Source organism: Desulfosporosinus acidiphilus SJ4 (assembly GCF_000255115.2).
Classification (GTDB): Bacteria; Bacillota; Desulfitobacteriia; order Desulfitobacteriales; family Desulfitobacteriaceae; genus Desulfosporosinus; species Desulfosporosinus acidiphilus.
Genome location: NC_018068.1, coordinates 4,205,450 through 4,263,120, shown reverse-complemented (window position 1 = coordinate 4,263,120; position 57,671 = coordinate 4,205,450). Strand labels below are relative to the sequence as shown.

Below are 57,671 nucleotides of genomic sequence, written 5' to 3'. Positions count from 1 at the left end.
AGTGGTGAACTTGGAAATGGAAAATCGGGATGGGTGCTGTCAGAAAATAAACCATATTTTATAACAACCCCCGTACAAGTATCTGATCTAACGAATATTATTGCAATCACCGGGGGAGATCACGCTGCTTACGCCCTTGATAGCTCAGGACACGTATGGGCTTGGGGGAATGGTGGTGATGGCGAACTTGGTAACGGGACATCAGGATCGACTCTAACTAACGGATCATATTTTTCAGCAACCCCTGTCCAAGTATCTAATTTAAGTAATATTATTGCAATAGCTGGTGGATTTGCTACTGGTTATGCCCTTGATAACTCGGGTCATGTCTGGACTTGGGGAGACGGGGGGTATGGTGAACTTGGTAACGGAAAATCAGGATTTTCGGCAGACGGAATAAAATTATCACCATACTTTACAACAACCCCCGTACAAGTATCTGATCTGACGAATATTATTGCAATTGATGGTGGATTTAACACTGGCTACGCTTTGGATAGTTCCGGCCATGTTTGGGCCTGGGGGTTGGGAACTGACGGTAATCTCGGTAACGGGGCCCAAAATAATTCAGCTGTCCCAGTCCAGGTATCTAACCTAGCTGATATTGTCGCAATTGCTGGCGGATCGGGCACGGGCTATGCTACTGATAGCTCAAATCATGTTTGGGCCTGGGGAAACGGAACTAACGGTGAACTTGGTAACGGAAAATCAGGAGCCACGTTAAATGAGACATCCTATGGTACTACTATCCCCGTCGAAATCTCGAATCTTCCCCCAAACTGAACTATGACCTCCAAGAATTAGCTACAATATAAGTCAAAAATTAATTGTCATGTATTTGCCACCTTTATTATGGAGGTGTAAAGAAATGATATTAAAACTTTACCCAAAAATATGTTACAATGTAATCAACAGGAATATTTTGGAGGTGAGAAGGATGAGGAAGTTTGGGATGATCTTAGCATTACTCTGTATCCTAATAACTCTATTACCAGGTGCAGTCATGGCCACGACGTATAACAATGATGTACCAAGTGGATTAACGTTATCAGCTTGGACCGTTGGCCCAAACCAAGGCGGTAAAAATACAGTGATTAGCTTTTTATATACGGGAGGATTTAGAGCATCTAATGAAATAGATGCACCATTTGATTCTTCGTGGCACTCTCTTGATGATGTTCGGCCAATTCTTTTAGCCGAGCAAGAAGGATATGGTAATTATCTTGGAGGTACAAACGGTACTTTTGGAAGTAATATTAAATTTTCGGATAATGTTTTAGCTGCTATGAAGGTACAGAATTTCAACCCATCTCAAGTTGGTGGAGCGAATATTCCGCCCTCATCAACTACTCTTAACTCAGATCAGACATCCTGGCTACAGAAGATGGGCTATTCGGTTCAATCGACGAATCAGACCGTACCTACACAAACACAAGCGCCTACACCTGCCCCAGTGACGCAATCACAAACTCAGAACAATCCTCCTTCTCAAAGCACTTCTAGTAAGCAATCTAGTAGCGCAACAGTAATGACAGCGCAGCAAAGCAAGGCTAACACGTCAATATCACCAGTACAGTCTGATCCTGCGGTTGGTCAAACGGTGAAAACTCCGTCTGGTCCAATGACACAGGAAATGGTAGCAGCCGATAAAATATTATCCACACAAAATCCACCGAGCAGTAATCCGGCAAATATACCGACCAAGTTACCGATAAAAGAAGAAACACAAACGCAAAAAAATATTTGGTTATGGGTTGCAGCAGCGGTTACTATCTTCGCCTTTGCAGCAGTTGCCGGAAGAATGATTTATGTGAGACATCGAGTTGCTTAAAACTTAAAACTTAAAACAATTGTCAAGTGTTTGCCACCTCTCTTATGAAAGGAATTTTTATAAGAGAGGTGGTTTTATTTTGCTCAATAGGAAATGGTTTAGACTAATTTCATTTCTAACATTGCTTTTTCTCTTCATAGCATCATCAAATGTAAGAGCTGCAGACAATTACACCCATGATGCGGACATCTCAAGGGACAATACGGTCAACGATTCATCTTTTAACGGGCTTATATACAATAGCAATCCGTATTACGTCGAGATTTCTAAATGGAATGGCTATCAACAGTATTCATACACAACACCCGTAGTTGTAGGCAATAAACTCTACCAGTATACCTACGATGATTCAGATTATGGTCATTTGTGGGAGGTTGACTTAACTAAACCAGTTACGACCGGACAATACGCTTGGACCCCAGGAAATGGGATAACTCTAAATGCCAAAATTGTTCAAAACTTTTACGCCCCACCAAGTGGGCCTAATGGAGAAGTCAATTCCGGGGCGGGTGTTTCAGGCCCAACCATTACTAATGGTTATTTGGCAATCGCTGTTGGTGAATACCTTTATTGGTGGCCGATAGATCATCCCGATCAAATGCAATCCAGTCCTATTAGGGGTAATTCTGGAAATGCGATTCAACAAATTGCAGCATCTCCATTAATAACTCCCGCACTAACAGCATCTGGCACTGATTTGACTAGCGGACAAACTGTGACTTGGCAAACACCTTTCGCTGTAGTTGGTAGTTGGTCGGGCGGCGTAATTTCACAGCCACTTTATTCTCCAGCTAATGTTTTAGCAATACCTAATTACTATAAAACCACCGATGACTCTTCCAATGCCACCAACGACATTGTTACATCCTCCCCAGCATGGAATCTCCATACTACGGCTGTCGGAACTCAAGGAGCTGCTGTTTTCGGTGTTGACGCAGCCGAAAGCGGCAAAAATCGTCTCATCCTCATGGACCCCATGACCGGCAATTACAAAACCTGTTATAGCTCCAGTGGTTCCCCTATTTTCTATGGCCCGATCGACAGCTCACCAGCCGTTGCTTCAGACGGCAGAATCTATGTCCCCGATCAGGGCGCAGCGATTTATCAGCTAAGCGCCAATGGAGACTTACTGGCCGATGACATCTCGGCCATGGATCAGAGTAATCCTTGCATCACTAACCTGGCATTGGACGGAGAAAACATCATCTGGGTTGGCAATGGACACTCGACCTTAAACGCCACGACCGTTGATTTGATTGGACAAGGCGATACTCAAATAAGCAGTTTTTCTGGATTAGATTCTCCGGCTGTGGTGAGAAACGGCAGCACAGACACTATTTTTATCGCTTCTACAGGGACGGCGGGCCTTCTTGTAACAAGTCCGATGAGCTGCGACAACTTGCCGGTTGCTTTTCAACAAGCCGATAACCAACAAACGTGGAAAAGGACCTGGCAAACCCTGGGTGCAGTTTCGGCTCCCTATACCTCCGTTGCTGCCGATGTAGGCACAGATCCCAGCGGAACGGACCTTCATTATCTAGCTGCATGGACAAATTACGGCCTTGATACCCAAGGATGTATAGAACTTTGGGCTCCGGCCTCCTATTCAGTTACAGCATCGGCAACGCCGAGTATCGTCGATGAAGGAAACCCGGTGACCATCGTAGCGACACCTTATCCAACGTCTGTTACAAAAAGCATGACCGCCCATATTACAGACGGAAAAAGCACACCGGTCGATATTACGTTAAGCCAAAACCCTAATGATACGTGGTCCGGCATGGTCGTTGCACCCAATAATACTACAGGCCAACAAACGACGTATACCGTTACCGTCACGGCAACCAACAACGGCGGTGAAACTGCCCAGGCCACGACTAGTTTCAGTGTTAACCCTGGTCCATGGAATCCGCAAGGAACTATTCCAGCAACTCTTCAGATTGATGCCTACGGGCTTCAAAATCTTACAGATAAACTTCCGGATGGAACCGCTAAATATGGAGATTACCTCGTAGCCACCCTAAAAGTCAATCCTCCTGCACCACCGTCAGGGTATCTTAATGCCACCATTACAGGCGTCGCGATTACCAAAGCATCCATTACGCATAAAGACGGGGTCCCAAACGTAGGAGGTTCGGGGAATGATCCTTTGCTAAAGATAACTCAATCAACTACAAATATGACCCCGCAGGGAAGCACTGCAACCTGTCAATTTAGAGAATCATGGGCTGGCTATCCGCCGCCTATTCCGGATGATGGTACTGTCATCATGGAGTCAGACGATCTCTATGCTCAGTTTAACGTGCATGTAACGTATGAGTATCAAGTGCCTATCCCTACAAAAGCGGGCGTTATTTTTATCTGGCAAACCGGGTCGTATGATGCCAGCGGTACCGCCAGTTACACTTTGAACATTACCGGAACGGAATATTATACCTATACAACGTCCGTGGTCCAATTTGGAGATTCGGAATAGAAAGGGGCATTTCATATGATTCATAACTATCTGCAAATGCCCCGAGAACAACGAGAAAAAGGGGCAGGCTCAATCTATATTTTTGGATTAATCTGTATTGGCCTGCTGTTGATATTGACGGCAGTGTTTGGGGCAATTGCCTATGTCCATAATACGGTATCAAGTCTTCATAATGCTGTGGAAACTGCAGGACGCCAGGCTCTTGATCAAGTCGTTATACCAGACCTTCAAGGAGGACAGGATATGGCACTTCAGGCGAATGTTCAACAGAATTTCCAAACACTTTTACCCAAGTATCTGTCGAAATGGCCTCAGAGCAGCTACAGCATTCAAAGTTTTCAGATGTTTAGTGAAAGCGATCGGGGCGACCCGGCACCGTCAGGGTTTGAAGGAATTGTCCCAGGGACAAGCCTTTTTATCATCATGAATTTAAAACTTTCTGTTTTGCAGGGCATTTTACCTGCAAACCATGTCACTTGGACGATTCCGGTAAAAGATACGATTACCTCTAATACCTTCTATAACCCAGCTCACGAATGGAATCCCACACGACAAAGTGGCTCTTAAATAAAACCCTGAAAGGAGGCTTAATATGGACCAAATTCCCGGAGCGATACGTGTTCAAATCCCCACGATTAGCCATGGAACCAGGAAAGCTTGGGTAAAGTTTAGGGACCCACAAAGCAGCAACGCCTGGTACGTCACTGAATTTGACGGTAAGGATCTTTGTTATGGTCTTATCATCTCAGACGTTGAATCGGTCTGGGGATACTTTTCCCTCATCGAAATCGCGTTATTTCGTAATCAATTCGGATTACCAATCGTACTCGATATCTATTGGAAACCTCAAGAGCTTGAGGAAAAGGAGGAGTGGTCATGAAATGCTTTAGCGTCATTGTGCGTTTGGGACATCTTGGAGCCAGAAAGGGGATTGAGGTCAAACGCTATTGCTACGCACGTAATTGTATTGCCGCATCAACCATCGCAGAGACTTGGGGAGGGGTTAAGAAAGTCCTTACCGTCAGGCCCTTGCCGTTAGATCACCACATGAATCGGATTAGATCAAAAAGGAGGAAGAAAGGATGCCGGAAAATCCTTACTTTGTAGGGTTGCAGCTGCTTTTAGAAAACCAACAGATCGAAGATATTATCAGCATTTCTCGTGACACTCCATTTCGAGTGTCAGGGATTGTCATGGAAGGTCACAAACCTTTTGTTAATGCCCTTGTTACAGTGACCATTGCCGATACGCCAGTAAATGTAACGGCAAGCAGTTCCGGACGATTTACAGCTGCTTTTAATAATACCCGAGTTAAATTACCCGTGGGTGGACCGTATTCCGTCGCGATTGAATGCGAAGGTGTCCAACAGAAAGGCCAACTACAGGTCACCATCGTTAACTGTGAAGCTCAGCAAGTTCTTTGGAGCGATGAGCGAACAAAAGAGGACGATAACCGGTATTCAGAAACGATTCGTCAGCGCAAATCATTCTTCGCACGGCTTTTGGGGCAGGGAGGTCCACCCTTAGAGACCGTTGTTGCCACGCAACAAATTATTACCGTGTGGGGAACTCAAGGAGGGGTGGGAACAACCAGCACCAGTATTCTCCTCGGTCGTCTCATCCATGAAGAGGGCTTTCGAGTACTCATTTTAGAAATTTCTCCGACCGGTGGCAGTTTACTGCGCTTCTTGGGGAAAAGCCCATCTCAGGCGGGCTTGGATACGGTTGTTCTTCGTAATTCTGAGGAGATCTATCGACTTGAAGAACGTCAAATCCCTATAGTCACAGGCTTAAATGTCCTTCCCACTTCCGGATCGAAAGTTGATGTTTCGGGAACCTGGGATGAAGAAACCGGGCGAAAACTATTTGAATGGGCTCGCAGACAGGCAGCCTTCGTTATTGTCGATGCCGGTGCTTACCGTGAACCAATGTTAGCTCGCCTTGCCCTACAACAAGCGAACTGGATCGTAGCGCTGTCTCGAGGAACGGCCTCCGGAGTTGATGCAGCGGTTCGCTTTGACACCTGGCGCATGGCGGTTGGTTGGAATAAGGTAATTTGGTGTTTGAGCCAATCGGAGTCAAGTCTTAAACATCAATTTACGTATGAAACCGGTTTAAGAGTCAGTGCCGAATTGATGAATCGGCGCAAAGAGTATTATGCCTTAGAACGGGGCGGGTCTCCTCAGGATGGAATCCGGAAAGATATTTATCCCTTAATCAAGCAGTTGTTGGCGGCACCCAAAGCCAAGGTGTTTTAAAAATGCCTTGTCAAGGGTTTGCCACCTAATCAACGAGGAGGTGTCAGCATTGATAGAGTTTCGCATAGCATTAGCAATCTCAAATGATGAACTCAGAAAAAAGCTCGACAATTATTTACGATTCGAATTCGATATTCCTACAGTCCCCTTAAAGACCTTAGACGGAGCAGAGGCGGTCGATGCCTCCCTTTATATCATTGCTCGGAATGATATTGCCGATAGCGAATGGGACAAGGTTGTCCTATTGGGTAAAACAGCGAAAGTCGCAGTACTTTATGGGAGCCGATCGGTCCCGGTGAGTGAACGGTTTGAGGGAGTAAGACCTCTGACCGGAGCCCTTCCGGGATGTATCAGAGATTGGATGAATCAAGAAAATATCCTAACGAGTGATGCACAAGGCGACATGCTGGAGTGGGATGATTCCGGCAATGACGCCAATCCTTCAGCCTCAGGGAAAGGAAAAAACCGTCGGATCGGCATATGGTCGCCAGGGGGAGGAGTCGGGAAAACGACCGGTGTCGTTCATCTTGCCAAACTGGCCGAGCAGGATCGCTGGAATGTCGGGATTGTGGAAACCGATGAGGACAAAGGAGGGGTGCTTCGGTACCTGGGAAAAATGCCCGCCAAGATTGGTTTGGATTCTATGGCTAAACAACTTTGGGAAGATCCTCATCTATTTGCTCAAGAAATGGAGAAAATCGTGCAGACGGTGGGAAGAATCCAGGTTGTCCCTATGACCGGAACCGTTGATGGTTTAACGTGTGATGATAAAAGCGTTGATACCCTTCATGAATGGACAGAGTCTCGCTTTGCCCTGACCCTCTATGACTTGCCGCCAAGGCTTCGCGATGTCATGACGTTTTCCGTGTTGAATGAAGTGGATGACGTCATTGTCGTAGTAGAACCTACGGATGTGTTAATGGATGCCATGGATAAACATTTGAGGCTATGTCGCGAGATTCAGAAAATGCAGGATTTGCCCCAGAAATACAAGCTTATCGTTAATAAAGTACCTGAAAACCACGGGCTAAACCCTCAGGAAATGGCAGATTCCTTAGGAATCCCACTTCTTGGAGTCGTACCGGCCGAAATAGAGCATTATGATCGCATCATCAATAAAGGAAGATTTGTTATTCCAAACGATTCTCCATGGCGCACGATTTATCAAAATCTAAATTTAGGGGGGATGGATAATCCGTCACCAGTTCTGATGGCAAAACGACCGATTCAGAAGAATAAACGGGGGTGGTTACAAAGGTTACTAGGGTAAAAACGTCTGGTATTCAGATGGCGGATGTTAAAGAATGTTATTAAGAATTTATCCTCCTAAAATTCTGAAAGGAGATAATCATGTGGGCATTTTTAGTTGTTTATTGGTGGCTCCCTCTTCTGATTTCAATAGTACTCGTCGGCCTCGCCATAACCTTTGGCGGCCATCAAATGATATGCGGTGATGGTTCAATACACGTTGCATTCATCTTCGGACTAGGGGCTGCCGTCACCTATATGTTCTTTTGTCAAAGATTTAATATCCTTACTTCAGTTATACCTAAGATGTGATGGAGAAAATAGAAATTTCCAGAAATATAGCCAACGAACTTAAAGAATTTAATTAACATCAAACGAAATGAAAAGGAGAGTTGTCTTATGCCACGATTTGATTTAAACACCATGTCTACTACGGAAACGGGTACGGTCAATATGAGTGATATGCATGCCTTGAGTGCACGCAAAGCCGAAACCAAGGAGAAACCAGACAAGAAAGAAAAATCACTGTTTGAAACGATCCAAGAAGAGGTTGAGGCAGAGTTACTAAAAAAGCACGGGTCACTCTTGTTGAATAAAGAAGTCAATGAAGCCGCAATTTTGCGCGAGATCCAGATAATCCTGGATAAAAAGTCGTTGACACGAGAAGAAAAGGACAAAGTATTAACCCAAATGAAAGAAAGACTGTTTGGATTCGGGATCATTGAAAAATACATGCGCGATAGCCAAATTACAGAAATCATTATCGACAGCCCCTGGGCGATCGATGTTGAAATCGGAGGAAAGCTATATCGCGTAGGGGAAGAGGCACCGGTTGAGAACGATCCAACGTTTAGAGATGATGATGACCTGCAAAACTGGACCGATCAGCTCATGCGCAGAGCGAAAATCGAACGGAAACTGGACCAGTCAAATCCTTTTGTTAACGTTGAATTATCTCAGGGCGAACGAGTCGAAGCGACTTGTCCACCGATTACCGAACATATTACAGTGAATATCCGAAAAAGTGTAATACAAACGAAAAAATACACTCCGGATGACTATATTGTTGCAGGAAGCGCAGATCGCGCACTCGCTCAGTTTTTGCTTGCCGCCGCCCGAGGGAAGGCCACGATGTTAATTCTTGGAGCAACAGGTACCGGAAAGACAACGGTGGCACGGATGTTAATGGAGTATGGCTTCGATCCAGAAGAGCGAACCTTGATGATTGAAGATACAAGGGAAACAAATGCCAACTTAAAGAGATTCTTAAGCCTACAAACCTTTACACAAGGGCAGAAGAAAATCGATATGGTCAAGCTTTTTGAGGAATGTATGCGAAAACGTCCGGACAGAGTGTGCGTTTCTGAAATCAGGGGCATTGAGGCCGCCGTCTTTTTAATGACGGGTGCAGCCGGTCACGATGGCCCGATTACCACTATGCATGCCAGTACTCCTGGAAAAGCCGTCTTCTTATTAATCATGCGAATGAGACAAGCCGGTTATAACATGAGTGAGGAATTTTTAGAGCGCTTTATTCATGAAGAGGTTCACATTATGGTGTTTATCAAACGCTTAAGAGATGGACGGCGAAGGATCTCGCGAGTGGTCGAAGTCAATTCTCTGGACAATCCAGACGTTCCTAAGTTCAAAGATATTTTCCGCTGGGATAAAAACACAGACACGTATCAATGGGTTGATGATATTGAACCGGAGCGACGTGAAACATGGAGTTTAGAAGGGGATGAAGTTCCCGTTTTCCCTGGAAAGACCGGCCTGATTCACGAGTTAACGGGTACCGGGGAGATGAGTAAAAAGTGCTTACTTGGATAAGTTCCCTAGCTTTAGCCCTGGCAGCCTATCTGCGGTTTAAACCATTAAATAATGAACAAAATGACGAAGAGATTGCTCAAAGGAAAGCGTTACGAAGGGCCAAACTGGAAGAGAGAGCTCGAAAAGGAAACCAGGTGACCTTGAAAAGCTTAAAAGTCTTGGGAAGCTCTCCCTATACATTGTTTATAAAGTCCTGGATCTCCGCATTTGCCGTTGGCATTGCCTGGCTCCTCATAACTCAAAGTTATGGTGCCGGAATCGTTATGAGTTTAGTAGGGTATCAACTTCCAGGACTTTGGGTTGAAAAACGGGCCTCTCGTCACCTGGATGCCCTCGGAAATCAAGTGAGCCTATTTGTAAGTACCGTTGCCGACATGCTACAAGGCGGCAAAACCCTCGCAGACGCTCAAGAGACTGCCAGTCTCTTGATGCGTGATGCCCCCATGCAGGCCATAACCCAGCAGTACCGAGAAGAAGTGGCCGGGATGGTACCGATTGTACAGGCCACGGAGAACATGGCCAAGAACGTGGACATGGGAAACTTCTATTTCTATGCCGATGTAATCGCCGCCATTAAAACGGCAGGGGGTACCGGGGGCAGAGGTTTGCAAATTCTTGACTATGAATTCCAGGAGGAGGAAGAAATACAGGCCGACTTAAAAGGTGAAATCAGTCTCTGGATGGGCTTACTGCTTTTCTTTCTGGGTATCACGCTGGCCGGTCCCTTTGTTTATCGGTTTGGATTGCCGGACATTTGGCGGGAGATTCCCAGCCACATGGGTTGGGTACCTGTTGCCTCATCCGTTGCAACCTTCATCATTTTTAGCGGTCTCAGACGATTATCTCGATTCCGCGTCACGATATAGACTCGCGTGAGGAAGGAGGAAAACCTATGTCAGCTTATGCCTTAATCTCGAGCATCAGTTTATCGCTCTACACATTCATTCGCTTAGGAATTTCCCAAAATGATGCCCGTCGTGCGGAAGTCTTTGGACGTGAAAGGAATTATACGTTAAAAAAATTCTTCTTCAATTCCATTGATCAAATCTCGTCAGAAGGATTACGAAAACGCTTGGCCACCATGAATATATCTTTGGCATCGTATTGGAGCCGTGGGGCTTTGTGGGCGATAGGCGGGGCAGTCTTATTTGCGGGCGGGTTTTGGAGTTTAGCAGCCTTTCCTATAGGGGCAATTTTTGGCTATTTTATTTATTTTGCCAAGTCTTACCTCAACTATAACACATGGAAAGACAGTGTCGTCGCGGATATCGGGAAGTTGATCACCATGCTTAAAATACGCTTAATTATGGGGGATACCGTACCTCAGGCGATTACGACTATTTTACCGGTTCTCCACGGAAATATGAAACTTGAATGGACACGACTCGTGAGTGAAATGTCTGCCAGAAAGCCCATCGTTGAATGCTTGGACCGGTTAATGGACCGAATCAATGATCGAAGTATGAGTGCTGTGATCCTGCGCCTAAAAACCTACCATCGTGAGGGACTTCCTACAGATCCCGACGGAGCCCCGTTAGACCCGTTTAGCGATATGGGTGAACACCTAACCAGGATTGCTGCGAAAAGTGCAAAATACCGCACCAAACGAATGTCCGGTTCCATCACATTTTTGGGAGCAGTGGGCTTAATCTCAACCGTTGTCTGGATCATCCCATTCCTTTGGGTGATCATCATTACACCGTTTACTCAAATGTAATCTCATCGAGTCTGAGGATGTCATGGGAATGCCACCTAAATAGTGAGTAAATGTGGTTATAAAATCCAAATTCGTAGAAGAGGGGGAGAGGGTAAAACCCAAAATTTCACAACTATCTACGTGAATTTCCAATAGGTTATGGTTTCGCACAACCTCAAAAACCCTAAAATGAGAGGTGTATAACATGGGAGGAGATGAGTTTCCAATAAGTCTACTACCAGTTAGTATTGTAATTTTTATTGCTGCCGTTTTTTTTCTTTATACCGTGGACCCGGAACAATTCAGGCATTACCTAAGTTATTTTATGGGTATATAGAACGCAAATTTGAAAGTGAGGTAAAAAAATGGATCAATGGTTAACGATTTTAATTATCCTTGCCATAGTTATCGTCGCTGGTGTCGGAATTTATCATGTATTTCCCAATCAAATTGATGACTTCTTCTCAAATTATATAACCAATGCGTTGGCCGCACTGCCGACACCTTAAGCAACGACGAAGGGAGGCTTTTAAAGCCTCCCTTCTAGTCATGAGAGGAGGGAGATAGGTGAAACTTCGTTTACCCAAAGAATTAAAAAACGATAGTGGATTTTCAGGTTATGTTGAATTTTTAATTGTTTTGGTATTAAGTCTAATGATTCTTATTGGCTGTACTTATGGCTTATTAGCCGTTCGAATGTCTTCTACCTTGACGCACGCTGGTGAAATTGTTGATCGCAGCCTGGTGGCCAATGGTTGTCTAACCACGAATGCTCAAAATCAGCTGACATCGTATCTACAGAAAAACCTATTAGATCCGAACAAAGTATATCTGAATACTACAACCAATCGTCAGGCTATGGGAAGTACCGGATTGAGCTTAACGGTAGGGTATGACTTTGATCTCTACGCTCCCTCAACAAAGGCGATCATTTGGCACAAATATTATGAAGTCAGCGTACCCAGTGAGCAGAGCCAGTATATTCCTGGTGCAACCGGTGATAATTCCGGATGCGTTGCATCCGTATCCACTGAGTTTAGCGGAACCCAGGGTGGAACCGCATCAGGAGGATCCGATTCGGGCTCAGCTCCGGTGAATATAGCCACGAGTATGACTCTGCAGGTGGATAAATCCTCGGTCATGGTCAATGATCCCGTGGGAGTATCAGGAACTGTCTTGTACGGTTCCAGCCCAGCGCCCAGTGGCACGCAGGTCTTAATATCTGGAGGAGGCATTGCTCACAATATTACGACCGATGCGAATGGTCAGTTCTCAACCTCTGTGACATTCACCCAACCCGGAACGATAACGGTTGGAGGGACTTGTGGGATTGCCATAGCGAACGCAACGCTAACAGTCATACCGAATGCCCCAAGTACGATAACCTTACAGCTGCCAAACACGATTCAGGTTGGTCAGAGTCTACAAATCATTGGCACCGCATTAGATCAATTTGGGAACCCCGTTGTTGATGGAACTCAGGTTCAACTATCGTCCTCAGACAGCGCCGATATACCAACGACCATCGTCACGACAACCGGCGGTAATTTTTACTCACAAGTTCCCAATGGCGTTACATCTTTACTGGGCGGCAGTTTCACCATTACTGCCTCTTCGGGCAGTGCCTCAACGACTCAATCATTAAATGTTATTGCCGGTAATCAAAAAGCAATCAATTTCCAAATTTCTAAGAGTACGGTTACAGCGGGAGGATCGGTGACCTTTTCTGGCAGAGTCACGGGACCTTATGGAAGTCCGGCTGCTACCACGAACGTGACCATCTTATCAGAAACGGACGCAACGGATTCGTTGCCCACCGTGACGACGGATGCCAATGGCGATTTTAGTGCAACGGCCACGATAACAGTGGCTGGAAACCAAGAATTTTATGCCCAGGCAGCTGGGCCGGTTACTTCCTTGACGGCAAGTCTCACAGTAAGCCCTGGGGCACCCTATAAAGTTTCGAGTCTTGCCGGAGCACCCTCTCCCGTCAATCAGGGATCCAATATGGCGTTATCCGCGACAGTCCTTGATAGCTATGGGAATCCAGTGGCAGTTGGAACCACTATTAAAGTGACGTCAACTTCATTGCCATCGCCCGTAACGGTGACGACTGCATCCACAGGGAACTTTCAGGCTGAAATTACATTTCAGGTACCCGGATTGCAGACGTTATCCATGACGGACGGATCAGGGAATTCGCTAGTAGGAGGAAGCCTTGGAGTTCAGGTGCTTAGCACAGCTGCTTACACACTTACCCCAAGTCAAAGCCAATATAGCATAAAGGCCGGACAAGCTGTTGGAAATGTAACGTTCACACTCAAAGACTCCAATGGGAATCCTGTTCAAGGTAAGACAATTCAGTTTTCTGAGAGTCCCCAAGGCAATTCGGTTCTGACTCCAACCTCGGCAGTAACGGATTCTCAAGGGAATGTTACCGTTGGAGTTTCCACCTTAACAACAGCTGGGCTTCAAACATTAAAAGCAACCTTATCCGGATATGATAATGTTGTCGGAACAGTCGGAATAACAGTTACTCCAGGGGCTCCGGCACAGGTCATTGCCATGGTCTCGCCGTCCACGACACAAGTGTGGACAGCTAGTAATCCGGTACCCTTACCCATTGTCTCAGGTACAGTTACCGATTCGTATGCGAACCCCATAAAAGGGGCTACAGTTACCGTTTCCGGGGGCTATGGTGCTAACGTGTCGGGGACAACAAACGGCAATGGATACTACAATTTAGCTATCACTCCAACGAATATAGGAGGACCTTTTTCCCTTACTTTCGCAGTGACAAGCAGTAATGGAAATTTTAACACGATTCAAGGTAGCATAACCGTAACGAACCCGATTGCCGTTCCCGTTCAAGACGTTCTTCAAGGAGTAACAATCGCGGGGCAGACAGGCACAATGCCAAATATGTCAACAGCTAATCCTAATGGCATGGGAGTTGGCAGAAGTCAGGCCCTCACATGGTGGACAGGTGGAGGTTCGACGATATTCTTTAAACCGCAGCAGGGCTATTATGACGGAAATGATACTTGGACATATTATAATGATCCGAATTTGGTCCCCAGTAATATTCGATCGGGTATTTCTGTTTTCGGTGTTACCGGTTCTTATACAGGATCTTCCCCACATGGCAAACAAGGCTTTACAACTCCCGGATCATACGGATTTACTGTTCCAGCAGGTGTTAATCAAGTCACAGTTATCGTAGTTGGAGGCGGCGGAGGCGGGGGCGGCTCCCAGGGCAGCACGGCAGGAGGCGGAGGCGGTGCCGGTGGGATATATATGGATACTATCCCAGTGTCGTCAGGTCAATACTATCCAATTACCGTTGGCAGTGGTGGTGTTGGCGGTTCTGGTGTTGGTATACCGGGCCTCTTTACGTACACACCCTCCAACGGAGGAAATGGTACGCAATCATCATTCGGAAGTTATGTCGCCGGTGGGGGTACAGGCGGTCTCGATACTAGCTCCGGTGGGACAGGCGGTTCTGGAGGCGGTACTTTTGGAGGTTCAGGTAGTGCAGGAAGTACAGGTCAGTCCGGTTCAGGAAACCTTAGTGGCGGTGTTGGTGGAACGGCTCTAAGCACTTATGGTCATGGTGGTACTGGAGGTGGTTATAGCACTTGGATGAATGATTGGACAAGTGGCAGTAACGGTACATCAGGTGAGGTAATAATAACATGGTAAAGAAAAGAGCAGGAATCCATGGTTAGATTTTCTTTGAGGAGGATTAGATAAATGATGAGGGCCGTCTCAATGTTCTGAGACAGCCCTCATCATTTATCCCTTTATACTATTGCCAAGAACCTAAGCTAGAGGCATTGGCTACTCCATAACATAGAGAGAAATTACGGACTTCGGAATTGGGGTATCCAACATATGGGTCCGCATAAAACCATAGTGTCACATAATCTCCGGCATTGAGGGTTATATCCTCTTGCATGGTTTCCCAAACACTTGGAGGGTAAGAACAGACATATTTAAAGGTTGTTCCTACAGTTGTGCCGTTTACTCGTACCTGACCGTATGCACTAGTTCCACCACTAGGTCCATATATGTCAAACTTTAATCTATATGTCCCCGGTGTATTTATCCTAAACCCCATATTTTGATATTGTACCCAATTGCTAGAGGTATTTTGCTGTACCGTGGTTGACTCTGACGCAATCGCATCTCCGGCATTAATTGTCAATGTCTGTGCTGTTCCAGTAACTCCTAAAATACTGACTCCATTTTTAATATTCCCAGGTGCCAGGTTCGGATCATTATAATATGTCCAAGTATCATTTCCATCATAATAGCCCTGCTGCGGCTTAAGGAATATCGTCGAGCCACCGCCCGTCCACCATGTGAGGGCCTGACTTCTGCCAACTCCCATGCCATTAGGATTAGCTGTTGACATATTTGGCATTGTGCCTGTCTGCCCCGCGATTGTTACTCCTTGAAGAACGTCTTGAACGGGAACGGCAATCGGGTTCGTTACGGTTATGCTACCTTGAATCGTGTTAAAATTTCCATTACTGCTTGTCACTGCGAAAGTAAGGGAAAAAGGTCCTCCTATATTCGTTGGAGTGATAGCTAAATTGTAGTATCCATTGCCGTTTGTTGTCCCCGACACGTTAGCACCATAGCCCCCGGAAACGGTAACTGTAGCCCCTTTTATGGGGTTCGCATACGAATCGGTAACTGTACCATTTTGCGGGTAATGTACTTGATTTGAGACGGTCCATATTGTGCTGTGTGAACGGTGAAACGTTAGCGATAAACTATCAAATAGGCGATTATAAAAGGTAAGAGCTGTCTCAGAAACTGAGCAGCCCTTTCTTTTTACCTAATAGAATTACTGAGAAATTTCTTTGATGATGTAGAATAGGGTTTTGCAAATCGTCTCTATACAACACTACCATTGAATTGTGACTTTACCGTTTCCTCCATTATAACCAGAGCCTCCGTATCCAAGCCCTTGGAAAGTGGATTGCCCTCCTACTCCCATATTGGAACCATTTAGGCCATTTGATCCGTACCCACCACCGGCTCCACCGACTCCACCACTCCCATTATCCGGAAACCATCCGCTGGCGAACATTCCCGGAGTTCCTGCAGTGCCCCCATGCCCAACAACACCAGCAACAGAGCTGTCGCCGCCGTTACTTCCTTGAGCACCAAAAACACCAGGACTATAAACTAATGTATTTCCACTTTTACTTATTCCTCCAGTACCAACAACAATGACGATAATCTGACCTGGTGTTACAGGCACGGGGCCTATATAAGTCCCCCCACTTCCACCGCCACCGCCATATGCAACTTGACTACCAGTAGTAGCCCCCCCGGAGCTTCCTCCTCCGGCGCCGGTAATAGCCGCAGTCAAAGAATTAACACCATCAGGAACAGTCCAATAATATGTTCCTGGTGTGGTCCAAGATTGTGAACCATGAGTTGATGTTCCTCCGCTGTAGGTTCCCGTAACCCCAAAAATACTCACGCCCGATTTTATATTACTCGGCGTTAAATTAGGGTCTGTATAATATGTCCATGTATCAATACCATCATAATAACCGGTTTGTGGTTTAAGGAATAGAGTAGATCCGCCACCGGTCCAGTATTGCAAAGACATACTCCTGCCGGCACCCATACCGTTCGGATTAGCGATTGCCATATTGGGCATGGTCCCCGTTTGGCCGGAAATCGTTACTCCCTGAAGTACATCTTGCACAGGAACGGCGATGGGAGTTGTTACTGTGATGCTATTTTGGATCGTATTAAAGTTCCCATAACTGCTCGTTACGGCAAAACTAAGAGGAAATGGGCCACCAACGTTCGATGGTTTAATCGAAACATTGTAATAGCCATTACTGTTTGTAGTCCCACTTGCGCTCGCTCCAAAGCCTCCAGAAACGGTCACTGTAGCCCCTGGAATAGGGTTCGCATATGAATCGGAATAAGAGCTTATCGGTAATAATTTTTAATATAAAAAATAACTAAATTCGTGATAATATCACAAATCAAAATGCAAATTAACCAATAATGATACAATTCCCCCGAATTTGAGTGGAGTGGAGGGATTGTTTCTAACATGATTAAAATTCATTTATCTCGATTATTAGGAGAAAGAAGATTAACACAAGCTGATCTAGCAAGAAAAACTGGAATTCGCCCGAGCACGATCGGAGATTATTATCACGAACTTGCAGAACGAATCAACCTGGATCATCTAGACTTAATTTGCGAAGTTCTTAACTGTACTGTATCTGATGTTTTAGAATACATCCCAAGTCATAAGAGAAAAAAATAAAGTTAGATCAGGATTTAAAGAGGTATCGAAGTGCAATATGAACAATGGGATGAATTTGAAACATGGATGGATGAGTATCAAGGCTATAACTTTAAAACATCAAAAATGTATTTGCGTATTATAAAACAATTTATTAAATGGATTTTTGAGAGAGAAATAAAATTTAATGGCCCTGAAACGATAACAGCCGGTTTGGTCCGAGATTACAGGAATTACTTAGCAGTTATATCCGGGAAAAAGCCATCAAGCATTAATAAATCCTTGCAAGTTATTCGTATTTATTGCAGATGGGCTAAAGAAGAAGGGCATATTAGTAGTAATCCGGCCGCTAAGGTTCAGTACATTGAAGAACCTCTATTAGCTCCAAAAAGTTTAAGTGAGCATTATGTTGACAATTTAAGGTCTATTTTAAAAAATAAAGATCTTAAAACGCAAGTTTTAATTGAAATTGGCCTTAGTGCTGGTCTTCGGGTTTCTGAAGTAACCAATCTCAAAATTTCAGATTTACATCTAAAAAAAAGAGGCGGGGAAATTTATGTTCGCGTAGGGAAGGGATTTAAATTTAGAACAGTACCAATAGCTCCCGATTTAGTACAAACTCTCAAAGAATATCTTTCTGGGCGAATTAATTCGAATGAGTATCTATTTATCTCTCAACGCCATCAACAGAAACTGTCAACACGTGCAGTTCAGAAAATCGTTGAAAAATTACGTGATGAAGCCGGTTTTTATTTCACATATCATACTCTTAGACACACCTATTGCTCAGATCTGCTTAACAGTGGTATGAAGCTTACAGACGTTGCTTTAGTAGCAGGCCATCTCAAAAAGAATGGGATGCCCAATATTACAACCACGGCACGCTATGTAATGTCTCACCCGGATGAACTCGCTAAGGCCGTTCGAAAAATGGCACGATGGAGAAACAAGCGACAAATTATGATTTGCGACAATGTTGTCTGTGAATAAAATGATCCGGCAAAGTAAAGCCATTACGGGGTTAAGTTTCAAAGCAACCAATATCGTGTAATAAATATATTGTCATGGATTTGCCACCTACCTATTGAGGAGAAGAACAAAATAGGAAGGTGGTTTTTTATTTGAAGCTTATGGATTTCTTATCTAAAGGGATGACGGTAACTCGGGAATCCCGAAAAAAGCTCCTAGCGCTAACACTATTTGTGGGTGTTGGAGCATTTCTTTTAAATAACCTGACAGGGTTTATCAGCAGCGGAAAGCAGACAACCATCGTGACAGTTGCCACAGACCTGCAGGCTGGAACGATCCTGCAAAAAAATGACCTAAAAGATATCCAAATTAAAGGAGCAGCTCCTCCCAATATTCTCACGTCCGATAATGATGCAAAAGGTTTGGCCTTAGCCCTCCCAGTTAAGGCCGGAACGCCTCTTGTAAAGAGTCTGGTGGCCAAGGACCCTCAACGGGACGGTTTATATGCGGGTGAAGTCGGTGTATGGATGGGGGTAAATCTCATAACCTCTGGTTTAGTGACTCCTGGTGATCTGGTTGACGCTATAGTTCAGTATGATCCTAATAAGAATGCGGCGACTCAGTCAATGCAGTCGTTGCCTGAATTCAAGGGGGTTCGCGTTGTTGATGTTGTCAACGGGTCGGCACAACATACGAAAGGACAAACAGGGAGCAACAGTTCTAGTGTCCCTGCAGCTGTAGAATTAGCCGTTCCTGGAAATCTGGCTTCGAGCTTAGTACAAGCTTCCGCCGGGAAAGTGGTCCTTGTAAGAGACCCCTTTGCAACACCATTAACGCATAATCCCATCAATGTAGGAAACAACTCATCGGTTCAAAACCCGGTAACTTCCTCAATCCCTTCGAATTTAGGCACTAGCGTGACTTCAGTACCTCCAAGCGTTAAGACACCTCCTGTAAACCAAAATAACGTATCCCCTGGGGCTAGAGCTACGACACCACCTACCCAGAGCGTCCCACCACAATCACAAGATGGGGCTGGAACAAATGCCTACAATCCACCAATCTTTGGTGCGGGAAATCCAAGCAATCCAAGTCAGTAAACCATAGGAAGGGGCAAAAAAATTGTTTTGGAATCTGATATTTATCGTTTTTTTGGTGGCGCTTGGTGTCATAGATTTTTTCACCATGCGCTTACCAGACGCCTTAGTCCTGCCGTTTCTGGGGATTGGCTTCCTAAATACCTTCATCCATCACAGCCCAACTTGGTCGAACAACCTCATTTCAGCCCTCGGGGTGGGAGGAGTATTTTACATTATTTCTAAGGTCCGTCCCCAAGGAATGGGGTACGGGGATGCTAAATATCTGGCTGCTCTAGGGGTTTGGCTCGGGTATCCGAAGATTGTATTAGCCATTTTTGTAGCAAGCCTCATGGGGAGTATCGTAGGCGTAGCGATGGTATTAGCGCGACGAGCAAACCTAAGGGAACAGATCCCCTTTGGACCATATCTTAGTTTTGGTGCATGTATCGCATTCTTTGGAGGCGATCAGATCTTTAATTGGTTATTAAATCTTGTCTTAACCTAGACCAAATTTTAATAAAGGATAGGAGAGATGTTCATGAACATCAATAGAAAAAAACTTAGTTTACTCATCATTTTAGGAGTTGTTTTAATCATAACTCTTTTAAGCCTATTATTTGGGCACAGTAAGCAATCTTCGGCAAGTCAGCTGGCTGGGATTCCGGTTCAGGGCGTTACGGGACAAGCAGATTATCATTTAATCCCCGTTCTTTCGACTCAGGGAGAAGAATCGAAACAAGTTTATCTGAATACTCAAGTAACACCAGCTCTCTTTTTCGCCCCTTGGTGTGAAAAGTGTCAGCAAGAAATTCCTCAGATACAAGATAAACTAACAAAAATGGGCGTCGGTATCCACAAACCACTAGTTTTGGTCAGTACGTTTTCTAAGACAAGTGATGCAAGCAAGGCGATCGCAGATGCTAAAGCCTTTGAACAAAAGTACAAAATCTCGTTACCATTAGCCATTCAAGTAGGACCGCCGACGACATACGTGCAACAAGTTCCAACGCTAGTCTATACCGACGATTCTGGGAAAACTCAGCTTGTTACAGATCCTCAAAAGATACTTGAGGCGCTTGACACAATCTTAACGTTGCCTAGCCAAAAATCCGAGGTCCCGGCACCTGCTAAGAAATAAATAGTAAGTATTGAAGTGGTATTAAAATCAATAGGAGGAGAAGACGATGGAGAGTCTGATGGGTCGGACATTATACAGCCGAGTTAGTAAAGATGCCACATGTAAAGTTCTTTCGGTATCACCAGGAAATAAAAGAGTGTACTTTTGCGAAATTACTGAGTGCGGAATCGTTGATTATCAGAGATTAAATGAAAAAGAGATATGGAAATATTACCATGAGGCAAATGATCAGGATCTCGCCCCCCTTTTAGAATCGCTCATCAAGCAATCTCTTAAAATGCCCCCAGACCGAATTTGTAGTTCTGAAATTCGAGACAATGAGGCTGCCGGAATTATGTTGACAGTCTCCGATCATCCTGGGGTGATAACAACGATTCATGCGGGATGGTCTCATAAGGATTGGACGGATTTTCTCTTCAATAAAATGAGCAAAAACGGAATGACCACATTATCGCGGTTTTTGGATGATATGGATGCGGCTGAAAGTCAAAGATTTTTATATATTGAAGATACTCGCGAGATTTGTAACCAGGAATAGGGATGGTTATATTAAATTATTAAATACCGTTATGTTGACAAAATAGGATCTCACTTAAACATTGCGAGATCCTATTTTGTCATGTCTTTGCCATCTCATCAATGAAAGGGGTGGCTTTTATGCATGTTTCACTCATATTACCTGCCTACAATGAAGAAGCAAACTTGCAGCAGGTTATCAATGAATGTATGACGGAGCTTAAACACAGTAGGTTAACGTACCACATCTTCGCCGTGGATGACGGCTCGACGGATCGTACAGCAGAACTCATTAGCACTCTTGCAATCCAAAACAACTGCTTAACTGGCATCTATTTAAAAGAAAACCTGGGATTTGGCGGAGCTGTGCGTGCCGGAATCCTATATGCCAAAGTATCAGAAATGGTCGTATGGAAAACAGACCATTGGCTTGTGATTATGGATGCCGATGGACAGTTAAAACTTAGTGACTGGCTTCGGTGTGAGCCGTGGTTAGAGCCTGACATTGATCTCTGGTGGGGCATTCGTGAACGTAGAGCTGAAGGGATCGGTCGCAAGGTCATAAGCAGAGTCTATAACACGTTATGTCGGGTTGCCCTAGGAACGCCGGAGGTAGAGGATGTCGACTGCGGTTTAAAGGCGATTCGATCTCAATTCATTCCGGATGACCTGCCGTCCGTTCGCGGAGCAACAATCAATCCGGTATTATTTGCTTCCGCTTTAAGGCAAGGAGCCAAGGTTCGTCAATTTGCCGTTCGCCATCTCTTGCGTCAATACGGTCATCCCACGGGGCTTTCTCCGAAAGTTATCACTCGTTCTCTCAAGGAACTAGTCGCCCTGGCCGTCCGAAAAAAGGCTTATGGATTTAAGTGTAAGGAGCTTACTAATGAGTCCCAAAGTTAAACTATCACAAACCTGGCCAATATTGCTCGCGCTGATCTTTAGTCTCAGTATCGAGAGGTATGCCCTAAATACCTTTGGTTGGCAGAACGATGTCTCCTGGCACGTCGTTAATGGCCTTTGGATGGTAGTTCACCATAAACTTCAACTAACCAATACGTTAACATGGACAGCACAGGGTATGTATTGGAGCGATCCGGAGTGGTTGTGGGACATCATCGCGGGTGCTCTCTATAAGTTAGACGGCTGGACGTTTGTTAGCTTATTCGGAACGATCATATTCGCGGCTCTATTGGCACTCATAACCTACAACTTCATTAAAGAACGGAAGACCGGCTCTTGGGAGGCGATTATCCTTATCATTTTCGCAACATCTCTAGCCCCTTTTGCAGAAATGCGTCCTCAACTGGCCTCGTATCTCTTCTTCTTATTGGCTCTCCAAGCCCTTCAAACGAAGTCCAATAAATACCTGTGGTTCATGACCTTGGCACTTCCGCTTTGGAGCAACATGCATGGTTCTGCGGTGTTATGGGCTTGTTTGCTGGTCTTACAACTCTTTCTAAACTTCAAAGACTGGCGTAAAAACCAGTACCCTTATCTTATTATTGTTTCCATTTGTCTGTTAGCTCTTCGTCCTGGGGGAATCGCGCCATGGTTTGATTTTATCTTCCAACAGACGTATGCTTCAAATTTTAATACGATCATGGAATGGATGTCTCCGAATTTTCATATGCTTCCGTTTTTGTTTTCCCTACTTATGTTAGGTATCGGGTGGGTTGTGATCTTGCCGAAGGCCACCAACCGAAGAGACAAATGCTGGCTTGTTATCAGTACCGTTGCAGGACTCGTCGCTTCTCGGTTCCTTCCTTATGCTTTACTCATTGCCATCGTTTTAATACCAAAGTATTTGCCATTAAGACGTCCAGTTCCATTACCGTTTCCTAAAAAAGTAATTAAGCTTGTTCCCGTCATCTGGACGCTATTCCTTGCAGTATATTTAACCCTCTATGCCCAAAAGCCGTTTACGTTTCCTCCCGAAAATGGGGCAGCCCTATATCTTTCGGAGCATCATGCCTCACATATCGTGAATCGTTATGATTGGGGAGGAACGTTAGAATGGTATGGTCTTAGCCCAATGGCTGACGGACGTAATATCTGGATAGGTTTCCCATGGTGGAAAGAGTATCTCGATATGTACAAAGGATTGATGCCGGTGAGCAATTTTTTAGAACGTGTTGCCCCGACCAGTGAATGGGTTTGTTGGAGCCCCAATACGCCAGTTGCCTGGCAAATGGATCAGCTCAAAGGATGGCATAGGGTGTATAGCGATGACAAAGCTGAAATATGGGAGCGTGTCAAGGGATTGCCACCTCATTCATAAGAGATGGTTTTTCTCTTAATTCATAAAAAAGGAGGATTTATTACGTGTGGGGAGGAGTTGATTTAAACGATGGCCTGACAGCCGTCATTCTATACGTGGGGCGATGGTTCCTGGGTATTATCGGCTTTACCTTAATTGGGTGGGCTTCCGTCCACTTTTTAAAAAACCTATTGCTTGCTTTCCTTGGGAAACCAGTAAAAACGGGTATGGGAACCATGAAATTTTCTACGTACGCGCTTATTTTCCTCATTGGGATTATTTGCACTGGAGCCATATTGGGTGGAAGCTTCATGAGCCTCTTGAACAAATTGTATCTATTCCTTCTTCATTTTAAATCACAAATCAATATCTAGAGGAGAAAGGAGATTTTAACTGTGAATGCTTTTCCGATGTTAGCGGTGGACATTTTTCCTACGTTTAATGCCATTGATGTTAGTTCTAATCCAGTAGCCCAAATTGGTATGGTGATACTTCAGTACATTATGGGTGCCATTGGTTTTTTTGTCATCGCCGCAGGTGCAATATCACTCCTGGTATCTCTTTTTCATGTATTTAGAGGAAAACATGATAAGATAAAAGTCGGTGGATTTTTTGGTAAGGAGGTATCCGGTGGTGGTGTCATGCTGCTTGCATTGGGTGAATTTGTCGTAGGCATGTTTCTAGTAGGCTTTTTCTTATCCGGAAGCTGGTCCGGTACCATCAACCTCCTTATAAACTTCGGACAGGCCATTAATAACAAAATTAATGCGGGTATCACGGTCCCTACAAAATAAACCGTATGAAGAATATGTTTCTTGTCATGTGTTTGCCACCTCTCTATTGAAGAGAGGTGGTGTTTTTTTATGGAAGCGAAAACGCATATAGTCTTTGCCGAAGCTTTAGCGATTCTGAGCCCTATCTACTTGCGTCATGTCACGTTCCCCTCATGGATAGGGCCAGTCTCTGTCCCTAACAATATAACCTTATCCCTTTTAGTGGGAGCCGGTATTGGAGCCTTGATTCCCGATGCCCTGGATTGTCCGAAAGCCTTACTTGCCAAACGAATACCCGGTATGCAATTAGCGATGCATACAGAAAGTGTTTTGGAGTATGCTCCCATCGTGGGTAAACCTCTTGAGAAACTGCATCTGCATCATAGAGGACCCGCCCATTCCTGGATTGCTATAGTAGGTGCTTGGTTCTTAGCACCTGCTATTGGTACGCTTTTTGTCCGAATATTTACCGCATTGGTTGTTTTGATTCGTTTTCCTGCGTTAGCATTCTGGGTTTCTGCTCTTATGGGAATAGGGTGGCAAGTAGGGTTTGTCATCGGCTGCTTTAGTCATGATCTTATTGACACCCTCAACACGGTACCCGTGTTCTTTTTCTGGCCTCTTCGGATTCCAGTGAAAGTGTTTCCTGGTAAACTCGGCGTACCAGTCGGTTCCCCCTTAGAAGATCTCGTGCGCTGGGTTATCCTCTTAGGCCTTTTCTGGCTTAATCCGGTCGCAGGAATCATCACCTTTTTCTTTAGTGAATGGTTTTTTAAAAAGATTGCCCAGATGCCAGAAAGCCCCATTTAACAAGGAGAGAGTACCCGTGAGGAGGCCCGGAAACAATGAGTTTACCAAAACCAGATGCAACAAAATGTGAAGAAACGATTGCAAGGGTACTTCAGACGATGTCTGCTTTCATCCTTATGGTCGATGCGGATGGACTCAAAGGAATCAATGATAAGTACGGCCACCCGACAGGGACCGCCTATCTCACAGAACTATGGGATCGTTTGCACAGTGCTTTTCCCCATACCCTTTGGCATCGTTACGGCGGTGATGAATTTTATGGAGTGATGACAGCCCATAAAGTGAACGAAGCAGACCTATTTGCCAGAGCTGAGAATATAACGGGCATGGCTCAGATCCATGGCCGAGATATCCTGGTAGCTTGTTCAATCGGTTTGTATACTGCCGGTAAAGAAGAATCGGCCATTGCGGCCATGGCCATGGCCGATCATGCAATGTATCAAATTAAAAAAAATCATCATGGCGGGATCAAGGTTTTTCGCTCGGATCGCTCTCTGGCGCTCATCGGCGAATGGTCGGAAGACTGGATTACCGTTCCGGTTTCCGAAGGGTGGCGTGTTCTGGTTTACTCTGAAACTACCAGCCTTGACGGTCAGCCACAAGTTGACCTTGTTATTGCCCGTAGGCCATTACCGGGCTCGTTAGCACCTGTCTGGGTCCCCGAAAACAATGATATTAGCAACCTGATTAAAAAACTCCATGCCTTCTCCTTAGGTGACGCTCATGACGCGCCGAACCCAGCTGCAAATGACCTTATTTGGGAAGATAACGGCGATAGAATTGAAGAGCCACCCGCCCCCCCGGCCTATAGAGACAATGAAACTGACAGTGAAGAGCTTTCTTCCCCAACAGAACTATTTACGACCTGGGGGGAACCCCCTAAAGATAACAACGATGAATCGGCGATAATCTGCCATCAAGAAGTAGATATGTCCCAGGAGTTTATTCCCTGGCGTTCCGTTAAACCAACCCTATGGGATCAACAAACCTTAGAAGAAGTCCCCATTATCATGGATGATCCCCTCACCCAATCCTGGAATGAAAAAGAAAAACCTGTCTCGCTAGAAAAGAAGCAAACGAATTTCCAAAAGGCGAAATCCCGTACCGCCCCTAAATCCTCAAGTACCTTAAAGCCTTCGACTGATGGTATCAAGCAAGCCCTCTCGTCGGTGTTGTCCTCCCTTGAACGACCACGACTGGAGATACCGCACCTAAACCTTAAAGAATTTCGTGAGCTGGTACCGGAAATGCTCCCGAAAAACCTTCCCAAGTGGTCGAAAGAAGAAACGCCCCAGGGCCGATCACCGGCTTTGCCCAATCCTTTATCAGTTGATGTCATTGAATCGTTAAAAGGTAAAATTCTATGGTTTTGGAGCGAAAAATCAGGAACCGGTGTCACCCACTTGGCCAATCATACGGCCCAAATCTTATCCCTGGGTCTTCCAGTATTGCTCCTGGATGGTGATCTCATAAAACCTTCCCTCGTTCAACAATACCCCTGCGACGGGCCGGGCTGGGAGAAATCATGGCTACGGAAGATGCCGGGTAAGCATCCTGAGCACGTGATTACGGAAGGGAATTTGCGGGTCTGGGTTCTCAAACAGCCGGTCGGCCCGTTTACGGATCCTTTAAACATGTGGGAGGTCGCTTTGTTTCATCTTAGGTCACCCGACCAAATTATCGTGATTGACGGTGGCCAGCAGATGCCACCGCCGGACGTTGATCTATCGATGGTTATGCTTTCAAAAGAGATGGTAAGGGTCCCTAACCCAACGCACAAAACGGTTTGGGTCAGTCGTCAATGGATGGAGGGAACCCTCCTTTATGACGGGAGCCAATTTGGGATTCTGGGAATCCTTGAGCATTGCAAAGAATTACTGAATGGGGAGGAACGATTATGAGTTACCCTAAAATGTCTCTGAGCCCAAAACGTCTAGCGCAGATATTTAGCGGAGAAATTCCCATGTTTATGGCGTTACAGCCGGTTAAGTCGTTAACAGAGGATCTCGCCATTGGCTATGAGGCCCTGGCCCGCTGGGAAGCCGGAGCAACCTTTAATCCCATGGATGTTTGGCGCATGGCCCTGCATTTCGGGCAATTGGATGCCCTGGAGGATATGGTCCGTGATCGCATTTTGCAGATACAACCCCAGGTCAAAGGAACTTTATTTATCAATTTACATCCTATGGCCCTGAATCCTAAACGCTGGCTGCCATTTCTTCACGAGAATGTCGTTTTGGAAGTGACAGAGCCGGAAGAAATTGATTTCCATGGGGTCACTGCCCTAAAAAAGGCAGGATTTCGTATTGCTCTCGATGACCTGGGGACTGGTCATGCTACATTTAAAGCCTTAGTTGAGATTCAGCCGGAATTTATTAAAATTGACCGCTCTCTCATTGTTAACTGTCATAAAGACAAGCATAAGTGGAGTTTATTAAGAGCCTTAGTTGAACATAGCCAGCGGATGGGAGCCCAGGTTGTCGCTGAAGGAATCGAAACCAAAGAGGACCTGGAGGCCGTCAAACGAACCAAATGCCAATATGGACAGGGCTATTTGCTCGGCTACCCAGAAAGGCAGCTGCCCTCCTTAGAAAAGAGGGATTCGACTTGAATGCAATCCAAGGCATGGATCAATTAATTAAAGTCATCAGCGGAGTCCTTAACCAAGCTGATATGGGCAGCCAGGTCAATGATTGGCTTTTTGGTTCACTTATGATTCTAATCTTTGCCATGACCTATGGTACCAATTGGACCTGGGCGGTCAGTTCTGCGTTTAAGGTCTTAGGATCAAGCTCTGCCGCAAGTAGTGTCTTATCGCTGCTCGGTCAAAATCCTAATCAGACGTCGGTACCCACGGCACTGACTCCGATTTCCGGAGATTTATCAGGAAGCCATAGTGCGGTTTACGCGGGGACGCCGCCTGGTTGGCTTCTTGTCCTGGGGACAATGGTTTGGGCTATTTTTGTCTTGCTCGGCCTCTTTGAACTCTTCGGGGAAACTCACTCGACACGCCTGAGGGACTTGAAAAGTGAAGGTATGTTTTGGTGGGCCATGGCCCCCGTGAGTATTATGATCTTCATTGGGTCTCCTCTGCTGCTTCAAATCATTGCCAAAACAATTTATGACCCCATTGTCTCCAAGATTTTAAATGGGGTTGCAGCGGCTATTGGTGCGGATCCTAAAAATACTCTCACCGATCCTTTATGGCTTCTGCTCGCTTTGTTTGGGGTTGCAACGCCCCATGGGGCTAATGCTACAGCAATGGCCATCAATGATTTTGCCGGAATATTAACTCACCTAAAGAATCTTAAACTGACCGCTGCGAATAATGTCTTTCAAATCATTCCCTTTCTTCTGCAGCATGCGCTAAGCCCGTCCATCTTTCTGGAACTTGTGTTATTGTTAGGACTGTTTTTGATTATCATTCAAAGTGCCTTGGCCACCCTTTGGCTCAATTTTCTGCCGTTCACGACCTTGAGCGTTGTCGCAAGACCTTTTAGCCCTAAAGGAGTCTATCACTGGCTTATGAATGTTTTAAAGAGCATTGGAGCGTTAGCAATCGTCGTTCTTTACGACTGTGCCATCGCCTTTGTGGGAGGGAACGGTAGCCTCCCCCTTTGGTTGAGTCTCTCTTCAGTCCCCCGTGCCATTTTTAACGGTCTGATTACCTACGCCGTTGTCGCTCTTCTTTGGATTTTCTGGACAAAGCCATTAATAATACAAGCGACAGAGCAGTCTATGCGTCTTGTCAATGCAATTCATAGTAGCGGAGATACCTTGGAAAGTGGGGGAAATCAAATAGGATCGTCAGTCTCCTTATCCGGAAGAGTCATTAATGCTGCAAGTCGTATTCCGTTCCTTCCTCAAGGTTTATCCGATCGAATGGCCATAAGGGGCGATGATTTAGAAGCAACAGGACAGAAAATTTCCAATTGGAGTAGCGCCAAGACAAAGCGTTTGCGAAGTATTGACCTCCCCTGGTCTAATACGGTCGGCGCAAAAACAAATTCCGCAGCCCATGAAAACAGCAGCTTAAAATTAGGAAACCTCAAAGAAAGCGTCGCACCTAATGAATTAGGTATAGAAACCTTTCCTCTCAAACCATCAGCCGATCGCAGTGACCCCCCTATTTCTAATTCGCTCGTCTCCAGCGGCATCCATTATACGCCTCCCGGAGATGAAGAGGCGACGGCATTTAATCTTAAAACCAAGAGTCAAAGCGATGCTAATAAGCTCTCTAAGTTGTTTCACTCTGCTGGCGTTCCTCATTCCCTACAAAACATTGGAGGAGAGCACCGGCTTAACTTTGATAAGCTCTCACCGGAAGAATCGATGAGGGCAAGGAAACTTGTTTCAGATAATCAGACGTTATTTAAGGAAAAAGTGACCCATCTCGAAGCTGAACAAAAAGAAACGATGAGCTTTGAAGCGACTAGTTCGGAAACGGCGCATTCAATTCAATCTTATCTGCAGATGCGTGGCGTTGAGTCGAATTTAATCGGCAGTCGGGTAACGTTTCCTACATCGCAACTGGACATCGTTCAACAAATGCTCGAGAGAGCAAATCGTGGTGATCTTCCCATAATTGAAAAAAGGGGATCCAAGTATTTTATTCGCAAAAATGGAATTCCGGTTGAAATTGCCATCGACCAATTTACCCAAGGTAAATATTTAATTGTTTCCTAAATTGAAGACAATACGTTGATGGATTAAAAAGGAGGAAATAGTCCAATGTTTGAAGCTATCGATAAACAACTCTTTAAAGAAATGCTCCAAGAACCGCCCAATAATGTTGCTATTATTGGACATGGAAGATATAGAGTCTTTGAAAAATCCAATCATCTTATGATCTTTCTCGTTATCTCACTTTGAGTGATGAACGACAAGGAATATGTGATGCTATCCATACTGGTACGAAAGGCATTATTTCACTTTTTCCAGGAACTAATCCGGACAAGCTTTTTTTTCTCATGGCTATATGGCTTAAAGAAAGAGGATACCATTCTAATGAAAATATTTTATTGGAAAAAGCAAAAAATGTATTTGATTGGATCATTGTTACAGATAACTATTCCAAGGATCGTACAGCTCGTATTTCCAAACTATTGAAGGCACCTTTTGCGCTGCAATATTAATTTTGCTATACCAATCGATATCCATAAAATTTTATATGTCAAGTGTTTGCCACCTCTATTCTAAGGAGGTGGCTTTATTTTCTCGAAGGTATTGTTGTCCAATTCCCTGATGAAATGCGCAAAGTCTTATGTAAGGAGGTTTGGAGAAACATTGCTCATAAAGGCACTAAACCTAAAAGTGGGGGATCAGCTGGCTGAGGAAGATGGATTTCTTTGGGATGTAACAGAGATTATCCAAGAGACAGAAACTACGATTACCGTCAGGCTCAACTCGGATTTTTCTAGTTTTAAAGAACATTGGAGGTCTAGGTCAGGTATTTTAAAGACATTTGATAAACATAGAAGCCTCCAAGGTGTATCGGCGTAGGTGGGGCGCTGCAGTTAATAGAAACTACGTTAAGAAGGGATCATGGATGACAACAAAAGAATTAAATTCAAAACTTCAAATCGTGCACGTTAAGGGTAAACGGTTTAAATGCCCAGAGGGTTACCGAAAGATTGAGAGTGGTTTCGCCTTCTTTGTCCCAGGATTGGGATATCTCGCTTTCAATGATTCAAAATATATTCCTTATATGCCACTAGGGGGAAGAAAGGCATTAGAAAGTATTCTTAAAGCCGGAGGGATGCTTAATTACGATGACATTATATTCATCCGGGAAATGGATGCTTACGGAACTAGTCTTTAATTTTACTAAGAAGGTATCAAATATTAAAAGTCTATTGATTAGAAAAATGAGGGGGAGCGCCCATGTTAGAAAAACTCAGAAAATTACTGAAGGAACGATTTGCGGATACAAAATACCTTTTAAAGTTCACCTTGATCGGCGGCACAACGATTAGTGTCGTCAAAGATGAGGAGAATTTTAACGAGTTTATGACATGGTACAATTCACCGTCAACAAATGAGTTTTTGATTAAAAACCGATCTGGGTTTATATCAATCAATAAAGAGCACTTGATAGAGTTTCACTATTCGGAGATAACACCGAAGGCGAGAATTGCGGCTCCCATTGGCTATGTTTTGTTTCATCCAGTTCCAAAGTTCTTAACCTTATTCTCGTACTTGACGTTACTGCTCACTGGATTTGTAGGCTCTATAGTTCTCTTATATCTGAAAAATGATTTAAACATAAGCAATTTGTATTTAATGTTTGGCCATTGTTTTGAGTTTATCGGTGGTTTCTATTTATTTTTCTATACCATTATTTCGGCTATGTGGGCTATTAAGGCTTTGCTTTCGGATAACCATACACTGATAGATCTTGACCGTTATTTATCCTGCAGTTACGAAAAAAACGTAACCAAATTTCTTTTCGTTAATGCAGTTTTGATTTTTGTCTTTTTCTCTAGATTAAACTATGGGGAATTTAGGGCATTCGTTACAATGTTTTTTAATTATTAATGGTTATTAGTGAATCTCAATGGTTCCGATATGGACAGAAATGAGCTTTTGATGCTTCAATCATAACGTCCTACATTAGCAATTTGTTCTTAAGGAGGAATTTTATGCAGTGGCAGGAGCCGCCGTCCATTGATCTCGATGCGACCATTGACGCCCACGTCATTGGTCGTGTCACCGTCATCCAGTTTGTCATCGTTGTGATCATAACTATCCCCAGTATATTTTTATCCTTCATCGTCTTACAGCTGCCGTTTTTTATAGCCTCATTTGTCACCTTACTCTTACCGGCGGGAACGTTTTTCTTTTTCTATAACGACGGTCCACGCGAGTTGAAAATTCTTAGCGGCTATTATAAACGCAAACGAACCCCTGAAGCTGGTTATTCGATGCCCGGTGCTTATGATTTTGAGTCCTTTGGTACGATGAACCCTCTGGTGGCCGTTCCAGATTACGTCTTGGTACACGCTACCATAACACTCCAACCCGTTTCTCTTTTGGGAGAGAGTGAGGAATCTCGTTTGAAAATTGCTTTGGAACGTCTTACCAGGGCGGCAGCTAAAGCCAATGTTCTGTTGGATTGGTTTATGTCTCATGAACTGTACCGCCCGATTGTTCCTCCAGAATCCAATTCGTTATTACAAGATCGGAATCGCTATTGGATGGAAACCGGAACCCATCGTTTTCAAACGCCCTTGGTGATACGCTTGGCAGCAAAAACACAAGATTTAGATGAAGCATGGCGAATCGCAGAACAGGTACGACGTGGCTATGAATCCGCTGGTGGCGAGGGCTGGGAATGGGCGAGCTGCCAATTGATCGGTCAAATGACGATTGATCAATTAGACCCCGGCGCTGCGTGGCGTCGTTATGTTAATCAATTTAATACTTCAAATTCAAACCCGGCGGACAAACGTAAGGAGGGTATGGGATGAGATTACCTGTTGGAATGCTTGAGACGAATCACGAATGCGTTTGGAATGGCAAAGAGACCGTATTTCATCGCACCTTTCGAGTGGTGACCTGGCCGCATAGCGAGATTCAGCAAGCATGGTATGATTTGGCGACCGACGAGCAGGGGATCATCTTTCGGGTCCGCCACTCTCTTAGCCCAAGCCCGTTTACGGTTTCTCCGGATTTGCGACGAAAAATTAATCGCTTAAAAGGAAATACCACAGGGGTTGACCAGACACGAGCCAGGGATGACGAACTTTCCGGTCTTGAAAAAATTCAGAAATTGATAATGCATAAGGTCCGACGAAAGGAAAAGCTCGTCGATGTGACAACATTTCTCACAATCTCGGCACCGGACCTGGAAACGCTGGATCATGATTGTGAGGCAGCTATAGGCATTTGCTCGGCCTACGAAATTGTGTTGGAGCCGATCCATGGATGCCAGGCTCCAGGTTCGCTCTTGACCACTCCCATGGGCATGGTCGATTTTACCGGTGCAAACTTCTGGTCTCCTTGGACCATGCTAAGCAGCCGAGGTGCATTTTTAATGCCTTGGGGAGTTGGTACTGCTGGAGACGGATTTGGTAATTATGTAGGGTGTGCCACTGATTCTAATGTTCCAATTAATGTGGATTTTTCTCGAGGATTTTCCGGTCTTGCCAGTAATATGATTTTCTTTGGTATGACCGGTGAAGGAAAAACTCAGGAAATTCATACCCTCCTTCAGAGTTTTCACGCTGAGGATAAATACATTATTGTGTTTGATGTTGACGGAGAGTACCGGCAACATTGTGAAGAGTTGGGGGGGCTTTATATCGACTTGTCGGGGGTTTCGGGACAGTTTCCTGACCCCTGCATCATCCCGCCGCCTAGTGGGAGTGACGATGTGATGGAGGATCAGTTCCGTTATGATCGCATGCGTAGTGCTGTCACCCGAACGTTCTCCATCATGGGGCACCTGAATGACTTAGAGGAAGGGGCCGTTGAACGGGCTATTGATTCTGCATTTGAGGAATTTTCAATTTCTCCGGAAGATCCCTCGACCTGGGACCGAAGCCATCACGTAACTCTTAAGCTCATTTATAGTTACCTGGAGAAATATTCGAACGAGGATCCTGATGCGCGTGATGCCAAACGTAAGTGCTGGCGAGGAATTAAAGGCGGACTCGCCCGGTTTTTTAGTGACCCTTTACAATATACTGAACAACCTAACCGAGCTGTCTTCTTTCATCTGGGGGATCCTGGGCGAACGGCAGACCGGCGGGCTAGTGAACTGAAATTTAGCATGGTCATTAACACGGCATGGGAATGGATTAGACAAAACCGACGAGCTAACCGAGGGAGCGTTATTGTGGCCGATGAGTTTCAGCGGCTTGTCTCCGATCCGATCTTAGGCGTTTTTATTGCAGATCTGCAAACAACCATCCGGAAGTGGAATGGAATTCAGATTATCGCAACCAATACCCCCGGACAACTTTGGGATGTTGAAATTGACGGCAATAAAAAGCTAGGTGATAAGATCTGGGGAAACGCTCCTCTGAAAGGGATTTTTGCACTCGAAGAAGACCAATTAAGAGCCTTGAGGAACCACGTCAGTATCCCAGATGGAGTGGCGGACGCTATCTCAAACCAAATGGGCAGTCATGCGTTTTGTTTGCGTTATGGAGGCAATAAATGGGCTCAGGCACGCTCGGATGTACCGCCTCAAGAAGCTGCCCTCTATAAAACCAGAACTAAGTAAAGGAGGGTCAACCGTGTACGTAACCTTTTTCAAGCAGCGAAAACTAAGACTATCGACGAAAGTCATAGCCCTCTTATTAGCTCTACTCATGCTTCCTTGGCTATTTATCGGAAATATATCGGAAACGTTACTTTACAGTATCGAAGAGCCAGCGATAGAGCCTGTCTCAGTTCCATCATTTGCTCCGGTCCCTGCAGGGTACCCAGTTTTGGTCCAATATGTCCCTTTGGATTTATCGGCTGTGGAGGGCTGGATCCAGTCACATTATCCTGGCAGTTTAGTTGACATCCCCATGCTCCAAGCCATTGACCAGGCTGCAAAAGAAGCCAATGTGAATCTAGGAATTCTATTAGGGATTCTTGCCGCTGAACAAAGTATGCTGAGCCCTTCGATTGTTGGTTATGCTCATGCCATGCATTATTATGACAATCCCTTCGACTATGGAGTTTATCCGGGAAGCACGTTTCCCTTTGCAATTGGGGCTTATGCAAGTGCCAAAGGAGCCTCTTCTCTAGCGGTGCGAAGTCTCGAATCCTTTGCTCCTGGGGCCTGGCGCGCTGAACAATTTGTTCAATGGATGGGTTTTTTTGAAAACTGGTATGTTAACGGGATTACGGCCTTTTCGACGATTGGAAATTGGGGTGGGAGTGTCAGCAGTGTTTGGAATTCAATGATGCAATATGTAGTACAAAAGGCACCTACCTGGTTTGATAACGTGAAAACCTGGATTCATAACGCTGTTGAAGGAGTCGTCAATTGGTTTAGTGAGCACAAAGTAGCGGTTCTTATAGGCGCTTTAGCTTTAGTCGCAATTTTCTTAGGTCCAGAAATTGCAGCGGGTGCCATGGTCGCCTTTAATACCAGTTTTTCTCAAGTCTTAGCCACTTCACCGTAGAACTTCCTATCAAAAACAAAACTAATGGGAGGATGAAAAACGTGACGATTCAACAAAGTTTAAATTGCCTTAGGTATATCCCCGCGAGTTTAGAAACTCAAATAACATCCGGAACTTTAACCGATGAGATGACAGAATTCTTAAATAGCTATGTAAAAAAAGGCAGGACTAACATTATCGTTTCCGGGCCGACCGCTTTAGGGATGACGACGGGCTTTAGGCTTAAAATCGGAGATAGTTCCCTATGCTCGGTAAAAGCACGTCCCTCAGGTTAGCTCCCAGCTTCTTATTCTTAATCGCTTTTATGTCCGAGAGAAAGGAGAATCGCCTTGAAGGAACCCTCAAATCGAATGGATCTTTTAGCCGGTCTACTCGGCCTCATTATCGCCCTGGTTATGCTCAATTGGGCAGCGAGCATTATTCACCTGCCCTGGACCTTGAATATTTCCGGAGCTAAGGATGCTTTGCTGGGAGCATCCAGTGCCTCAACGCAGCAGCTTAACTCTGTCAAAGCCATCCCACAAACCAACTCTGCCCATGAAGCCTCGACCTATGGCAACCTTCTCGGTATTGGAACTAGCCTTTTGCCCAAACTGTTGCTGCTTCTACTTTTTGCTTGGATCCTGCTAGGGATAATTGTCTGGTACCGAAAAACCAGCACCCATACGACCCAAAGCGTCCGTGATTTCTTGGTGTTCCGTTGGCCTCAAATGTCCTTAGGATACGTTTTTAGCCGCCCGGAGCTCATCCAAGATGCTTGGAATCGACATGTGTTATCGCGATCCGAAGTATCGGTATCAGGTGCCTCGTCGCAATTTGGAAACCCTCAAACGCTTCACCGTATTGAACAAATACTCTTTGCCGCCATGAAAGGATCGGACTTTAAAGTTGAAGATGCCATCGGCCATGGTCAGGATACACGAACGATGATTCGTACCAATGTCGTAGCCACATGGGAAGACCATGGGTGGCGTATTCAACTCCAGTGGCCTCATGGGTTCCAACTCGATATTTATACAAAATGGCGAGAATGGGGTCCCAATATGGCTCCCATTGCCTTGAGGCACTATGGGTTTCCTGCCTTAAAAGGTCATGTCGATGAGTACGGCTTTCTTCATATTACCCTGGACCAGCCTGAAACTGAGTTTTCTAAACAGCCTAAAGCAGATGCTTTTTTTAAAACTGAAGAAAAGGAAATAACCGAAAGTATAAGCGCAACCCAGGAATGCTCCGCAAATAACGAAGGGCCTCTTCGGGAGGGTGGCCCTCCCCTCTCTCTTTTGACTTTGGGTAAGGGAGCAGTCGGTCGACCTAATGAAGGAAAGATTGTTTCTAAGGCCTTAGAAGATGCTCTGACGGCCTTTCAGCTTTCTGGAACCGTTCATTTGCGTGGAATTGGTCCAAGCCTTATTCAATTGGCCATCATCCCACAACGAGGACTCTCTCCCAAAAAGATTATTTCGCGGGCCGATGACTTAAGAATGGCTGGGAAAGGATCTCTCCCTGGGTTAACTCTTGAAGGGACAGATACGGAAATTCGTGCTTTGGTCACCCGCAAGACTCGGGAAATTGTAGCGTTACGCGATCTGCTCACCGTCGGTCCTCCTGAGAATTCCAATGAAAAAACTATCCCTTTGGTGTTTCCTTTAGGGGTGGATCTCGCGGGTAGCCCTATTTGGATTCCCTTAGCCAAAACACCTCATTTACTCATCGCCGGAACGACCGGAAGTGGGAAAAGTGTCTTCTCCCAAAGTATGCTGACATCTCTAACATTTCGCTATTCATCAGAACAGCTGAAGTTTATTTTGATTGATGCCAAAGGAACTGAAATGGCCTTTTATAAACATATTCCACATCTCCTTAGCCCGATTATATCCGAAGCTAACAAGGCTGCAGCGGCGATTCGTTGGGCAGTATCCGAAATGGATTCGAGGAATAAGCAGTTCGTTGACGCTGAGTGCCGGGATTTCGAGGGGTATTTACGCAAAGGCCATCATCTTGCTCGTATTGTAATTTTTGTTGATGAACTCTACGATTTATTGGCCGGAGCAGGAAACTTCCGCGAAGAACTTGAAGACAACCTCACCAGTATTGCCCAAAAAGCTCGTAGTGCTGGGATTCATTTAGTCTCCGCTACCCAAAAACCGACTGTTGAAGCGATACCAAGCTTGCTTAAAGGAAATATTCCGGGAAGAATCGCCTTTCAGGTTTCGAGTAGGACTGAATCTGTTGTTATCCTTGATGAAATAGGCGCAGAAAAGTTAATTGGTTATGGAGACGGGTTATTTAAAATGCCCGGATGCCCGAAAGAGCGTATTCAGGCTCCCTTTATCGATGACAATAGCGAGCTGACTGCAGTTTCCAAATGGTGGCGAAATAACCCAAGGAAAGAATTTAGTCAACACCAAGGCGAAGACAATTCACTAAAATCCACTGTAGCTGGGTTGGGAGAAAAGCATCAAGCGCAAGAGCATCTTGTCCATGATCCTCTCCCAGATGAGGACCAAGGTCATTCTGTTGCGGAGATCGAGGAAGAAGATTTGGATGAATTGCCCCCCATTTATTCAAGATGCCTCGAGGGGGTGGAGGAGAAATTCTCCCCTCTTTCTGGAGAAGATGTTTGGAGAATGAATCATGTTGCCCAAATGGTTGTCCAGGCTTGTCCAGTGGGAGTAATTATTGAAGAAAAACAATTGGCCCTGGCGTTTACTGTCTCCGACGACGTGGCCAATAAGGCAATTCAACAAATGTCCGCCATGGGATTTATTAAAATGCTAGGTGGTGAAAAAGTGTTAGTCCAACGCTGGAGGGCAAGGAATGATTCACGTTCCTCACCTTTTTAAAAATCTGTCAAAGGTTTGCCACCTTAATCATGAAACATTTTTTACCTAATGGTTTAATTATTGCCGAAAAAACACACTGTTTTCTGTTCCCTTTTTGTTCCTTTTAAAGTATCTTATCTAATTCCTTTGCATGTAATTACTGCAGTTCTTTTGATGGGCAACCTTCTTTTTTAATAATAATTCAAACCTTTAATAGTCAATTTTGCGTTTGGCAATGGGCATCAAACTCAAATGCTATTTTTTAAAAAGGAGTAAAATGTTTATGACCATACTATGGACTTTTCTTCTAGCCCATTGGTGGCTCCCCTTCTTAGTGTGCATAATACTTAATATACTTTTGTTTATTATTGACGACACAATTATAGTGGATCTATTTCCAGTCGCTTTAATTTTTGCGATAGGTTTTACTTCAACTGTTTTTCTTTTGGATCAAAAGTATGGGGTGGGTCCTAACTAACTTCCTACGTTCATGCATCTATTAATTTTTAATATTTTTGTGCAATTGATCGGTTAGTCGCGTATCAGCGTGAAGGAGGGATCCTATTGGATTATAAAATAGAACAACGTTATCAAACTTTCTTAGCTCGTTTACAATACTCCCCTATCTCATCCACAGGTATACCTATTTTCTATTTCAGAGATTGCATGAATATCGGTTCTGCCTTTGCTCTAAGCAAAAGAGGTCATAGATGCATCATTGGAAACAAGATTATACCCTCCGCAGTTAAGCTATACGGTTTTTCAGAAAAAGAAATAGACTATCTCTTTTCTATTCCCAAAATTTCAAAAAAGAGAAAATATAAATGTCAAATATATAATAGAAATTACAGGAAAAGGAAAGGAGTCCTCGCTCACAATGAGAGAAGAAAAATTAACATTGACCAATATAAAAAAATACTCAAATTACGCAAACTGGGATTCTCCCGAATAAATGTTGCTTGTGAACTCAATATTTCTCTAAATAGAGTTCGCTATTTACTCCATTTATTCAGGCAAAGTTAATTGTCTTTATCCTTTGTTGATTTGGCATAGGTACTGGTATATTTTTCGAGAAACAATTGCGCCGCAATCGACCGATACCACTGGTATTTTCCCGATACCACGCTGTTTTAATTAATATTTTTGTATTTCTGCTATTTTCTAGCTTATATCAATGGTATTTGTGAAATACCATTATTTTGATTCAAGACTCTACTAGCGTTTAATGATGTCGTGATTTAATGTCTCGTCCTGTCACGCTATTTAAAGAGAATATTTACCATACTTTAAGGTTTTATGTTATTAAGACTTTTGTGATCATTTTAATGCGCGTGACATGGCGTGACATTTTCTTTAGCGTTTTATCGAAAAAGCTCTATAGTCACGCTAGGTCACGTACTAAAACTAAGCGTAATATTTCTAAATTATTATAAACGTTATTTTTTGCTAATATAATCGTGTCAATACGTGACTCAATTGCTAGATTTAGGATTTTAGTCACACTATGTCACGTTCTTTTAAAGTTTATTTCTATGATCTACTTACCGATAAATAGTTATTCCGCAATTTATTCGCAATTTCTAATGTGACGATGCGTGACACTCTTGTTTATATGTCTATTATTTTTTGATTGGCAGTAAATCGATAGCTACGCTATATTAAAAAGGTCTAAAAAGAGGTAATTATAAATGTCAAATATAACAAATGTTATTCTTGGATCCCTCAAATTGAGGTACTTAGACACACGCGAACGATGGGTCTGGGTAGCACTCAATCTCCTCAACGACAACGCTAATGGCTTGATTTGTAGATCTAACGGTGAATGTTACAATTTATTAGAGTTATCCGAGTTGATTATGCTCGACTCCGACAAACTAAAAGATAGTTTATATATCTTAGCCGAAAAAAATTTTATTTCCTTAGAAGATGATATAAATAAAATAAAGTTATTACTTACTCCAGAAGAGGAAAGAAAGAACAAGCTTCGGATCGCTGCCCGTTTGCGCAAGAGAAGACAAAGAAGTAAAGAGATGAAAGGCATGGTGAAAGTCGATGTCTAAAAAGAAACCTACGCTACAGGAAGTAATTTTTAATTTACCTCATCAATTAAAGGTTAAACGACTTACATCTGAGCAAAAATGGTTATGGGTAGTAATTTTAATTTTATCTTTTGAGTCACCGATTCCAGGGAAGCTATACATAGATAATAACTTAGCTGTTTCTGAAGAGGATTTAGCGTGGAAATCATCAATTCCTATTGAAAATTTAAAATCTCATCTAATTTCATTACAAAAACTCAATATGCTAAGGAAAGATAACAATGCTTGGGTTATTATGGAATCGGCAAAGCAAGATGAATGCCACAATAATTCAGATATAAAGACTGAAGCTAATTTAAATAGTTCTCAATCAGTAAATTCGGATGAATTAGAGATTGCCAAGGAAATGGGTTACACGACGGAGGAATGGATTGCGCTTAAAAACCCAAAAACCTAATTAGGGATCGAAATTATCACGCTATGTCACGTTTGAAATTTAAAACCGTCTATAAGGATTGGAAAGAAGATAAAATTACCGCAGTAGAAGCTATGCAAATATGTATGAAAAGCAATACTTTTTTTATAGAAGGGTAAAGGAATACAAATTGAGTATCTAACAGCAACCTTTGTTATGCTAGATTAAAACAAAGGTTGCTGTTTCAGTTATTCCACCTTTGGGGTGGTGTGCAAAATACGATCCTAGTTAGAAGTACACATTGCCATTTTAAGGAAAAACATGTCAAATAATGTTGACAATTATTGGAAAATATAATCGTATAAATAAAGGAATTTAGTTTGTAATAATGAATTTATATAATGAATAGTTTAAGTGTTCAAGGGGATTATCCAAGAGACATTATGTCATGTGGAGGGGGGATAAATTTAAATAAAGACAACCTCGGATTATCAATACCAAAAGTAACAAATGATCTAAAGGGATTAGTCCCTACACAAAATAGTAGGTTACTTTATACTGCCCCACTGGGGATATTTGTGTAGGGAGATTACGAAAGCATTCCTGTAAACTGAGAAAAACAAACTTTGCAAAAGAAGAGACCTCGCAATAGAATTTGAAAGGATGAGTCGGCCGACAAAATCCAATCAAAACATATCGGAGGTCTGTACCATGAATTGTAGCCAAAACGAGAAGCTAAATCAAGTGACATAAGAAACGCTTGTGATTGGAGTGGACATTGGCCATGAGACGCAGCATGCCAGGGCATTCGACTGGCGGGGCGTAGAACTTGGTAAAGTATTCCGCTTTGAAAACAGCAAGGAGGGATTTGAGGCGTTTGGCAGATGGGTGGAAAAGCTGAAACACAGCGTGGGGAAAACTGCTGTCATGGTAGGCTCGGAGCCGACCGGTCACTACTGGTTCAATCTGGTGCCATACCTGAAAGAAAGCGGAATGAAGCTGGTTCTGGTGAATCCCCATCATGTGAAGAAAAGCAAGGAGATGGATGACAACCATCCGAGCAAGACCGATCGCAAAGACCCAAAAACCATTGCCAAACTGGTATGTGAGGGGCGGTACAACATTCCACATATTCCAGAGGGCGTATACGCTGAGCTGCGTATCATGATGGAACTTCGGTTGCGGGTTTGCAAAGAGTTAAATCAGATCAAGAACCGTGTCCAAAGGTGGCTGTCGATCTACTTTCCCGAATTTGTGAAGGTGTACTGCAAAATCGATACGGTAAGCGGTCTGCTTGTTCTGGAGAACGTGCCGATGCCGGAGGATATCCTGGCTCTGGGAGCCGCCGGACTCAACGGGCTGTGGCGGCAATCTAAGATCAAAGCCGTTGGGATGAAGAAGGCTACGAGCTTGTTTGAAGCGGCTAAAAGCAGCGTGGGATGCAAAAACGGCGGCGATGCAGCTCGACTGGAGCTTCGGCTTCTGCTGGCGGATTACCGCACCAAGATGGAACAGTACACGCAGATCATGGAGGAAGTGGAAAAATTGTGTAGGCAAGTTCCAAACGTGGAAAAGCTGCTGGAGATAGGCGGCATAGGTTTTGTCACGGTTGCCGGTTTTGTAGTCGAAGTTGGGGATATTCGACGCTTTCAGTCCCCAAAGCAGATACAGAAGCTGGCGGGTCTGGCCCTGCGGGAGAACAGTTCCGGTCAGTGTAAGGGGCAAACAACAATCAGCCGACGCGGAAGGGCGCGATTGCGTGCAGTTCTGTTTCAGGCAGTAATGCCTTTGGTATCCAAAAATCAGGAGTTCAAGAAAATCCACCAATACTACACTAGCAGGGCGAAGAATCCTTTGAAGAAAAAACAGTCGCTCATTGCCCTGAGCTGCAAGTTGATCCGAGTGTTTTACGCACTGTTAACCAAGGGCTGTGCATATGATCCTGTGAAGCTTGTAACAGATATTAACCGGCCAGTGGATAGGTTAGCAGCTTAACTTCAGGTACAAGGGATGTTTTCTGAAAGCGTCGCAGAAAACGGATATCCCGATGAAACAGCAATCACACAGATAAGAGAGCTGGTAGTCAGTCTTTATCACCTCCATCAGAGCAACGACTCGGGACGAAAGCATTACTGACACCTATTTTATGGATAGGCAGAACGAAGGAATTGAGGGCCGGGGCCTCCCGTGACCCTGTTAGATGTGAGAGGTTTGCTGCCATGAGATGTATGGGTTACCAATGGCCGACAGAGAAAAATCATATGATGCTTTGTTTGCTGTACCCATTTTCTCTGAATCCGGCACTTGATGCCGATTCTGTCCGTATGAGGCTCTTCTGGTTTGTACGAGATACTGCGATATCGGGAGATATCCGATGAAAAACGAGAAATTATTAGAGAGGAGGAATTTTCGTTCTACTATTATATCCACTGAAGTTTCCTTAAAAACGTATAAAACACTAAAGAGAGGGTGTAAGGATGATAACGAAGAAGTCATTTTTGATGTTAATGATCTTTTCTTTATTTTTATGTTTCTCCTTCGTAACCGATGTCCATTTTGCATATGCAGATTCACTACCATCATCAGCGAGTAGCTCTTATTATGTTACCCCTAGCTGGACCAACAGTAGTACTGCATATTCTCAAGGGCAAAGTGTTACACCAGGTTACGGCGGTGATGTTATTTTAGATTTTGGACGACAATATTATAACGGATCAACTTGGGGAACATATCTACCAGGAACATCATATTTTGTTTCAGATAGCCAAATACAGACAATAGTCCATAACTTTTTGACTGGTTATGATAGTGCCCACACTCAAGTTATTTTTGCATACATAGCAACAAATAACGATAATGTGGGCTGGTCCCAGGGATCCACCACATGGACTGATGCAGGGACTGATTGGGGCGCGTTGGTAGATAGCACCCCCCCCACAATAAATACTGCGGTAGGTGGAGGCAACGATATTGAGTCTTGGTATGGAACAGGATTTATAGCTTATGGTTCTGATACAGTTAACTGGTGTAATGCTTATAATAGCAGAACTCATATGCGTATGTTGAACTATGGTAGTGATGCTAGTTCAGAGTATCCTAGTGGCTGGACGAAACAACAAGTTTATTCTGTTTCATGGGGATTATCAGATGATCTCGTAATGCCAGAGATTTATTATAATTCTCAGGCTTCTCAATGGCAAGGTATTTACGATTACAATACAAATCTTTACATCTGGGGTACTACATCTGAATATGGTTATGGCGGTAGTTTATCGTGGTCAGATGCTTGGAATGCTTTAAATAATGCAATAACTAATGATCCTACTCATCCTAATTCAAATGACGTTCAAGCATCAGCAACTAACATTTGATTTGATAGGAGGTTAATTATGAAGATTCAATCTCTATTTAGAAAACGTTTGTTTATTTCTTTAATGGCAATCACTGCAGTGATTGCTTTAGGGTTAACTGCATTTATAGCTCAAAATGCCAATGCTCGTAGTACATTCTCAGACTTTACAGCAAACAAAATTGCAAGATTGAATCAGGAGACTGCGAAGCATGTGGATCAGGCTAGACAGTATCAGGCAACACACCCTAACAACAACCCTGAAATTCTGCCAATGGGTTCAGATCCTAAACAAAAGGCCGAGCGTATACCTCCCGATATTGGATGGGGGATAGGATGGCTGTATAATGGTCCATATAATGTTTCTGAATTGTGGATAGTAGGTGACAAACCCAATAACGAACAACGCTCGTGGAATCCAAGCTACGCATATTCTGGAAGTTTTAAAGATAACCCAAAACAAGGATTTATTGGAACTTTTGTAATGAACGGAGCTTCGGATCATAGTTGGTCTGGCAATTGGAAAACGCCTCAACTATGGGGTTCTGTAAGGATTACAAACGTCACTGGTAGTGTGATAAGTTTTAATAGCGATTCTGGTGTAACAGGAACTTTTGATCTGGAAACTCACGAGTGGAAGACTAATTAAAAGAAATAATTTAGAAATTAGAGGGGTTGTTTCCAAAGTATTTGGGAACAACTTCTTTAGTTAGAAAATGAAGATCAAGTGAACAAAATTAAATATAAAATTACATTCTTTGAATCTTAATCGGCATAGGAAAGAATAGTCATGTCATAGGAAATTTATAATGATAATTTTTATTCTATTTCCTTTTAACATAAACAAGAGATTATAAAGTTTGAATACTCTCTCGCTTTTTATTTCAACTAATAGCTTCTAATTGGGGTAGTGGGAGCATTCTAACACCAGGGGCAAGGTAATTAGGGTAATACACGTGCAACGAATACGCTAGGGGTCGCCTCACGAAACGGAATATAAAGCACATTGATCAAAATGCATGTTGTCTTAACGCGCTTCTTTCTTAATGCAGTCGTACCATGTCAAATTGAAGTATACCCTAACTTGACGTCAAGTTCCCTTCGTAATTGTGTCAGAATAAGGTCGTTTCTATTATTAATTGATATTTTACCAACAATATTATAGACTTTAACTTGACACTTTTAAGCGAAGAAGGGAATCAAATGAACGGTCACTCATTCGGCTATATTCGCGTGAGTACCTTCGATCAAAACACTAGCCGTCAATTAGATGGGTTAATCATGGATCGAGTGTTCATTGATAAAGCCTCTGGTAAAGATACCCACCGCCCTGAACTGGAAAACTTAAAACAATTTGTTCGTGATGGTGATACTGTCGTTGTCCATAGTATGGATAGACTTGCCCGTAATTTGGATGACTTACGTCAAATTGTTTGTAGTCTTACACAAAAAGGCGTTAAAATTCAGTTCATGAAGGAAAATCTTACTTTTTCCGGCTATGACTCGCCGTTGGCTAACTTGCAGTTATCGGTCATGGGAGCTTTTACCGACTTTGAACGCTCCATGATCCGCGAACGACAATTGGAAGGTATCGCGCTAGCTAAACAACGAAGTGGCTATACTGGCAGGAAAAAAGGGTTAACGGATGATCAGATTGTTCATATTAAGCAAAGGGTTGCTTCCGGCGAAAAAAAGTCTCAGATCGTTCGTTATTTTGGGATTAGCAGGTAACCTTGTAAAAATACTTGAAAAGTTAATCTTTTAGGGTTTAATTCCTTGTAGTCTCTGCAACAAACGCATAGAGTCTATTAACATAAATGAGTTCATTTGGGAGTTGACTCAGTTGCGGGTTCCTCCAGAATAAGTTCTAGATGCCTAACATATTAATATACCTTTTCTGCGGGTTTCACTAACGGATTTTAATATGGCATAATACAATAAGATAAATATTTCCCTTGACAGGTCTTTTTTAGAAATAATTTATTGAATACCAGTAATTATCAGGAAATTAAGTTATCGTTATAGAACTAATGGAGAGAAGCATATGAATAATTTTACAAAACAAAAAACGTCTCGGTTAGGGGTTATGGGCGGAACCTTCGATCCAATCCATTATGGACATTTAGTTGCTGCAGAAATGGCACGCAGTGAGTTTAAGCTTAGTAAGGTCTTATTTATCCCAACGGGGATACCGCCTCATAAAGATCGGCTTGATATTTCTGCAGGGGAATTCCGCTTGGAAATGGTTGAACGCGCTATTGAAGACAACCCTGTCTTTGCTTGTTCAGCCATGGAAATCGAACGGCAAGGGCCCTCTTACACAGTGGAGACCCTGCGCCTTTTGAGCAAGATTTGGCCGGAGCATGAGCTGTATTTTATCACCGGAACAGATGCCCTGCGTGAGATCTTTTCTTGGCGTGAAGCTGAAGAGATTTTGACTATGATTCAGTTTATTGGGGCAGCCCGGCCAGGCTTCGATGCTAAAGATTTTTTGCAGTATGTTCGGCAGGAACATCCGGAAATTGTAGATAAGATTCATTATTTAGAAGTTCCTGCTTTGGCAATTTCCTCAACAGATATACGGAGGCGGGTTAAAAATAAACAACCTATCCGATATCTGCTGCCGGAAGCGGTGCGTTTGTATATAGAACAAAAAAATCTCTATCGGTAGAATTAAAAGGTGGTCATTCGCATACTCTGCTTGGATTTGACCATACTAAAAATGAATCAATTTCAAAGAGGTGAGTATAGTAATGACAACACTTTATGTCGGAAATCTCCCGTGGAATACAACAGCGGATGAACTCGGGGAATTCTTTTCTAACTATGGACATGTTGAAAGCAGCAGAATTATCACTGATCGAGAAACCGGCCGATCCAGAGGGTTTGGCTTTATCGAGGTTGGCGAAGAGGATGCAGAACGAATGGCTCAGGAGTTAAATGGCAAAGATTTTGGCGGAAGACCTTTAACGGTGAATGAAGCTAAACCGAAACAAATGTAATATCCCGCGGACTGGAAGGGAGACCCTCTGACATGATTGTGGGGGTCTCCCTTTCCTTTGTTATGATCCTTTGAGAATTGGTGGGGCCTGTTCGGGTAAAGACATCCTTTGTTTTAAACTGCAGTTGATGGACAATAATATTGGTAGAAAGAAGATTTTGTAAAATATTTTGCAGTTAAAGCCCTAAATTGATAGAATGTAAGATAATGCAAAAAGAGAAAGATAATTAGGGTGTTTAAGGGGGAGTTGGAACGTGGAACTACTGGTTGAAGAGGTTACGATTCTGGCTAAGCATATGCTTACGGAGTCAAGATTCAAACATACGCTGGGAGTTGCGGAATATGCAGAAATGTTGGCCAAACGCCATGGGGTTGATCCCGTTAAAGCTCGATGCGCGGGGCTGGCCCATGATTTAGCTAAGGAACTTCCAGTCAAGGAGCAGATCACCTTGGCCCGGTACTGGAATCTGCTGACTTACCCTGAGGATGAACAATATCCTTACGTTTTGCATGGCCGGCTTTCAGCCTATTGGCTGGAACGTTATTTCAAAGTTGACGATAAAGATTTATTGGCAGCCATTGCCAGTCATACTTTGGGCAGACCTGGAATGTCCCGCTTAGAAATGTTGATTTACAGTGCTGACTTGACTGAACCCGGACGTAAGTTTCCAGATGTGGACAAGTTGAGACAATCCTTGTATGATGATTTAGACAGGGGCACGTTCGATTGTGTTGAAGGCACTTTACTATATTTAAAGCGGAGTAACCATCCAATACATACCTTAACGCAATTAACTTATGAAGATTTAAAAAGGAGGCTCACTATTGGAACTTGATCAAAAAAAACTTACCGAAGTTATTCACCTTGCCGAAGATAAAAAAGGCGGTGACATTACTCTTCTCGATTTAAAGGGAATCTCTATGGTTACGGATTATTGTCTTATTGTGACGGGCAACACGTCTATCCAGGTGAAAGCTATCACGAATCATTTGGAAGAGGAGTTGCCTGAGATTGGAATTCCTGTTCTGCACGTTGAGGGTCTGCCTGATGCCAAGTGGGTTTTGATGGATTGCAGCGGAGATTTGGTCATTCATGTTATGACGCCGGATCAACGAGAGTTTTACCAACTTGAGCGGCTTTGGAAGGATGCCCAAGTGGTTTCTTGTGCCACTTTTGTCTAACAACGAACTCATTAATTTGCGGTAACATTATTTACGAAACTGTTGTTCATAAATTCGTATGATTTTTTGGGAAGAAGCTCATTATATTTAAAAGCTGGGAAAGGAAGCAGTACTCAAAAACCTTCTTTAGAGAAGCGGCGGTAGGTGCAAGTCGTTGAAGGGGATTGCAGGAACTCGTCCTGGAGCTGTGTTCAGGTAACAATGAACACCGGTGCGAACCGTTAAAGTCTTACGAGTGAATTTGGAAAATTGGGTGGTATCACGGGAGCAGGCCTCTCGTCCCTTGGGACGAGAGGATTTTTGCCACTATCAGAAAGTATAACCTTCGGTTGTATACTGCAAGAAGAGCTAATTCGTGCGAAGACAGTGTCTTCGTCTTCTAGCATAAGTGCAACTAGGCAGTCGCTTTCGCCGGAGGCTCAGCGCCAGCCAAGTTTTCTTTATAAACAGGCTTGAAAGCGAAGGAAAATCGCCCATTTGCTGATTGAGTTTTTGCTTTACGATAAGGGGGAAGGTTAAGTGCAAAAGAAATATTTGTTTACGGACGTTGAACCAAAGTGGCAGAAAAAATGGTTAGAGGAAAAAGCGTATAAGACTGAAGAAAGTTCTCAAAAGCCAAAGTACTATGCCTTAGCGATGTTTCCTTATCCCTCAGGGGATTTGCACATGGGGCATGTGCGGAACTATTCCATCGTCGATGTGATAGCACGTTTTAAGCGGATGCAGGGATTTAATGTTCTCCATCCCATCGGTTGGGATTCTTTTGGCTTGCCGGCTGAAAATGCAGCGATTAAACACCAGACACCGCCGGCCGATTGGACTTGGAAAAATATTGCCAACATGCAGCGCCAGCTTAAAGGGATGGGTCTTTCCTATGATTGGGATAGAGAAGTCGCTACCTGCCATCCGGGTTATTATAAATGGACTCAGTGGATGTTTCTGGAATTTTATAAGCATGGATTGGTGTATAAGAAAAAGGCTGCTGTTAATTGGTGTCCGTCTTGTTCCACTGTTTTAGCCAATGAACAAGTGGTTGAAGGGGCCTGTGAACGGTGTGATACTCTTGTGACTAAGAAGAACCTTGAACAGTGGTTTTTCAAGATTACGGATTATGCCGAGATCTTGCTTCGAGACTTGGATGACCTGCCCGGTTGGCCTGAGAAGGTAAAAACAATGCAGCGCAATTGGATTGGACGTTCCGAAGGGGTGGAAGTTCAATTTGCTTTAGAAGACCGGCCCGAAAAATTCTCCGTTTATACCACTCGGGTTGATACTCTTTTCGGAGTAAGCTATGTTGTCTTAGCGCCGGAACATCCTTTGGTGCTTGAATTGGTAAAGGGAACAAAGTATGAAGCAGACGTTATGTCCTTCATTGAGAAGATGAATGGACTGAATGAAATCGCCCGTACTTCCACAGAAGCTGAAAAAGAAGGATTATTTATTGGGGCTTATTGCCTTAATCCTCTCAGCGGGAAGAAACTGCCGATTTGGGTGGCCAATTACGTTCTTTTGGAATATGGCACCGGAGCAGTGATGGGGGTGCCTGCTCATGACGAACGTGACTTTGAATTTGCCACAAAGTATCAATTACCAATTCAAACGGTGATTGTACCTTCTGGCAGCGAGCCCGGGGAGAAGGATAAACCTCTTGAAGCTGCCTATACTGACGATGGTATCATGGTTAATTCCGGTTCCTTTGATGGTCTGAACAGCGATAAAGGCTGGGATAAGATTGCGGACGAGGTAGAGCGCCTCGGTGTTGGACAGCGCAAGGTTAATTTCCGGTTGCGTGACTGGCTTATCTCCCGTCAACGCTATTGGGGAGCGCCCATTCCTATGGTTTATTGTGAAACCTGCGGTACGGTTCCTGTTCCCGAAGAGCAGCTGCCGGTGATGCTCCCTGAAGATGTTGTGTTTAAAACGGGAGAAAATCCTTTGGCGACCTCACGGTCCTTTCTGGAAACAACCTGTCCGAAGTGCGGCGGAGCTGCCCGCCGTGAAACAGATACCATGGATACCTTTGCCTGTTCTTCGTGGTATTTCCTGAGATATACCGATCCCCGCAATACGGAAGCCCCTTTTACAAAAGCTACTGTGGATCAGTGGATGAATGTTGATCAATATGTAGGCGGAGTAGAACATGCCATCCTCCACCTTTTGTACGCTCGCTTCTTTACGAAAGGCTTGCGGGATTTTGGCTATCTGACTGCGAAGGAGCCCTTCCAAAACTTATTGACTCAAGGAATGGTCTGTATGGATGGTTCCAAGATGTCAAAATCGAAGGGCAATATCGTGAGTCCGGAGGCGATTATCGGAAAATATGGCGCTGATACGGCCAGGTTGTTTATCCTCTTTGCCGCACCGCCGGAAAGAGATTTGGAATGGAGTGATCAAGGGGTTGAAGGATGCTATCGCTTCCTCAATCGTATATGGCGCTTAGTTGCTCAATATGAGCCAATTATTAAGGGAATAGGGAACGCTCCCTCCGGTGCAGAGCTGGAAAAAGAATGGGCGAATCTGGATTCGGCAGGCAAAGAAATGCGCCGCCAATCTCACTTGGCTATCCAGAGAGTAACCATGGATGTGGGCACCCGCTATAACTTTAACACGGCCATCAGCACGATTATGGAGTGGGTTAATGCTCTGTACCTATATAAAGAGCAGCCAACGGCTAATGCTTTCGTGGGCAAAGAGGCTATAGAAGGGATTCTCCTTCTCCTGGCACCCTTTGCACCTCATATTACAGAAGAGCTTTGGCAAGGTATCGGCCATGCTGATAGTATCCATGAACATTCTTGGCCTACCGTGGATGAAACGGCCCTTGTTCAGGATGAAGTGACGGTTGTTCTGCAGGTGAATGGGAAGGTTCGGGATCGGATTCAAGTTCCTGCCGAGATATCTGCCGCTGAGTTGGAGAAGATTGTTGTTTCTCAGCCGAAAGTGCTGGAATGGACCCAGGGGAAAACGATTGTTAAGGTGATCACGGTTCCTGGGAAATTGGTGAATATAGTCGTCAAATAGGGGGGACTCGTGGGGGGACTCGTGTCAGGCCTTGCTCGGTGCCTACGACGCAGAGCAAACTAGCCGTTCAAGCGACTGGCTTTGGGGAGCGGGGTTCATCCTTCGGCGACAGTATTCTTTGAAGAACCCGCCTACGGCGATAATCTCCACTGGAGATTATCGTGCCATAAGCGCCATCCATGGCGCTATGGCGGCGGCGCACGTCCTATGCGCCGCCCCGCATCTGGGGTCGGTCGCTTTCACGGAGTTTGCTGGGCTGCTTACGTAAAGACCTCGCGCTGCCTGACACTTCGTCCCCTGCTCACGGGTCTGGGGGACGGAGTAAGCGAGAGTTAAAAGCGATTTAGGCATGCTTTAAGGTCGATTTATTGTAATGTTTTAAGTTAAGGTATTGTCTTAAGCAGTTTTCGGGCGACGGCACATAAATGTGCACCGTCTGCTCGTGAGGTTGCTTGGGTGAGTGTTCAAGGGGACGGTCCTTCTGACACACTTTTTCTCAGGGTGTCAGATAGAGGGACAGTTCTCTTGTCGCACTGATTTGCCGGGGGTTGTAGTTTTGACGGAGTATGTCGGAAGCAATTTGGGGTGACGGCACATAAATGTGCGGCGTCTGCTTCGTGAGGCTGCGCGGGTGAGTGTGTCAGGGGGACGGTCCTTCTGACACACTTTTTCTCAGGGTGTCAGATAGAGGGACGGTTCTCTTGTCGCACTGATTTGCCGGGTGTTGTAGTTTTGACGGAGTATGTCGGAAGCAATTTGGGGTGACGGTACATAAATGTGCGGCGTCTGCTTTGTGAGGTTGCTTGGGTGAGTGTGTTAGGGGGACGGTCCTTTTGACACGTTTTTTCTTATAAGTGCCGATGAAGGGATGGGTCTCTTTAGTTCAGTGGTTTTTCTAGTCTGGTCTAATAAGGAGGGGCTCATAATGTCGAGTAAAATCGAAGTGAACAAAGAGTCGAGAGAAGTGATGATAGCCGAGATTAAAGCATTTTTCTCGAAAGAGAGAGATGAGGATTTAGGGGATCTGGCAGCTTATTTAGTTCTCGATTTTTTTATGGAGAAATTAGCACCGGTTGTCTATAATCAGGGTATTTATGACTCTTATAAATATATGAGTGAAAGAACAGAAGACTTACTAGGAATCCAAAGGTGAGACTTAGGTTGTACTCGGAACTTATTCTGATTCTGGAATGAAGGTCATGCTTTAATAGCATGGCTTTTTTTATTGGGTATTTGCAGCATGGTCATGGTTAGTTCATTTTGGAATATAGATAATAAATGAGACTGGTTCAACATAGGTAATCAACCCGGAAGATATTTGGAAACTTATGGAATAGACTATAAGGAGAGCGGCAAAAAAGGATGTGTTAGTTTGCAAAAAGTCTATGTGCTTGACTCCAGTGTTTTGTTGCATGACTCAAGGGCAATTTTTCAATTCCAGGATAATGAGGTTATTATTCCTTTTGTTGTTTTAGAGGAAGTAGAGGGTAAAAAACGTCGCGAGGACAATGTAGGGCGAGCGGCTCGGGAGGCGATTCGGAATCTTGATCGTTTGCGGAACGCCGGGCGGCTTTCTCAAGGAGTTTCTTTACCTGGCGGGGGGAAAATCAGGATTGAACTTAATCATTACTCGAGGGAGATTCTCCCGATTAATTCGGACCTTAGTTTGGCAGACAATCGGATTCTGGCAGTTTCGTTAAGCCTTGCCCGTGAGGAAGAGCGAAGTGTGATATTGGTCACGAAAGATATTGCCATGCGTGTTAAAGCAGATGCTTTGGGGATTTTGACGGAGGATTACTATAACGACAAGGTTGTTATGCCCCAGATTACGGATGAGGTTTTGAGAATATCACTTGAAGACGAGCAGATTGATGAGCTTTATCGAAATAACTCTATTTTGTGGCATGAAACGTTGCCCTCCAACAGCTGCATCAAAACGGTTTTAAGTGATCAGTGTGTCTTGCCTCTGGTTTCGTCACCGGATGGGAAAAGGATAATTTATTGTATGGGGCAGGGCAGGGCTTCTTGGGATATTCGTCCGAAAAATATTGAGCAAGCTTGGGCTTTAGAGATGCTTCACAGTACGGAGATAAAGTTGGTAAATCTGATGGGACCGGCCGGTACAGGAAAAACACTTCTTGCTTTAGCCAGCGGTCTGGAACAGACGGTTCATGGGGACAAATATCTTAGGATGCTTTGCGCACGTCCGATTATTCCTTTTGGCAAGGACATTGGCTTTCTCCCCGGGGAAAAGGAACAAAAGGTACGTCCGTATATGCAGCCAATTTATGATAATCTGGAATTTTTGCTGAGGTCAAAGAAAGATAAAGAGCGGGAGAGAAGCGGTGAGTCTATTGTGGAGAGCGCTATTGATCTGTTGATTAAGAAAAAACAACTGGAAATCGAAGTGCTCACATACATTCGGGGACGCAGTATTCCTAATCAGTTTTTAATTATTGACGAGGCTCAGAATCTGACAGCTCATGAGGTTAAGACGATTGTAACTCGTGCCGGTGAGGGAACTAAGATTGTCCTTTGCGGGGATACGGATCAAATTGATCATCCCTATTTGGATAGAGAAAGTAATGGGTTAGCCTATATTGCTGCGAGACTTAAGGGGCAGCCGTTTTATGGGCAGGTGCGGTTGGTTCATGGGGAGAGGAGCGATCTGGCAACGAGGGCGGCGAGTTTATTGTAATGGAGCACTTGCGTGAGCCATTGTCCGGTTGGATAAGACACAGAGTAACTGGACGTAAGAGCGATTGGTTTGAGGAGGCCGGTTCGAGGTCAACGAAAAAGGGCCAATTGCTATTTAAGCAAATGGTCCTTAAAAAACTTTGTCTCTAACTATTTCAATCAAGTAAGTCACTTAATTCAATATTTAAATCCTCAAACAAATTGGATTTGGCAGCTTCATGAATAATTTAACCTTTCTAAAATTATTTTTCCGACAGGATTAGAAATACTTTGCAGCAGGAAAAAGAAGGAATTAAACGAAATCAAAAATATGATAGTTTTAAGTTGTAAATTGGTATTAAAATTATCTATTAAATTTATTTCCTTTGCAAACGACAAAGGAATGAAGCATAAATATAGGGAATTTTGACCTTACAAAAATGCAGAGAAAACGCCTAAAGATGAACAAGGATGGGGGCTTCGCGCATGGAGCATAAACTTCGCAAGGTCTGGTGGTTTGTCCTTTTTTTGTTGGTGGTTTTCGCCATATGGAGGCTCTTTTTGCCCCATGGTTCGAATGCCTATTTGCAAAAAACTGCCGCAAGCCGCGAGATTGTGGTGTACGTTGCCGGTGCTGTTGAAGCCCCGGGACTTGTTCATTTAGCCCCGGATGCCCGTTTGGATGATGCTTTGAAACAGGTTAAGCTTTTGCCGGAGGCAAACCTGGAAAGTATGAATCCGGCGGAAAAACTCAAAGATGGGCAGAAGATCACGGTACCCTATAAGAATCTTTCTATATTGGGATCGGGTGGTGCTGGGAATTCCCAAGTTGGAGTTGGCGGAAGCAGCGGGAGCGGGGGGAGTAGTGTTGCTGCAACAAATGGAGCGGGTGCGGTTTCCCCTAATAGTTCGCTGAATGCTGGGGGGGCCGGTGCGGGAAGAGTAAGTTCGACATCTGACGGGGGAAAAATCAATATCAATACTGCCGGGGCTGCCGAGCTGGACAAGCTGCCAGGTGTAGGGCCTGCCCTGGCTGGGAGAATTGTTCAGTACCGCACGGATCATGGTCCCTTTTCCCAGCCTGAAGATCTGCAAAATGTTTCGGGGATAGGGGCAAAGACCTATGAAAAAATGGCTTCTCAAGTAACGGTAGGCCCATGAGGGATCCTTGGGTATTACGCTCAGCTGCCTTGTTAAGCGGAGGGCTTTGCGGAGCGTTGACAGCAGCACCGTTTCGCTTTTGGCTCTTGGGCTTTTTTTGTTTATTAGGGGTGCGGCTCTTGTATTGGCAGCCGCGTGATTTTTTTGGCAAAGTTTATCGCCCGGAGATTTTGCTTTTGGGCGTTAGCCTTTTGCTGGGCTTTATCTACGGATCTTTGGCTGAGAGAACGCTTTTAGAGCCGCTCGCTTTAAATAAAGTGGAAATTACGGGCACTCTCAAGGATTGGAATATCGGACCAGATAAGACTGTCGGGACAATTTTTATTGAAGAAGTCGGCTTGGAAGACGGCGAAGTAACATTAGGAAAAATCAACGAAGATTGGATGTCAACGAAGAAATCACCTTCCGACAAAGCTGATCAAGAAAAAGATTTGCCGGGTCAAACCTATCGCTTAGTAGTCTATTCCGATAAATTAGGGGAGGTCCCCAGTCAATGGAAAGGGGTCCAGCCGGGAGATCAGCTTCATTTTCAGGCACGTCTGGAGAGGCCTAAGCCGTTGGGTACGCCAGGGGCTTTCGACTTGCGTTTGTACAATGCGGTTAGGGGACTGAGCGGAACTTTAACGGCTGCAGGAGATGTGGAACTGGTTCGGGCGGGGGAGCCTGGCTTATCGTGGAAAATACGACGGAAAGTTCATACGCGTTTAGAAGCATGGGATCCTCAGGAAACAGGAGTTCTGGAAGGGATTTTTTTTGGTGATTCCAGTCATATTCCGGCGGAAATCCAAGAGCGCTATAAGGTAACCGGTGTTCTTCATGTTTTTGCTGCCTCAGGATCCAATGTTGCCTTTGTCCTGGGGTTAGTTTGGATGATTTTGCGTCCGCTGCCGAAGCAGCTGCGGATTACGGGAGCGATTCTGGTCCTGATTCTCTATGCCGTTTTATGCGGGGGAAATGCTCCGATTGTCCGAGCCACTGTCTTAGGGGTTGCCGTTCTAATCGGTCGCTTCGGCCGGGGAAGGGTAGCTGCTTTGCGGTGGCTGTTTTTTGCCGGAGTAGGACTGTTTATTTTAAATCCTTTGATCCTTCGGGATATCGGTTTTCAGCTTTCATTCTGTGCAGCCTGGGGGATGCTTGTCCTAGTCCCTAGGTTATTGAAGACGACAGGGATTCAACGAGTTCCTGCTCCGTTTCGATCAGCTTTAGCAAGCACTGTTGCAGCCCAAGCGGCTACGCTGCCTCTTCTTATAACAGCTTTTCATCGCCTGTCCCTAATCGGTTTGCTCGCTAATGTGCTGATTCTTTTTATTTTAGGAAGCGTGCTTGAAATAGGTTTGCTTGGAGTAATCCTGGCCTTTTCTTGGTGGTTGTGTGCTCCATTTTTTCAGGTCAGTCTTTGGCTGCTGGCTGGAGCGAATAAGATATTAGAAGTGTTGGCCGGTGTGCCATGGGCTGATGTTTGGATTATTAACCCGGGACCATTCTTTGGTCTGGTTTGGTTCGGAGGAATTGGTGTAATCCTTTGGGGAAAGGAGCGCCTGTTTTTCAGTCTCAAGGTCGGCTTGCGCTCTTTACGGCGAAAATTGGAAACACTTTTGCCAAAGCCATTCTTGGCAAAAATCAGCCAACCATTCATGATTTCCACTGAAGAAGTTGAAAGGGCTGCCGGGGGCGGTATAGCTAATCATTATCGTCATTACCGGCCTATAGGTGTTGTTCTGCTGCTCATTGTTTTGCTTTGGAGTCCTTGGAATTCTGCCAGAGACTTGGAAGTAGATCTGATTGACGTGGGGCAGGGGGATGCTATTTTAATTCGGACCCCGGAAAACCATGCGCTCTTGATTGATGCCGGTCCACGCAATGAGCGCTTTGATGCCGGAGAGCGGATTGTACTGCCGTATTTGCTGCAAACGGGAATCGGCCACTTGGATGCCGTTTTGATTACCCATGAACATCAGGATCATATCGGAGGAATTCGAGCCGTATTAAAGGCGATTCCTACGGATTGGGTTGGCATACCGAAGGTAGAAAAGCGTTTAGGCAATGAAGAATGGGGAGCAGGACTTCCTCTGGGTTTGGCTGACCATCCGGAAGAATTGAAGGCTTTGCAAACCGGGGATCGCATTGAATTAGACTCTGGGGCATTTTTGGAAGTTTTAGGTCCCCAATATGTTCTCTCTAACACTCATTCGGATCCCAACAACAATTCTTTAGTCATGAAGTTAAGCTATTCTGGACACAACGTATTTTTAACCGGAGATATGGAGCAAGAAGAGATGGAGGAAATCGCTGGTACGGGGTGTGATTTAGAAACAGATGTTTTTAAGGAACCTCATCATGGAAGCCGGTTTTCTCTTGACAGGCCTTGGCTCGATGGAATCCATCCGCAAGCAGTTCTTATATCTGTGGGTAAAAATACATTTGGGCATCCGGCTCCTGAGATCATAGGTTATTGGGAAGAGCGGCATGTTCCGGTATATCGCACAGATGAACAGGGCACCCTGCGAGTCATTTTGCAAGACGGAGGGATCGAAGTCGCTGCCGGTAGATAAGGGATTACTTTAAATATTTTTCATAAAGCTGCAGGTATATGTATAAAAAGGAAATATTGGGTAAGAATAACAAGGAACATCTCTTTTCTCCTCCTCTTTCTTTTGCCCCTTCACGATCATGAGTCGTGGAGGGCTTTTTATTTTTTAGAAGTCTGA

57 protein-coding genes and 1 other annotated feature (1 of these 58 cut by a window edge) are annotated in these 57,671 nt (G+C 44.4%); of the genes, 55 read left to right on the top strand and 2 right to left on the bottom strand.

The window, feature by feature from the left end; translation table 11 throughout:
- The 13 genes from DESACI_RS23215 to DESACI_RS23210 form a co-directional block, all read left to right on the top strand.
- Nucleotides 1-783, top strand: partial view of an RCC1 domain-containing protein gene (locus tag DESACI_RS23215; protein WP_158310201.1) — the final stretch only. The gene continues 1,440 nt to the left of window position 1, outside the view; only the last 783 of its 2,223 coding nucleotides appear in the window; the start codon falls outside the window, past its left edge; the stop codon is at nt 781-783.
- A gap of 85 nt (nt 784-868) precedes the next feature.
- Nucleotides 869-1,831 (top strand): hypothetical protein, encoded by a 963-nt coding sequence (locus DESACI_RS19570; RefSeq protein WP_049804086.1) that lies wholly within the window; start codon nt 869-871, stop codon nt 1,829-1,831.
- A 79-nt stretch (nt 1,832-1,910) separates the two neighbouring features.
- The gene (locus tag DESACI_RS19565) at nt 1,911-4,307 is read left to right on the top strand and encodes an NHL repeat-containing protein (protein ID WP_014828950.1); all 2,397 of its coding nucleotides are present in this window, start codon (nt 1,911-1,913) and stop codon (nt 4,305-4,307) included.
- A 15-nt stretch (nt 4,308-4,322) separates the two neighbouring features.
- Nucleotides 4,323-4,874, top strand: a complete 552-nt coding sequence (locus DESACI_RS19560) for a hypothetical protein (RefSeq protein WP_014828949.1) — start codon at nt 4,323-4,325, stop codon at nt 4,872-4,874.
- A 25-nt stretch (nt 4,875-4,899) separates the two neighbouring features.
- Nucleotides 4,900-5,187 carry a DUF2958 domain-containing protein gene (locus DESACI_RS19555; protein ID WP_014828948.1) on the top strand — a complete coding sequence of 96 codons (288 nt, stop codon included), beginning with the start codon at nt 4,900-4,902 and terminating at the stop codon, nt 5,185-5,187.
- Entirely contained in the window at nt 5,184-5,414 is a 231-nt protein-coding gene (locus DESACI_RS19550; protein ID WP_014828947.1) for a hypothetical protein, read from the top strand. The genes DESACI_RS19555 and DESACI_RS19550 overlap by 4 nt, the downstream gene beginning before the upstream one ends.
- Nucleotides 5,390-6,565 carry a CpaE/TadZ family protein gene (locus DESACI_RS19545; protein ID WP_014828946.1) on the top strand — a complete coding sequence of 392 codons (1,176 nt, stop codon included), beginning with the start codon at nt 5,390-5,392 and terminating at the stop codon, nt 6,563-6,565. Before DESACI_RS19550 ends, DESACI_RS19545 begins: the two co-directional genes overlap by 25 nt.
- Before the next feature lie 49 nt (nt 6,566-6,614).
- Nucleotides 6,615-7,835 carry a nucleotide-binding protein gene (locus DESACI_RS19540; RefSeq protein ID WP_014828945.1) on the top strand — a complete coding sequence of 407 codons (1,221 nt, stop codon included), beginning with the start codon at nt 6,615-6,617 and terminating at the stop codon, nt 7,833-7,835.
- Nucleotides 7,836-8,212: 377 nt separating this feature from the next.
- Nucleotides 8,213-9,643, top strand: coding sequence for an ATPase, T2SS/T4P/T4SS family (locus DESACI_RS19530; protein WP_014828943.1), 1,431 nt, complete (start codon nt 8,213-8,215; stop codon nt 9,641-9,643).
- The gene (locus DESACI_RS19525) at nt 9,628-10,509 is read left to right on the top strand and encodes a type II secretion system F family protein (protein WP_014828942.1); all 882 of its coding nucleotides are present in this window, start codon (nt 9,628-9,630) and stop codon (nt 10,507-10,509) included. The genes DESACI_RS19530 and DESACI_RS19525 overlap by 16 nt, the downstream gene beginning before the upstream one ends.
- A gap of 26 nt (nt 10,510-10,535) precedes the next feature.
- Nucleotides 10,536-11,360 (top strand): hypothetical protein, encoded by an 825-nt coding sequence (locus DESACI_RS19520; RefSeq protein WP_014828941.1) that lies wholly within the window; start codon nt 10,536-10,538, stop codon nt 11,358-11,360.
- Nucleotides 11,361-11,704: 344 nt separating this feature from the next.
- Entirely contained in the window at nt 11,705-11,848 is a 144-nt protein-coding gene (locus DESACI_RS24635; protein ID WP_014828939.1) for a hypothetical protein, read from the top strand.
- Nucleotides 11,849-11,906: 58 nt separating this feature from the next.
- Nucleotides 11,907-15,041 carry a beta strand repeat-containing protein gene (locus tag DESACI_RS23210; protein WP_014828938.1) on the top strand — a complete coding sequence of 1,045 codons (3,135 nt, stop codon included), beginning with the start codon at nt 11,907-11,909 and terminating at the stop codon, nt 15,039-15,041.
- A 106-nt stretch (nt 15,042-15,147) separates the two neighbouring features.
- Here DESACI_RS23210 and DESACI_RS19510 read toward each other — a convergent pair whose 3' ends face one another.
- Nucleotides 15,148-15,972, bottom strand: coding sequence for a hypothetical protein (locus DESACI_RS19510; protein WP_014828937.1), 825 nt, complete (start codon nt 15,970-15,972; stop codon nt 15,148-15,150).
- Nucleotides 15,973-16,254: 282 nt separating this feature from the next.
- Entirely contained in the window at nt 16,255-17,259 is a 1,005-nt protein-coding gene (locus tag DESACI_RS23205) for a hypothetical protein (protein ID WP_014828936.1), read from the bottom strand.
- Nucleotides 17,260-17,430: 171 nt separating this feature from the next.
- Between DESACI_RS23205 and DESACI_RS19500 the strand changes: the two genes are divergently transcribed.
- The 42 genes from DESACI_RS19500 (at nt 17,431) to DESACI_RS19300 (ending at nt 57,515) form a co-directional block, all read left to right on the top strand.
- Nucleotides 17,431-17,649, top strand: a complete 219-nt coding sequence (locus DESACI_RS19500) for a helix-turn-helix domain-containing protein (protein ID WP_014828935.1) — start codon at nt 17,431-17,433, stop codon at nt 17,647-17,649.
- Between the two features lie 30 nt (nt 17,650-17,679).
- Nucleotides 17,680-18,618: a tyrosine-type recombinase/integrase gene (locus tag DESACI_RS19495; protein ID WP_014828934.1), complete on the top strand. Its 939-nt coding sequence runs from the start codon at nt 17,680-17,682 to the stop codon at nt 18,616-18,618.
- A 140-nt stretch (nt 18,619-18,758) separates the two neighbouring features.
- Nucleotides 18,759-19,697: a Flp pilus assembly protein CpaB gene (gene cpaB / locus DESACI_RS19490; protein WP_148271339.1), complete on the top strand. Its 939-nt coding sequence runs from the start codon at nt 18,759-18,761 to the stop codon at nt 19,695-19,697.
- Nucleotides 19,698-19,719: 22 nt separating this feature from the next.
- A complete protein-coding gene (locus tag DESACI_RS19485) occupies nt 19,720-20,181 on the top strand; it encodes a prepilin peptidase (protein ID WP_014828932.1) in 462 nt (153 codons plus the stop codon).
- A gap of 33 nt (nt 20,182-20,214) precedes the next feature.
- On the top strand, nt 20,215-20,814 hold the full coding sequence (locus tag DESACI_RS19480; protein ID WP_014828931.1) for a TlpA family protein disulfide reductase: 600 nt from the start codon (nt 20,215-20,217) through the stop codon (nt 20,812-20,814).
- Nucleotides 20,815-20,860: 46 nt separating this feature from the next.
- Entirely contained in the window at nt 20,861-21,352 is a 492-nt protein-coding gene (locus DESACI_RS19475; protein ID WP_014828930.1) for a P-loop NTPase family protein, read from the top strand.
- A 119-nt stretch (nt 21,353-21,471) separates the two neighbouring features.
- Nucleotides 21,472-22,233 carry a glycosyltransferase family 2 protein gene (locus DESACI_RS19470; RefSeq protein WP_014828929.1) on the top strand — a complete coding sequence of 254 codons (762 nt, stop codon included), beginning with the start codon at nt 21,472-21,474 and terminating at the stop codon, nt 22,231-22,233.
- The gene (locus DESACI_RS19465) at nt 22,217-23,611 is read left to right on the top strand and encodes a hypothetical protein (RefSeq protein WP_014828928.1); all 1,395 of its coding nucleotides are present in this window, start codon (nt 22,217-22,219) and stop codon (nt 23,609-23,611) included. The genes DESACI_RS19470 and DESACI_RS19465 overlap by 17 nt, the downstream gene beginning before the upstream one ends.
- Nucleotides 23,612-23,655: 44 nt before the next feature.
- Nucleotides 23,656-23,964 carry a hypothetical protein gene (locus DESACI_RS19460; protein ID WP_014828927.1) on the top strand — a complete coding sequence of 103 codons (309 nt, stop codon included), beginning with the start codon at nt 23,656-23,658 and terminating at the stop codon, nt 23,962-23,964.
- 21 nt (nt 23,965-23,985) lie between these two features.
- Nucleotides 23,986-24,384: a hypothetical protein gene (locus tag DESACI_RS19455; protein ID WP_014828926.1), complete on the top strand. Its 399-nt coding sequence runs from the start codon at nt 23,986-23,988 to the stop codon at nt 24,382-24,384.
- A 69-nt stretch (nt 24,385-24,453) separates the two neighbouring features.
- A complete protein-coding gene (locus DESACI_RS19450) occupies nt 24,454-25,173 on the top strand; it encodes a metal-dependent hydrolase (protein ID WP_014828925.1) in 720 nt (239 codons plus the stop codon).
- A gap of 35 nt (nt 25,174-25,208) precedes the next feature.
- Entirely contained in the window at nt 25,209-27,074 is a 1,866-nt protein-coding gene (locus DESACI_RS19445) for a GGDEF domain-containing protein (RefSeq protein ID WP_014828924.1), read from the top strand.
- Nucleotides 27,071-27,784 (top strand): EAL domain-containing protein, encoded by a 714-nt coding sequence (locus DESACI_RS19440; RefSeq protein ID WP_014828923.1) that lies wholly within the window; start codon nt 27,071-27,073, stop codon nt 27,782-27,784. The genes DESACI_RS19445 and DESACI_RS19440 overlap by 4 nt, the downstream gene beginning before the upstream one ends.
- Nucleotides 27,781-29,859, top strand: coding sequence for a hypothetical protein (locus DESACI_RS19435; RefSeq protein WP_014828922.1), 2,079 nt, complete (start codon nt 27,781-27,783; stop codon nt 29,857-29,859). Before DESACI_RS19440 ends, DESACI_RS19435 begins: the two co-directional genes overlap by 4 nt.
- Before the next feature lie 45 nt (nt 29,860-29,904).
- Entirely contained in the window at nt 29,905-30,045 is a 141-nt protein-coding gene (locus DESACI_RS24630; RefSeq protein WP_014828921.1) for a hypothetical protein, read from the top strand.
- Entirely contained in the window at nt 30,042-30,308 is a 267-nt protein-coding gene (locus tag DESACI_RS19430; protein WP_014828920.1) for a hypothetical protein, read from the top strand. Before DESACI_RS24630 ends, DESACI_RS19430 begins: the two co-directional genes overlap by 4 nt.
- Nucleotides 30,309-30,459: 151 nt before the next feature.
- Nucleotides 30,460-30,675: a hypothetical protein gene (locus tag DESACI_RS19425; protein ID WP_014828919.1), complete on the top strand. Its 216-nt coding sequence runs from the start codon at nt 30,460-30,462 to the stop codon at nt 30,673-30,675.
- 46 nt (nt 30,676-30,721) lie between these two features.
- A complete protein-coding gene (locus tag DESACI_RS19420) occupies nt 30,722-30,994 on the top strand; it encodes a hypothetical protein (RefSeq protein WP_014828918.1) in 273 nt (90 codons plus the stop codon).
- Nucleotides 30,995-31,056: 62 nt separating this feature from the next.
- On the top strand, nt 31,057-31,710 hold the full coding sequence (locus DESACI_RS19415; protein WP_014828917.1) for a hypothetical protein: 654 nt from the start codon (nt 31,057-31,059) through the stop codon (nt 31,708-31,710).
- 83 nt (nt 31,711-31,793) lie between these two features.
- Entirely contained in the window at nt 31,794-32,642 is an 849-nt protein-coding gene (locus DESACI_RS19410; protein ID WP_148271338.1) for a hypothetical protein, read from the top strand.
- Nucleotides 32,639-34,402, top strand: coding sequence for a helicase HerA domain-containing protein (locus DESACI_RS19405; RefSeq protein ID WP_014828915.1), 1,764 nt, complete (start codon nt 32,639-32,641; stop codon nt 34,400-34,402). The genes DESACI_RS19410 and DESACI_RS19405 overlap by 4 nt, the downstream gene beginning before the upstream one ends.
- Before the next feature lie 13 nt (nt 34,403-34,415).
- Nucleotides 34,416-35,297 (top strand): hypothetical protein, encoded by an 882-nt coding sequence (locus DESACI_RS23200; RefSeq protein ID WP_014828914.1) that lies wholly within the window; start codon nt 34,416-34,418, stop codon nt 35,295-35,297.
- A 41-nt stretch (nt 35,298-35,338) separates the two neighbouring features.
- Nucleotides 35,339-35,572, top strand: coding sequence for a hypothetical protein (locus tag DESACI_RS19395; protein ID WP_041276146.1), 234 nt, complete (start codon nt 35,339-35,341; stop codon nt 35,570-35,572).
- Nucleotides 35,573-35,626: 54 nt separating this feature from the next.
- Nucleotides 35,627-38,140, top strand: coding sequence for an FtsK/SpoIIIE domain-containing protein (locus DESACI_RS23195; protein WP_014828913.1), 2,514 nt, complete (start codon nt 35,627-35,629; stop codon nt 38,138-38,140).
- A 543-nt stretch (nt 38,141-38,683) separates the two neighbouring features.
- Nucleotides 38,684-39,142 (top strand): hypothetical protein, encoded by a 459-nt coding sequence (locus tag DESACI_RS19380; protein WP_014828911.1) that lies wholly within the window; start codon nt 38,684-38,686, stop codon nt 39,140-39,142.
- 665 nt (nt 39,143-39,807) lie between these two features.
- Nucleotides 39,808-40,179 (top strand): hypothetical protein, encoded by a 372-nt coding sequence (locus DESACI_RS19375; RefSeq protein WP_014828910.1) that lies wholly within the window; start codon nt 39,808-39,810, stop codon nt 40,177-40,179.
- The gene (locus tag DESACI_RS19370; RefSeq protein ID WP_014828909.1) at nt 40,172-40,615 is read left to right on the top strand and encodes a phage replisome organizer N-terminal domain-containing protein; all 444 of its coding nucleotides are present in this window, start codon (nt 40,172-40,174) and stop codon (nt 40,613-40,615) included. The genes DESACI_RS19375 and DESACI_RS19370 overlap by 8 nt, the downstream gene beginning before the upstream one ends.
- 720 nt (nt 40,616-41,335) lie before the next feature.
- Complete coding sequence (locus DESACI_RS19365) at nt 41,336-42,568, top strand: IS110 family RNA-guided transposase (RefSeq protein ID WP_014828908.1); 1,233 nt, start codon at nt 41,336-41,338, stop codon at nt 42,566-42,568.
- Nucleotides 42,569-42,792: 224 nt separating this feature from the next.
- Nucleotides 42,793-42,951, top strand: a complete 159-nt coding sequence (locus DESACI_RS24625; protein ID WP_158310200.1) for a hypothetical protein — start codon at nt 42,793-42,795, stop codon at nt 42,949-42,951.
- 123 nt (nt 42,952-43,074) lie between these two features.
- Nucleotides 43,075-43,944, top strand: a complete 870-nt coding sequence (locus tag DESACI_RS19360; protein WP_207643904.1) for a hypothetical protein — start codon at nt 43,075-43,077, stop codon at nt 43,942-43,944.
- Between the two features lie 18 nt (nt 43,945-43,962).
- The gene (locus DESACI_RS19355) at nt 43,963-44,571 is read left to right on the top strand and encodes a hypothetical protein (RefSeq protein ID WP_014828906.1); all 609 of its coding nucleotides are present in this window, start codon (nt 43,963-43,965) and stop codon (nt 44,569-44,571) included.
- A 554-nt stretch (nt 44,572-45,125) separates the two neighbouring features.
- Complete coding sequence (locus tag DESACI_RS19350) at nt 45,126-45,653, top strand: recombinase family protein (RefSeq protein WP_014828905.1); 528 nt, start codon at nt 45,126-45,128, stop codon at nt 45,651-45,653.
- 313 nt (nt 45,654-45,966) lie between these two features.
- Nucleotides 45,967-46,593 (top strand): nicotinate-nucleotide adenylyltransferase, encoded by a 627-nt coding sequence (gene nadD / locus DESACI_RS19345; RefSeq protein ID WP_014828904.1) that lies wholly within the window; start codon nt 45,967-45,969, stop codon nt 46,591-46,593.
- Nucleotides 46,594-46,675: 82 nt separating this feature from the next.
- Nucleotides 46,676-46,924, top strand: a complete 249-nt coding sequence (locus DESACI_RS19340) for an RNA recognition motif domain-containing protein (protein WP_014828903.1) — start codon at nt 46,676-46,678, stop codon at nt 46,922-46,924.
- Between the two features lie 253 nt (nt 46,925-47,177).
- Entirely contained in the window at nt 47,178-47,759 is a 582-nt protein-coding gene (yqeK, locus tag DESACI_RS19335) for a bis(5'-nucleosyl)-tetraphosphatase (symmetrical) YqeK (protein ID WP_014828902.1), read from the top strand.
- On the top strand, nt 47,749-48,105 hold the full coding sequence (rsfS, locus tag DESACI_RS19330; protein ID WP_014828901.1) for a ribosome silencing factor: 357 nt from the start codon (nt 47,749-47,751) through the stop codon (nt 48,103-48,105). The genes yqeK and rsfS overlap by 11 nt, the downstream gene beginning before the upstream one ends.
- 87 nt (nt 48,106-48,192) lie before the next feature.
- Nucleotides 48,193-48,392: a binding site (T-box leader), on the top strand.
- Between the two features lie 232 nt (nt 48,393-48,624).
- The gene (gene leuS / locus DESACI_RS19325) at nt 48,625-51,126 is read left to right on the top strand and encodes a leucine--tRNA ligase (protein WP_014828900.1); all 2,502 of its coding nucleotides are present in this window, start codon (nt 48,625-48,627) and stop codon (nt 51,124-51,126) included.
- An 81-nt stretch (nt 51,127-51,207) separates the two neighbouring features.
- Complete coding sequence (locus DESACI_RS19320) at nt 51,208-51,462, top strand: hypothetical protein (protein ID WP_148271337.1); 255 nt, start codon at nt 51,208-51,210, stop codon at nt 51,460-51,462.
- A 589-nt stretch (nt 51,463-52,051) separates the two neighbouring features.
- On the top strand, nt 52,052-52,279 hold the full coding sequence (locus DESACI_RS19315; RefSeq protein WP_014828899.1) for a DUF2164 domain-containing protein: 228 nt from the start codon (nt 52,052-52,054) through the stop codon (nt 52,277-52,279).
- Nucleotides 52,280-52,498: 219 nt separating this feature from the next.
- The gene (locus DESACI_RS19310) at nt 52,499-53,824 is read left to right on the top strand and encodes a PhoH family protein (protein WP_041276643.1); all 1,326 of its coding nucleotides are present in this window, start codon (nt 52,499-52,501) and stop codon (nt 53,822-53,824) included.
- A gap of 464 nt (nt 53,825-54,288) precedes the next feature.
- A complete protein-coding gene (locus DESACI_RS19305; RefSeq protein ID WP_014828897.1) occupies nt 54,289-54,963 on the top strand; it encodes a ComEA family DNA-binding protein in 675 nt (224 codons plus the stop codon).
- Nucleotides 54,960-57,515 (top strand): ComEC/Rec2 family competence protein, encoded by a 2,556-nt coding sequence (locus DESACI_RS19300; protein WP_014828896.1) that lies wholly within the window; start codon nt 54,960-54,962, stop codon nt 57,513-57,515. Before DESACI_RS19305 ends, DESACI_RS19300 begins: the two co-directional genes overlap by 4 nt.
- The last annotated feature ends 156 nt before the right edge of the window (nt 57,516-57,671 follow it).

Excerpts from the sequence above, each read along its gene's own strand:
- DESACI_RS19315 (WP_014828899.1), top strand. The coding sequence starts at position 52,052 with ATGTCGAGTAAAATCGAAGTGAACAAAGAGTCGAGAGAAGTGATGATA.
- DESACI_RS19440 (WP_014828923.1), top strand. The coding sequence starts at position 27,071 with ATGAGTTACCCTAAAATGTCTCTGAGCCCAAAACGTCTAGCGCAGATA.
- DESACI_RS19570 (WP_049804086.1), top strand. The coding sequence starts at position 869 with ATGATATTAAAACTTTACCCAAAAATATGTTACAATGTAATCAACAGG.
- DESACI_RS19560 (WP_014828949.1), top strand. The coding sequence starts at position 4,323 with ATGATTCATAACTATCTGCAAATGCCCCGAGAACAACGAGAAAAAGGG.
- DESACI_RS19415 (WP_014828917.1), top strand. The coding sequence starts at position 31,057 with ATGTTAGAAAAACTCAGAAAATTACTGAAGGAACGATTTGCGGATACA.
- DESACI_RS19545 (WP_014828946.1), top strand. The coding sequence starts at position 5,390 with ATGCCGGAAAATCCTTACTTTGTAGGGTTGCAGCTGCTTTTAGAAAAC.
- DESACI_RS19500 (WP_014828935.1), top strand. The coding sequence starts at position 17,431 with ATGATTAAAATTCATTTATCTCGATTATTAGGAGAAAGAAGATTAACA.
- nadD (WP_014828904.1), top strand. The coding sequence starts at position 45,967 with ATGAATAATTTTACAAAACAAAAAACGTCTCGGTTAGGGGTTATGGGC.
- cpaB (WP_148271339.1), top strand. The coding sequence starts at position 18,759 with ATGGATTTCTTATCTAAAGGGATGACGGTAACTCGGGAATCCCGAAAA.
- DESACI_RS24630 (WP_014828921.1), top strand. The coding sequence starts at position 29,905 with ATGTTTGAAGCTATCGATAAACAACTCTTTAAAGAAATGCTCCAAGAA.
- DESACI_RS19405 (WP_014828915.1), top strand. The coding sequence starts at position 32,639 with ATGAGATTACCTGTTGGAATGCTTGAGACGAATCACGAATGCGTTTGG.
- DESACI_RS19355 (WP_014828906.1), top strand. The coding sequence starts at position 43,963 with ATGAAGATTCAATCTCTATTTAGAAAACGTTTGTTTATTTCTTTAATG.
- DESACI_RS19470 (WP_014828929.1), top strand. The coding sequence starts at position 21,472 with ATGCATGTTTCACTCATATTACCTGCCTACAATGAAGAAGCAAACTTG.
- DESACI_RS24625 (WP_158310200.1), top strand. The coding sequence starts at position 42,793 with ATGAGATGTATGGGTTACCAATGGCCGACAGAGAAAAATCATATGATG.
- DESACI_RS19420 (WP_014828918.1), top strand. The coding sequence starts at position 30,722 with ATGACAACAAAAGAATTAAATTCAAAACTTCAAATCGTGCACGTTAAG.
- DESACI_RS19305 (WP_014828897.1), top strand. The coding sequence starts at position 54,289 with ATGGAGCATAAACTTCGCAAGGTCTGGTGGTTTGTCCTTTTTTTGTTG.
- DESACI_RS19555 (WP_014828948.1), top strand. The coding sequence starts at position 4,900 with ATGGACCAAATTCCCGGAGCGATACGTGTTCAAATCCCCACGATTAGC.
- DESACI_RS19360 (WP_207643904.1), top strand. The coding sequence starts at position 43,075 with ATGTTAATGATCTTTTCTTTATTTTTATGTTTCTCCTTCGTAACCGAT.
- DESACI_RS19465 (WP_014828928.1), top strand. The coding sequence starts at position 22,217 with ATGAGTCCCAAAGTTAAACTATCACAAACCTGGCCAATATTGCTCGCG.
- DESACI_RS19550 (WP_014828947.1), top strand. The coding sequence starts at position 5,184 with ATGAAATGCTTTAGCGTCATTGTGCGTTTGGGACATCTTGGAGCCAGA.
- DESACI_RS19530 (WP_014828943.1), top strand. The coding sequence starts at position 8,213 with ATGCCACGATTTGATTTAAACACCATGTCTACTACGGAAACGGGTACG.
- DESACI_RS24635 (WP_014828939.1), top strand. The coding sequence starts at position 11,705 with ATGGATCAATGGTTAACGATTTTAATTATCCTTGCCATAGTTATCGTC.
- DESACI_RS19450 (WP_014828925.1), top strand. The coding sequence starts at position 24,454 with ATGGAAGCGAAAACGCATATAGTCTTTGCCGAAGCTTTAGCGATTCTG.
- DESACI_RS19475 (WP_014828930.1), top strand. The coding sequence starts at position 20,861 with ATGGAGAGTCTGATGGGTCGGACATTATACAGCCGAGTTAGTAAAGAT.
- DESACI_RS19520 (WP_014828941.1), top strand. The coding sequence starts at position 10,536 with ATGTCAGCTTATGCCTTAATCTCGAGCATCAGTTTATCGCTCTACACA.
- DESACI_RS19370 (WP_014828909.1), top strand. The coding sequence starts at position 40,172 with ATGTCTAAAAAGAAACCTACGCTACAGGAAGTAATTTTTAATTTACCT.
- DESACI_RS19300 (WP_014828896.1), top strand. The coding sequence starts at position 54,960 with ATGAGGGATCCTTGGGTATTACGCTCAGCTGCCTTGTTAAGCGGAGGG.
- DESACI_RS19445 (WP_014828924.1), top strand. The coding sequence starts at position 25,209 with ATGAGTTTACCAAAACCAGATGCAACAAAATGTGAAGAAACGATTGCA.
- DESACI_RS19340 (WP_014828903.1), top strand. The coding sequence starts at position 46,676 with ATGACAACACTTTATGTCGGAAATCTCCCGTGGAATACAACAGCGGAT.
- DESACI_RS19375 (WP_014828910.1), top strand. The coding sequence starts at position 39,808 with ATGTCAAATATAACAAATGTTATTCTTGGATCCCTCAAATTGAGGTAC.
- DESACI_RS19480 (WP_014828931.1), top strand. The coding sequence starts at position 20,215 with ATGAACATCAATAGAAAAAAACTTAGTTTACTCATCATTTTAGGAGTT.
- DESACI_RS19350 (WP_014828905.1), top strand. The coding sequence starts at position 45,126 with ATGAACGGTCACTCATTCGGCTATATTCGCGTGAGTACCTTCGATCAA.